General features: G+C 72.0%; 44 protein-coding genes and 1 pseudogene (1 of these 45 running past the window's edge). 19 read left to right on the forward strand and 26 right to left on the reverse strand.

The annotated features are described in order from the left end of the window. Window positions 1-96: 96 nt before the first annotated feature. Window positions 97-960, reverse strand: a complete 864-nt coding sequence (locus tag ACIOHP_RS47820) for a glycoside hydrolase family 16 protein (protein ID WP_401897828.1) — start codon at window positions 958-960, stop codon at window positions 97-99. 248 nt (window positions 961-1,208) lie between these two features. Between ACIOHP_RS47820 and ACIOHP_RS47825 the strand changes: the two genes are divergently transcribed. Beyond that, window positions 1,209-2,654 (forward strand): condensation domain-containing protein, encoded by a 1,446-nt coding sequence (locus ACIOHP_RS47825; protein ID WP_401897829.1) that lies wholly within the window; start codon window positions 1,209-1,211, stop codon window positions 2,652-2,654. Further along, complete coding sequence (locus ACIOHP_RS47830; RefSeq protein ID WP_401897831.1) at window positions 2,651-3,502, forward strand: oxaloacetate decarboxylase; 852 nt, start codon at window positions 2,651-2,653, stop codon at window positions 3,500-3,502. The genes ACIOHP_RS47825 and ACIOHP_RS47830 overlap by 4 nt, the downstream gene beginning before the upstream one ends. Window positions 3,503-3,573: 71 nt before the next feature. Here the strand turns inward: ACIOHP_RS47830 and ACIOHP_RS47835 are convergent, their stop codons facing one another. Further along, window positions 3,574-4,926, reverse strand: coding sequence for an MFS transporter (locus ACIOHP_RS47835; protein WP_361549611.1), 1,353 nt, complete (start codon window positions 4,924-4,926; stop codon window positions 3,574-3,576). Between the two features lie 114 nt (window positions 4,927-5,040). Then, window positions 5,041-5,940 carry an amidohydrolase family protein gene (locus ACIOHP_RS47840; protein WP_401897833.1) on the reverse strand — a complete coding sequence of 300 codons (900 nt, stop codon included), beginning with the start codon at window positions 5,938-5,940 and terminating at the stop codon, window positions 5,041-5,043. A 170-nt stretch (window positions 5,941-6,110) separates the two neighbouring features. Here ACIOHP_RS47840 and ACIOHP_RS47845 point away from each other — a divergent pair, with 170 nt between their 5' ends. Then, window positions 6,111-6,542 (forward strand): hypothetical protein, encoded by a 432-nt coding sequence (locus ACIOHP_RS47845; RefSeq protein ID WP_401897834.1) that lies wholly within the window; start codon window positions 6,111-6,113, stop codon window positions 6,540-6,542. 2 nt (window positions 6,543-6,544) lie between these two features. On the opposite strand, the gene ACIOHP_RS47850 is transcribed toward ACIOHP_RS47845, so the two are convergent. Both ACIOHP_RS47850 and ACIOHP_RS47855 read right to left on the reverse strand, forming a co-directional pair. Next, window positions 6,545-6,976 (reverse strand): DUF6174 domain-containing protein, encoded by a 432-nt coding sequence (locus ACIOHP_RS47850; protein WP_401897836.1) that lies wholly within the window; start codon window positions 6,974-6,976, stop codon window positions 6,545-6,547. Between the two features lie 89 nt (window positions 6,977-7,065). Beyond that, window positions 7,066-8,025: a trypsin-like serine peptidase gene (locus tag ACIOHP_RS47855; RefSeq protein ID WP_401897838.1), complete on the reverse strand. Its 960-nt coding sequence runs from the start codon at window positions 8,023-8,025 to the stop codon at window positions 7,066-7,068. A gap of 208 nt (window positions 8,026-8,233) precedes the next feature. Here ACIOHP_RS47855 and ACIOHP_RS47860 point away from each other — a divergent pair, with 208 nt between their 5' ends. Then, window positions 8,234-9,439, forward strand: coding sequence for a cysteine desulfurase-like protein (locus tag ACIOHP_RS47860; RefSeq protein ID WP_401897839.1), 1,206 nt, complete (start codon window positions 8,234-8,236; stop codon window positions 9,437-9,439). A 118-nt stretch (window positions 9,440-9,557) separates the two neighbouring features. On the opposite strand, the gene ACIOHP_RS47865 is transcribed toward ACIOHP_RS47860, so the two are convergent. Beyond that, entirely contained in the window at window positions 9,558-10,379 is an 822-nt protein-coding gene (locus ACIOHP_RS47865) for a DUF1684 domain-containing protein (protein ID WP_401897841.1), read from the reverse strand. Between the two features lie 159 nt (window positions 10,380-10,538). Between ACIOHP_RS47865 and ACIOHP_RS47870 the strand changes: the two genes are divergently transcribed. Further along, the gene (locus ACIOHP_RS47870; protein WP_401897844.1) at window positions 10,539-13,913 is read left to right on the forward strand and encodes a pyruvate carboxylase; all 3,375 of its coding nucleotides are present in this window, start codon (window positions 10,539-10,541) and stop codon (window positions 13,911-13,913) included. Window positions 13,914-13,920: 7 nt separating this feature from the next. Here ACIOHP_RS47870 and ACIOHP_RS47875 read toward each other — a convergent pair whose 3' ends face one another. Continuing rightward, window positions 13,921-14,286 (reverse strand): hypothetical protein, encoded by a 366-nt coding sequence (locus tag ACIOHP_RS47875; protein WP_401897846.1) that lies wholly within the window; start codon window positions 14,284-14,286, stop codon window positions 13,921-13,923. An 87-nt stretch (window positions 14,287-14,373) separates the two neighbouring features. On the opposite strand from ACIOHP_RS47875, the gene ACIOHP_RS47880 reads away from it, so the two are divergent. The 4 genes from ACIOHP_RS47880 to ACIOHP_RS47895 all read left to right on the forward strand — a co-directional run bounded on the left by ACIOHP_RS47880 (window position 14,374) and on the right by ACIOHP_RS47895 (window position 19,121). Next, window positions 14,374-14,847, forward strand: a complete 474-nt coding sequence (locus ACIOHP_RS47880; protein WP_401897848.1) for a MarR family winged helix-turn-helix transcriptional regulator — start codon at window positions 14,374-14,376, stop codon at window positions 14,845-14,847. A gap of 88 nt (window positions 14,848-14,935) precedes the next feature. Then, on the forward strand, window positions 14,936-16,525 hold the full coding sequence (locus tag ACIOHP_RS47885) for an MFS transporter (RefSeq protein ID WP_401897850.1): 1,590 nt from the start codon (window positions 14,936-14,938) through the stop codon (window positions 16,523-16,525). A gap of 49 nt (window positions 16,526-16,574) precedes the next feature. Then, complete coding sequence (locus tag ACIOHP_RS47890) at window positions 16,575-17,492, forward strand: TIGR01777 family oxidoreductase (RefSeq protein ID WP_401897852.1); 918 nt, start codon at window positions 16,575-16,577, stop codon at window positions 17,490-17,492. Window positions 17,493-17,567: 75 nt separating this feature from the next. Continuing rightward, window positions 17,568-19,121 (forward strand): MFS transporter, encoded by a 1,554-nt coding sequence (locus ACIOHP_RS47895; RefSeq protein ID WP_401897854.1) that lies wholly within the window; start codon window positions 17,568-17,570, stop codon window positions 19,119-19,121. Here the strand turns inward: ACIOHP_RS47895 and ACIOHP_RS47900 are convergent. The 5 genes from ACIOHP_RS47900 to ACIOHP_RS47920 all read right to left on the reverse strand — a co-directional run bounded on the left by ACIOHP_RS47900 (window position 19,110) and on the right by ACIOHP_RS47920 (window position 26,669). Next, window positions 19,110-19,847: a response regulator transcription factor gene (locus ACIOHP_RS47900; RefSeq protein ID WP_401897955.1), complete on the reverse strand. Its 738-nt coding sequence runs from the start codon at window positions 19,845-19,847 to the stop codon at window positions 19,110-19,112. The two genes, ACIOHP_RS47895 and ACIOHP_RS47900, sit on opposite strands and share 12 nt — an antisense overlap. A gap of 258 nt (window positions 19,848-20,105) precedes the next feature. Further along, window positions 20,106-20,858, reverse strand: a complete 753-nt coding sequence (locus ACIOHP_RS47905) for an SDR family NAD(P)-dependent oxidoreductase (RefSeq protein ID WP_401897857.1) — start codon at window positions 20,856-20,858, stop codon at window positions 20,106-20,108. Between the two features lie 9 nt (window positions 20,859-20,867). After that, window positions 20,868-23,786, reverse strand: a complete 2,919-nt coding sequence (locus ACIOHP_RS47910; protein ID WP_401897859.1) for a glycosyl hydrolase 115 family protein — start codon at window positions 23,784-23,786, stop codon at window positions 20,868-20,870. A gap of 312 nt (window positions 23,787-24,098) precedes the next feature. Further along, a complete protein-coding gene (locus tag ACIOHP_RS47915) occupies window positions 24,099-26,153 on the reverse strand; it encodes a calcium-binding protein (RefSeq protein WP_401897860.1) in 2,055 nt (684 codons plus the stop codon). Between the two features lie 108 nt (window positions 26,154-26,261). Further along, window positions 26,262-26,669 carry a DUF5997 family protein gene (locus ACIOHP_RS47920; RefSeq protein ID WP_401897863.1) on the reverse strand — a complete coding sequence of 136 codons (408 nt, stop codon included), beginning with the start codon at window positions 26,667-26,669 and terminating at the stop codon, window positions 26,262-26,264. Window positions 26,670-26,727: 58 nt separating this feature from the next. Here ACIOHP_RS47920 and ACIOHP_RS47925 point away from each other — a divergent pair, with 58 nt between their 5' ends. Beyond that, window positions 26,728-27,480, forward strand: a complete 753-nt coding sequence (locus ACIOHP_RS47925) for a LysR substrate-binding domain-containing protein (RefSeq protein ID WP_361549643.1) — start codon at window positions 26,728-26,730, stop codon at window positions 27,478-27,480. A 3-nt stretch (window positions 27,481-27,483) separates the two neighbouring features. Here the strand turns inward: ACIOHP_RS47925 and ACIOHP_RS47930 are convergent, their stop codons facing one another. Further along, a complete protein-coding gene (locus tag ACIOHP_RS47930; protein ID WP_401897866.1) occupies window positions 27,484-30,306 on the reverse strand; it encodes a beta-L-arabinofuranosidase domain-containing protein in 2,823 nt (940 codons plus the stop codon). Window positions 30,307-30,515: 209 nt separating this feature from the next. On the opposite strand from ACIOHP_RS47930, the gene ACIOHP_RS47935 reads away from it, so the two are divergent. Continuing rightward, the gene (locus ACIOHP_RS47935) at window positions 30,516-33,134 is read left to right on the forward strand and encodes an ATP-binding protein (protein ID WP_401897868.1); all 2,619 of its coding nucleotides are present in this window, start codon (window positions 30,516-30,518) and stop codon (window positions 33,132-33,134) included. Window positions 33,135-33,243: 109 nt separating this feature from the next. Further along, window positions 33,244-34,659: an FAD-binding oxidoreductase gene (locus ACIOHP_RS47940; RefSeq protein WP_401897870.1), complete on the forward strand. Its 1,416-nt coding sequence runs from the start codon at window positions 33,244-33,246 to the stop codon at window positions 34,657-34,659. A gap of 4 nt (window positions 34,660-34,663) precedes the next feature. Here the strand turns inward: ACIOHP_RS47940 and ACIOHP_RS47945 are convergent, their stop codons facing one another. After that, window positions 34,664-37,738, reverse strand: coding sequence for a carboxyl transferase domain-containing protein (locus tag ACIOHP_RS47945; protein ID WP_401897872.1), 3,075 nt, complete (start codon window positions 37,736-37,738; stop codon window positions 34,664-34,666). A 77-nt stretch (window positions 37,739-37,815) separates the two neighbouring features. On the opposite strand from ACIOHP_RS47945, the gene ACIOHP_RS47950 reads away from it, so the two are divergent. Continuing rightward, on the forward strand, window positions 37,816-38,448 hold the full coding sequence (locus tag ACIOHP_RS47950) for a TetR/AcrR family transcriptional regulator (RefSeq protein WP_401897874.1): 633 nt from the start codon (window positions 37,816-37,818) through the stop codon (window positions 38,446-38,448). Between the two features lie 7 nt (window positions 38,449-38,455). On the opposite strand, the gene ACIOHP_RS47955 is transcribed toward ACIOHP_RS47950, so the two are convergent. Beyond that, complete coding sequence (locus ACIOHP_RS47955; RefSeq protein WP_401897877.1) at window positions 38,456-39,151, reverse strand: HAD family hydrolase; 696 nt, start codon at window positions 39,149-39,151, stop codon at window positions 38,456-38,458. Window positions 39,152-39,164: 13 nt separating this feature from the next. Continuing rightward, complete coding sequence (locus tag ACIOHP_RS47960) at window positions 39,165-39,641, reverse strand: Lrp/AsnC family transcriptional regulator (RefSeq protein WP_361492479.1); 477 nt, start codon at window positions 39,639-39,641, stop codon at window positions 39,165-39,167. 211 nt (window positions 39,642-39,852) lie between these two features. On the opposite strand from ACIOHP_RS47960, the gene ACIOHP_RS47965 reads away from it, so the two are divergent. Together ACIOHP_RS47965 and ACIOHP_RS47970 are read left to right on the forward strand one after the other, a co-directional pair. Continuing rightward, window positions 39,853-41,346, forward strand: coding sequence for an FUSC family protein (locus tag ACIOHP_RS47965; protein WP_401897879.1), 1,494 nt, complete (start codon window positions 39,853-39,855; stop codon window positions 41,344-41,346). A 164-nt stretch (window positions 41,347-41,510) separates the two neighbouring features. Continuing rightward, window positions 41,511-42,536 carry a lactonase family protein gene (locus tag ACIOHP_RS47970; protein ID WP_401897881.1) on the forward strand — a complete coding sequence of 342 codons (1,026 nt, stop codon included), beginning with the start codon at window positions 41,511-41,513 and terminating at the stop codon, window positions 42,534-42,536. An 89-nt stretch (window positions 42,537-42,625) separates the two neighbouring features. Here the strand turns inward: ACIOHP_RS47970 and ACIOHP_RS47975 are convergent, their stop codons facing one another. The 4 genes from ACIOHP_RS47975 to ACIOHP_RS47990 all read right to left on the reverse strand — a co-directional run bounded on the left by ACIOHP_RS47975 (window position 42,626) and on the right by ACIOHP_RS47990 (window position 46,508). Continuing rightward, entirely contained in the window at window positions 42,626-43,546 is a 921-nt protein-coding gene (locus ACIOHP_RS47975) for a sirohydrochlorin chelatase (RefSeq protein ID WP_307034008.1), read from the reverse strand. 119 nt (window positions 43,547-43,665) lie between these two features. After that, window positions 43,666-44,652, reverse strand: a complete 987-nt coding sequence (locus ACIOHP_RS47980) for an N-acetylglucosamine kinase (protein WP_401897883.1) — start codon at window positions 44,650-44,652, stop codon at window positions 43,666-43,668. A 20-nt stretch (window positions 44,653-44,672) separates the two neighbouring features. Next, the gene (locus ACIOHP_RS47985; RefSeq protein ID WP_361549663.1) at window positions 44,673-45,350 is read right to left on the reverse strand and encodes a uracil-DNA glycosylase; all 678 of its coding nucleotides are present in this window, start codon (window positions 45,348-45,350) and stop codon (window positions 44,673-44,675) included. Between the two features lie 72 nt (window positions 45,351-45,422). Then, window positions 45,423-46,508 (reverse strand): WD40/YVTN/BNR-like repeat-containing protein, encoded by a 1,086-nt coding sequence (locus tag ACIOHP_RS47990; RefSeq protein WP_401897885.1) that lies wholly within the window; start codon window positions 46,506-46,508, stop codon window positions 45,423-45,425. 281 nt (window positions 46,509-46,789) lie between these two features. On the opposite strand from ACIOHP_RS47990, the gene ACIOHP_RS47995 reads away from it, so the two are divergent. Beyond that, a complete protein-coding gene (locus ACIOHP_RS47995; RefSeq protein ID WP_401897887.1) occupies window positions 46,790-47,389 on the forward strand; it encodes a hypothetical protein in 600 nt (199 codons plus the stop codon). 11 nt (window positions 47,390-47,400) lie between these two features. Here ACIOHP_RS47995 and ACIOHP_RS48000 read toward each other — a convergent pair whose 3' ends face one another. Then, window positions 47,401-49,404 carry a HEAT repeat domain-containing protein gene (locus ACIOHP_RS48000; RefSeq protein WP_401897889.1) on the reverse strand — a complete coding sequence of 668 codons (2,004 nt, stop codon included), beginning with the start codon at window positions 49,402-49,404 and terminating at the stop codon, window positions 47,401-47,403. A gap of 122 nt (window positions 49,405-49,526) precedes the next feature. After that, window positions 49,527-51,167, reverse strand: coding sequence for a DNA alkylation response protein (locus tag ACIOHP_RS48005; RefSeq protein ID WP_401897892.1), 1,641 nt, complete (start codon window positions 51,165-51,167; stop codon window positions 49,527-49,529). Window positions 51,168-51,205: 38 nt separating this feature from the next. Between ACIOHP_RS48005 and ACIOHP_RS48010 the strand changes: the two genes are divergently transcribed. Then, on the forward strand, window positions 51,206-51,964 hold the full coding sequence (locus ACIOHP_RS48010) for a PaaX family transcriptional regulator C-terminal domain-containing protein (RefSeq protein ID WP_401897893.1): 759 nt from the start codon (window positions 51,206-51,208) through the stop codon (window positions 51,962-51,964). A gap of 64 nt (window positions 51,965-52,028) precedes the next feature. Here the strand turns inward: ACIOHP_RS48010 and ACIOHP_RS48015 are convergent, their stop codons facing one another. Both ACIOHP_RS48015 and ACIOHP_RS48020 read right to left on the reverse strand, forming a co-directional pair. Next, entirely contained in the window at window positions 52,029-52,832 is an 804-nt protein-coding gene (locus tag ACIOHP_RS48015; protein WP_361549675.1) for a pectate lyase, read from the reverse strand. Window positions 52,833-52,863: 31 nt separating this feature from the next. Beyond that, window positions 52,864-53,085: pseudogene (locus tag ACIOHP_RS48020) on the reverse strand (pectate lyase); the annotation flags it as partial. A 330-nt stretch (window positions 53,086-53,415) separates the two neighbouring features. On the opposite strand from ACIOHP_RS48020, the gene ACIOHP_RS48025 reads away from it, so the two are divergent. Next, entirely contained in the window at window positions 53,416-54,765 is a 1,350-nt protein-coding gene (locus tag ACIOHP_RS48025) for a PHB depolymerase family esterase (protein WP_401897896.1), read from the forward strand. A 273-nt stretch (window positions 54,766-55,038) separates the two neighbouring features. Here ACIOHP_RS48025 and ACIOHP_RS48030 read toward each other — a convergent pair whose 3' ends face one another. Further along, window positions 55,039-56,118 (reverse strand): NADH:flavin oxidoreductase/NADH oxidase, encoded by a 1,080-nt coding sequence (locus ACIOHP_RS48030; RefSeq protein WP_401897898.1) that lies wholly within the window; start codon window positions 56,116-56,118, stop codon window positions 55,039-55,041. 120 nt (window positions 56,119-56,238) lie between these two features. Here ACIOHP_RS48030 and ACIOHP_RS48035 point away from each other — a divergent pair, with 120 nt between their 5' ends. Further along, complete coding sequence (locus ACIOHP_RS48035; RefSeq protein ID WP_361549681.1) at window positions 56,239-56,592, forward strand: helix-turn-helix domain-containing protein; 354 nt, start codon at window positions 56,239-56,241, stop codon at window positions 56,590-56,592. Here ACIOHP_RS48035 and ACIOHP_RS48040 read toward each other — a convergent pair. Further along, window positions 56,512-57,671, reverse strand: the 3' portion of a protein-coding gene (locus ACIOHP_RS48040) for a nucleobase:cation symporter-2 family protein (RefSeq protein WP_401897900.1). The gene runs 229 nt beyond the window's last position; 1,160 of the gene's 1,389 nt are visible here — the last part of the coding sequence; its start codon lies off the right edge, out of view; its stop codon occupies window positions 56,512-56,514. The two genes, ACIOHP_RS48035 and ACIOHP_RS48040, sit on opposite strands and share 81 nt — an antisense overlap.

Below are 57,671 nucleotides of genomic sequence, written 5' to 3' on the forward strand. Positions count from 1 at the left end.
CACCCCCCAGGCCATGCGTTCGACAGGGGGAGAAAGTCATGCCAACTCCGGAGGCCGGGCGCCCCATTGCGGGGCCACGAAGAAGGTAATGGGGGATCACTTCCAGTCGTAGGCGTACGCGGCGACCCAGGTGACGTCGAGCTGGGCGCTGCTGCCCGGAGCCGCGCCGGGGCCCTCCAGGGCGCTCTCGTTCTGGAGCACCCAGGACAGGGGCTCGGCCGGCACTTTGCGGGTGTCGTGCCCCACCTGCCGGCCGTCCACGAAGAACCGCACATGGCCGGGCGTCCACTCGGTCGAGACGGTGTGCCATTCCGTCCAGTCGTCGCTGCCCGGGAAGTAGCCCTGTTCACCCCCGCCGCACGGATGGTGGAAGGCCGTGAGATCGCCGGTCCACTCGCCCTCGGGGTGGTCCATCTCGCAGCCCCCGCCGTAGTGCAGCCAGGCCGACTTGTAGCCCGGGGCCAGTGCGGTCACCTTGATACGGGCGCTGTACTTGCCGTACTTCATCTGCATGACGGCACGAGGTACCACTGCCGCAGCGTGCACGGGACCCCCGTCGGCGGGCCGCCACATACGGATGAACATCCTGCCGTCGCCGTTCTCCGCGGGGCCCACGCTCACGGTGTCCTCCGGGTGGTAGACACCCACCACCTGGCGGCCGCGGTCATTGGCCGTGTCACGCCAACCGGTCGGATAGGCCCACCAGTTGTCGCGGTACGCACCGCGCAGGCCCCCGCAGTACGCGGCCGAGGTGTCGGCGTCGTGGTCGCAGTCGCTGAACCCGCCCAGCGGCACCCGGTCACCGTTGAAGTCCTCGGCGAGGACCTGCCAGAACGGCCCGCAGTCGCCGCGGGGCAGTTCGGTGCCGGTGGTGCGGCAGGCGTCGGCCGCACCGGCTTCCCCCGCTGCTCCGTCGGCACGGGGGACGCCGAGGACGGCGGCCAGGAGCACGAGCCCCATGGACACCAGCAGAGCGCGCTTACGACCGTTCGGTGCTGCGTGTGATCCCATCGGGAGGCCCTCCGGTCCTCGGTGCGCCGATGTCGTACGACGGGAAGTGCCGCGCGAGGGAGCATCCTCGCCGCGAGCCGGGGCGAACACCATCCCCGGAACGGCCGGAGTAGCGGAGCGTCGGACTCCAGTCGCGTTGCTTCGGGCCCGTCCGCTCGTTGATCTCTCCACGCGGTGAGCGATGATCGGAGAGCCCTGTGCGCATGACCGACCTCCAGCGGTGCGAGATCCGGCCCGGAAGGCTCGTGGAGTGGACCCTGCATCCCGCATCGGTGGGCGCGGCGCGGGCGTTGCCGGACGACGCGAGGCCACCGGCGTACGTCCAGGAGTCCCACATCCGCACGGCACGGACGGTGCGGGAGGACGGGCTGTTCGTGCCGACCTGGCTCGGTACCGCCTTCGACATCCCCGGGCACGTCGAACTCGACGTGCTGCAGGGCGCGTTGGAGGCCTGGATGCTGCGGCACGAGACGCTGCGCAGCGGGTTCCGATGGGCCGGCGACGAGATGCGGCGGTTCACCCTCGACTCCGAGGCCGTCGCCCTGCACCGCGAGGACATCGGCGAGTTCGCGGACGCGGTGACGCTGACCCGGTACCTGCAGGACCGTTTCGACGTCGCCGCCGACGCGCTCACCTGGCCCAACTTCCTGTTCACGGCCGTCGTGCGGGACGACGGCGCGAGTGTGTACATGGCGTTCGACCACAGCAACGTGGACGCGTACTCGCTCCACCGCATCACCGCCGAGATCCACGAGCTGTACGCGGCCGGCCTCGAAGGGCGGATCGTCGCGCCCGAACCGGTCGCCAGCTACGTCGACTTCTGCGCCGACGAACGCTCGGACGCGGACCGGATCGACGACACCCATCAAGTCGTCAGCCGCTGGCGGGAGTTCATCGCGCGCTGCGACGGCAGGCTGCCGAACTTCCCCGTCGACCTCGGCCTGGACCCCGAAGGTCCGCTGCCCGAGCAGAGGTTCGTCCAGGAGATGCTCGTGGACGCCGCGGACGCGGCGGCCTTCGAGGCGTACTGCCGTCCCTACGGCGGCAGTCTGGTCGGGATCGTCGCGGCCGTCGCGCTCGCCGCCCGCGAGATCAGCGGCCTGAGCGTGTACCGCACCGTCGTGCCCTTCCACACCCGGGTCAAGTCCCGCTGGGCCGACTCGGTCGGCTGGTACGTGGGCGGGGCGCCCGTCGAGATCCCGGTGGAGCGGGCCGTGGACTTCGACGCCGCCCTGGAACTGGTCCGCGCCGCGCTGCGCGACACCCGGGCGCTGTCCCGGATGCCCCTGGCCCGCGTCCTGAGCCTCCTGGGCGCGGACTTCCGGCCCACCTCACCGGACCTGTACTCGATCCTCTCGTACGTCGACTCGCGTGACATCCCCGGTGCCGGGCGCTGGCAGGAGCTGAAGGCGTACGGGCTGATCAGGGTGTCCTACGGCGACCAGGTGTGCGCGTGGGTCACCCGGGTCCCCGAAGGTCTGCAGTTCGCCTGCCGACTGCCGGACACGCCGGTCGCCGACAAGAACATGCGGCGCTGTGCGGAGCTTCTGCGGGCACGGATCGTCGCGGTGGCGCGCGAGACCGGGACCGTCGGCGCAGGATGTGACCGTCGGGGCGGACGAGCAGTACGTTCGGGTGCGTGAACATCGACAGCCGAGAACGAGCCGAGCGTTTCGTCGAGTTGCATCGGGAGGGCTGCTTCCTGCTCCCCAACGCCTGGGACGTGGGAAGTGCCCGGGTCCTGGAGTCGGCCGGCTTCCCCGCCGTGGCCACCACGAGCGCGGGCGTCGCCTTCTCGCTCGGGCGCCCGGACCACGACTTCCACGAAGAGAAGGCGCCGGACGGGCGGATCGGCCGGGACACCATGATCCGCCGGGTCCGTGAGATCGCGGACGAGCTCCGGGTGCCGCTCAGCGCCGACCTGGAGGACGGGTTCGGCGAGGCGCCCGAGACCGTGGCGGAGACCATCTCGATGACCCTCGCGGCAGGCGCCGCGGGGGGCAACATCGAGGACTTCACCGGCGACCGCGCCCGGCCCCTGTACGAGGAGCCGGTCGCGGTGGACCGCATCCGCGCCGCCCGTGCCGCCGTGGACGCCGCCGGCGAACCGTTCGTCCTGGTCGGCCGGACGGATGTGCTGCTGGTCGGCGGCTCGCTCGACGAGGCCGTGCGGCGGGCCAACGCCTGTCTGGCGGCCGGCGCGGACTGCGCGTTCGTGCCGGGAGCCGCCGACGCCGAGACCATCGGCACCCTGGTGCGGGAACTCGACGGGCCGCTCAATGTCGTCATGGGCCTCACCGGCAACGCACTGGCCCTGGACGACCTGCGCGAACTCGGGGTGCGCAGGGTCACGGTCGGCGGCAGCATCGCGCGTGCGATGTACCGTCACCTGCTGGACGCGGCAAGGGAGTTGGCGGAGCGGGGCACCTTCTCCTATGCCGACGGCCAGCTCGCCCAGACGGATCTGAACGACCTGTTCCGGCAGGACTGACGCTCACCGAGGGCGGACGGTCCCCAGGGATTGCCGGGTCGTCCGCCGCGTCGGCGGCGCGGGGGCCGGTCTCACGCGGAGACCTCTTCGGTGCGGGGGACGGAGGGGCGGGCGGCGGAGTCGTCGAGGGTGCCGCGGTGGGTCTCGCGGACGAAGCAGACCGTCACCGCGGTGATGGCGGCGCCGCCGCAGAGCAGCAGGGCGACGGGGGTGCTGTTGCCGCTTCCGGCCACCAGGCTCCCGGCGATCATGGGGGAGAAGCCGGCGCCGACGAGGGTGGCGCCCTGGTAGCCGAGAGAGGCACCGGTGTAGCGGACCTTGGTGCCGAACATCTCGGTGAGCAGTGCGCCCAGCGGGCCATACATCGTGGACTGGGCGATGCCGTGGCCGAGAACGACGGCGAGGATCAGCAGCCCGGGCGACCCCGAGTCGACCAGCGCCAGGACGGGGAAGGCGAGCGCGGCCGAGGCGACGGCTCCGGCGAGGACGACCGGGCGGCGGCCGACCTTGTCGGAGAGCGCGGAGGCGCAGGGCAGCACGACGAGCGCGACGCACGCGGAGACGGTGAGGGCGTTGAGCACCTGCGGCCGGGCGTACCCGATGCCGGTGGCGTACGCGATCATGTAGCTGGTCAGCAGCGACTGCGCGGTGAAGGCGCCGATGCCGACACCGCAGGCCAGCAGGACGGGGCGCGGGTTGCGCAGGACGTCGAGGATGGGCAGCCGGGACTCGGCGCGGTCCTTCTTGACCTCGGCGAAGAGCGGGCTCTCCACCACCTTGAGCCGGACGAAGAGGCCGACGCCGAGCAGGGCGACGCTGAACAGGAACGGCACCCGCCAGCCCCACGCCGCGAAGTCGTCCTTGGGGAGGGTGACGACGTACGCGACGACGGCGGTGGACAGCAGGGAGCCGAGCGGGGCTCCCATCTGCGTGAAGCTGGACCACAGGCCGCGGCGTCGCTCTCCGGCGTGCTCGACGACCATCAGGGTCGCGCCGCCCCACTCACCGCCGATGGCGACGCCCTGGACGACGCGCAGGGCGATCAGCAGGACCGGAGCCCACACACCGATCGTGTCGTAGGTGGGCAGCAGGCCGATGAGGAAGCTGGCGCCGCCCATCAGACCCATGGTGAGCAGCAGCATCGACTTGCGGCCGAGCCGGTCGCCGAAGTGGCCGAAGAGGATGCCGCCGAGCGGACGGGCGACATAGCCGGCGGCGAAGGTGCCGAACGCGGCGATCGTGCCGACGGCCGGATCGGCGCCGGGGAAGAACAGTTCGCCGAAGACGAGCGCGGCGACGGTTCCGTAGACGAGGAAGTCGTAGAACTCCACGGCGGTACCGAGCAGCCCGGAGGCGGCGACCAGGCGCAGCTGCCGGGTTCGCTCGGCGGCCGTGGACGGTGATGCGACGGGGGACGGGGGCATCGCGGTCTCCCTTGACCGGGGGAAGGACACCGCGAAAGTAGGCTCTAACTTCACCGCAGTCAAGAAAGTGCACAACATTAGGGTGTGGGGCGGCCCGATACGCCTCACCCGGGTTCAGCGGGTCTCGCCGGTCAGCAGCCGCCGGGGGTTCGCGACCCGGAAGGCGTGGGCAGCGGCCCCGCCCAGACCGAACCCGGGATGGCGCGGGGGCTCCGCGTACGGCCGGTCCGAGCCCTGGACGACGGCGTCCGCCCCCAGGGCGCGGACCACGGCCTCCACGGAGCGCGGACCGTAGGAGGACGTCTCGACGAAGACATCCGGATCCACCGCCGCCGAGCCGTCGCCCCGGGCGGCGAAGCGCTCCCCGTGCAGCGGGGCCAGCCCGGCGAGCAGCGCGAAGCACACCCGCAGGTGAGGGTGGCGGGGGCGGCCGAAGGCGCGGAAGGCGAACCAGGCGGCGTGCATCTGCTGGACGTAGGGCACCATCGCGGGCCACCAGCCGGGCCCCTGGGACCCGCCCGGTGCGGGCCCGGGGTGGACGAAGAGCGGCAGGTCGCGCTCCTCCAGCAGGTCGAGCAGCGGGGCGCAGCGCGCGTGACCGGCGGCGTCCAGCAGGGCGTCGGCCGGGAGCTGGAGCCCCACGAAGCCCCCGTCGAGGTCCTCGGCCGTCGCCTTCGCGTCGATGTCCCGCACACCCGCGGCGGCCCAGGCGCCGAACGGTTCGGGCAGGGCGGCCGCGCCCTCGTGGTAGGCGTCGAGGAGCGGGCGGGCCTCGGCCGCCGGCAGCCACTCCACGCCGATCGGAGCCGACATCGAGACGAGCGCCCGCCCCAGACCGTCGGCGCCGGCGAGCTCGGCACGCCGGGCGACGTCGTGGTCGGCGGGCGGGATCTCGTACGGCGGCTCCCCGTCCAGGCACAGGGTCCAGCCGTCCAGACGCGGCGGCTCACGGCGTGAGCGCAGGGCCGCCACCAGGGACGGCGTCCAGAGATGCTGGTGCACGTCGACGTTCATGACACTTCTCCCACCCAGGCGCGCGGTGTGCTCCGGACTTCCTCGTCACTCAGGATCCCGCGGGCCCCCACCGCCCCGTCCACCCCGCGGCGGACCGGACTGAACACCCACCGCGTCACACCCGTACCTCCTGGCATACGTCCGGCCGACGTCCCGAAACGGAGAGGTACGTGTCCCAGCGCGCCCGCAGTCCGCTCACCGCCCGCCTGCTACTGGCGGGCGGGCTCGCCCTGCTCACCCTGGCCACGGGGTGCGGCCCGGGGTCGGACGAGTCCAAGGTGAGCAGCGGCACGAAGGTGACGGCCGCTCCTTCCGCCGGTGTCGTGGCTCCCGCGAAAGTGGAGGTCATCGCCGGACTCGTCGGCTGCAAGGTCAAGATCCGCACGGACGCCGACGAGCTGAGGGAAGGCGTGTGCCACGGGAAGGACGGTGACTTCCTCATCACCACGTTCCCCGAGGAGCGGCTCAAGCTCACCTGGCTGGACGCCGCCTCCATCTACGGCGGCAAGTACCTCGTCGGCACCCGCTGGGTGGTCAGCGCCCCGGAGCCGCTGCTGAAGAAGTTCCGCCCCGAACTCGGCGGGAAAATCCAGCAGTTGTAGGGCTAGCCCGCGGCCGGTTCGTAGTCGGTGATGTCGTAGCGGACCTCGTCGTCGACGGCGTTCTTCTCCCAGTCGAGCTCGATGCTCGTCGGATGCCCGTCCGCCGCGTACCGGGCCTGCGCCGTGTCCGCGTCGTCGCCGCGCGCCTGCTCCAGCTCCTCCAACAGCGCGCCCAGGGTGGGTACTTCGCCGGGCAGCTGCCGTACGACCCGGCGCGCGCTGTCGTCGAGGCCGACCGCCTTGGTGACCTCGCCGCCTCGGACCGTGATCCGGAAGGTGCCGATGAGGGCCCGTTCGCCCTCGCTCGACGTCAGCGTGTACGTGTACGAGGCGGGCTCCTCCCAGGCGGGCGCGGCCGGCTCCGCCTCCTCACCGCAGGCGGCCAGGCCACCCACCAGCACGGCCACAAGGGAGAGCGAGCGTACGACGGTCATGGCGGCCCCTTCGAAGACGGTTACCGCTACGACGCCGGCCGGCCCCAGGACGTTCGGGACCGGCCGGCGCTCGTACCGTCAGGAGCGGCTCAGGACGACTGGGCCGTCCGGTACAGGTTCTGTGCGTCCGCGCCGAAGTACGGGCCGTACATCGCGTTCGGCAGGAAGTTGTACTTGAAGCTGTTCACCGAGGACTGGAGTCCGGTGCCGGTGGCCTCGTTGAACTGGGTGAACCAGGGGCCGCCGCTGGAGCCGCCGGTCATGTTGCAGGTCAGACCGTGGTCGCTGGAGAGCAGGAAGTCGCGGTAGGTGGTGCCGCTGCAGTAGATGAACTTCTGGCCGTCGTACGGGGCGGCGGCGGGGAAGCCGAAGGCGTACATCGCCTTGCTGTAGCCGGTGTTGAACGCCAGGCCCTGACCGCCGACGACATCGGTCAGCAGCCGTCCGTCCAGCGGGGCCACCACGGCCGCGCCGATGTCGTAGTTGATGTCCTCGCTCGCCGTCCACTGCGGGGTCGACAGGGTCTTGGACGCCGACCAGGTGCCGTACGGCGTCTGCCCGTCGTGGTACCCGGGCGCGAACACCCAGTTGGTGTGCCAGGCGCCCTCCAGTTTCACGCAGTGCCCGGCCGTGAGGACGGTGGACTTGTTGGCGCTGGTGACGGCGTTGCCGGAGCAGGAGGCGGTACGGCCCTGGTAGGTGAAGAACACCCGCCCGGCGGTCTGGACGACCGCTCCGCCACCGGTCCACGCGCCGCCGCCGTTGGGAAACGCCAGCGTGCCGACCGGCGAGCCCGGGGCGCTGGGTGCGATGAGCGTCTTCCTGCCCTTGCGGGGCTCGGATGCCGTCACCTCGGAGCGGTCGACGGACAGGACGTCGAGCGGAGTCGCCTGGCGCATCCGCTCCGGGGTCCAGAAGGCCTGGGTGCGTTGCTGCGCCGTGAGCGACACGGTTCCCGGGTCGGGGGCGGCGCCGGCCGGAGTGGTGAGGACGCCGGCGGTCAGCAGTGCGGCTGCGCCCACCAGGGCGGCACGAAGTCTGCCTATCACGCGGTCTCCTTCTGCGGTGGGGGTCGGAGGGTGTGACCGTTCTGCGCGCAGAGTGCCACCGAACGCCCTATTTGGGCAGGTGCACGTCAGAATGATGGCCGAAAAGACGCACCCTCTCTCCGCCGGCGACACAGGGGGCGATCTCGCCGCCGCCCGGAGGATGGGGTTGACTTCGAGCCCCGGCCCGGAACCACGACAGGAGCCCTTCGTGACGTACGACATCACCGCCCTCCGCTCCCAGTTCCCCGCCCTGACCGCCAGAACAGCGCACTTCGACGGCCCGGGCGGCACCCAGACACCCCGGCCCGTGATCGACGCCATCGCCGACGCGCTGACACATCCGCTGTCCAACCGGGGCAGCGTGACGCTGGGGGAGCGCAACGCGGAGAGCCTCGTCAGCGAGGCCCGCCGGGCCATGGCCGACCTGCTGGGCGCGGACCCGAGGGGGATCGTCTTCGGCCGCAGCGCCACACAGCTCACCTACGACTTCTCCCGCACCCTCGCCGACACCTGGTCGCCCGGTGACGAGGTCGTCGTCACCCGCCTCGACCACGACGCCAACATCCGCCCCTGGGTCCAGGCCGCCGCGCGGGTCGGTGCCACCGTGCGCTGGGCCGACTTCGACCCGGCCACAGGCGAGTTGACCCCGGACGACATCGGCGCCGTGGTGTCCGACCGCACGCGCCTGGTCGCCGTCACCGCCGCCTCCAACCTGATCGGCACCCGCCCCGACATCGCGGCGATCTCCCGACTCGCGCACGAGGCAGGCGCGTTCGTGTACGTCGACGGTGTCCATCACACCGCTCACAGCCTGGTCGACCTGGAGTCGCTCGGCGCGGACTTCTTCGTCTGCTCCCCGTACAAGTTCCTGGGCCCCCACCACGGAGTCCTCGCCGCCGCTCCGGAGCTGCTGGAGACCCTGCGCCCCGACAAGCTGCTGCCCTCCACCGACGCGGTCCCCGAGCGGTTCGAACTGGGCACCCTGCCCTATGAGTTCCTCGCCGGGACCAGGGCGGCGGTCGACTTCATGGCCGGCCTCGACGCGACGGCGACGGGCACTCGGCGCGAGCGTCTGGCGGCGGCCTACGCGGAGCTCGAGGCGCACGAGCACACCCTGCGCACCCAGCTCGACAAGGGCCTGGCCGCGCTCCCCGGCATCACGATCCACTCCAGGGCGGCCGACCGCACCCCCACCCTGCTGCTGACCTTCGAGCACCGCACCACGACCGACGCCTACGGCTTCCTCGCCGAGCGCGGCATCCAGGCCCCCTCCGGCTCCTTCTACGCCATCGAGGCCTCCCGCCACCTGGGCCTCGGCGACACCGGCGGCCTCCGCGTCGGCCTCGCGCCCTACAACGACTCCGAGGACGTCGACCGGCTCCTGGCCGGGCTGGGGGAGTTCCTGGCACGCTGACGGGCCGTCCGCCCGCCCTCGTCCTATCGAGGAGGCCCGTCCTCGTCCCGTCGGGGAGGCACAGGGCGGGCCCGCCGACCGCGACCCCGGGCGGGCTCGCCCTGTGCGTTGCCCTCGGTCAGGGCCGTCCGCCCCGCTCCAACGGGATCCGCTCGCCCGCCTCGACCGCGACCGGCAGCCGGTTCTCCGTCGGCGGCAGCGGGCAGGTGGCCAGGTCGGTGTAGGCGCAGGGCAGATTCCCGGCACGGTTGAAGTCGAGCGTGACCTTGCCCTCGGCATCGGGAGCGGCGATCTGGAGTGAGCGGTTCGCCGCGTACGTCGTCACGCCCGAGGTCTCGTCCGTGAACAGCGCCATCAGCGCGCCGGGCCCCCTGCCGTTGAACGCCGTGAGGCGGTGCCGCACGCCGGCCAGCTCGAACTCGACCTGGCCGGGGGAGTCGTACACGTGCTCAAGGCCCTCGACGGCGGCGCCCACGGTCACCGGGCGCGGCTCGGGGAAGGGCAGGAAGCGGCCGGGGACCACCCAGCGCGGGTCGGGGGCGTAGGCCGGGGTCCGGGTGAAGGACGTACGCAACGGGTTGCCGGGATGGCGCGGGCGCACGATGTCCTGTCCGCCGCGCTTGGCGACCTCGATGACCGCGTCGCCCGCGCCCACGTACACGCTGTCCCGTTCCGCGACGATCCCGAAGTCGTACCGGCCGCGCACCGGCTCCCCGTCGACGGTCAGCTCCTCGCCCTCGGCCAGCTCGACCACCACCCCTTCGGCGGTGCTCGACCAGGCTCCGGGCGCGTCCTCGAAGCGCTCCGGCTCCGGGCCCAGCCAGTGGAGGCCGGTGATCGCGAGGAAGCCGTGCGGACCGGAGAGGACCGCCTCCTTCTGCCGGTGCCACTCCTGCCATTCCTGTGCGAAGCTCACTCGGTCGACGTCCTGGACGGTCATGTCCGCTCCCTCGCGCTGCGGTGGTGGTGCTCCGTGCAACCGCCGTACCGTCGCAGATCATCCCCAAACGGCAATCCGCGCGTGACCCGGCTCTCATGGCACGACGGAGACATTGCCGAGACGATGGGGGGCGTCACCGGCAGGCCGAAGGGATCCGGAATGCTCCGCAAGGTACTGGTAGCCAACCGTGGTGAGATCGCGATTCGCGCGTTCCGAGCCGGTTATGAGCTGGGCGCGAGGACGGTCGCCGTCTTCCCCCACGAGGACCGCAACTCGCTGCATCGGCTCAAGGCCGACGAGGCGTACGAGATCGGCGAACCGGGACACCCGGTGCGGGCCTATCTCTCCGTCGAGGAGATCATCCGGGCCGCCCGTCAGGCCGGCGCCGACGCCGTCTATCCGGGCTACGGGTTCCTGTCCGAGAACCCCGAGCTCGCGCGGGCCTGCGAGGAAGCCGGTATCACCTTCGTCGGGCCGAGCGCGGAGATCCTGGAGCTGACGGGCAACAAGGCCCGCGCCGTGGCCGCCGCCCGCGCGGCCGGCGTACCGGTGCTGGGCTCCTCCGAGCCGTCCAGCGACGTGGACGAGCTGGTGCGGGCCGCCGAGGACATCGGGTTCCCCGTGTTCGTCAAGGCCGTCGCCGGTGGTGGCGGGCGCGGTATGCGCCGGGTCGAGGAGCGCGCGCAGCTGCGGGAGTCCATCGAGGCGGCGGCCCGTGAGGCGGCCTCCGCGTTCGGCGACCCGACGGTGTTCCTGGAGAAGGCCGTCGTGGACCCCCGGCACATCGAGGTGCAGATCCTCGCCGACGGCCAGGGCAACGTCATCCACCTCTACGAGCGCGACTGTTCCCTCCAGCGCCGCCACCAGAAGGTCATCGAGCTGGCCCCCGCGCCGAACCTCGACCCGGAGCTGCGCGACCGGATCTGCGCCGACGCCGTGCGCTTCGCCCGCGAGATCGGCTACCGCAACGCCGGCACCGTCGAGTTCCTGCTCGACCCGGCCGGCAACCACGTCTTCATCGAGATGAACCCGCGCATCCAGGTCGAGCACACGGTCACCGAGGAGGTCACCGACGTCGACCTCGTCCAGTCCCAGCTCCGTATCGCCGCCGGCGAGACCCTGGCCGACCTCGGGCTGTCCCAGGAGACGGTCGTCCTGCACGGCGCCGCACTCCAGTGCCGTATCACCACCGAGGACCCCGCCAACGGCTTCCGCCCCGACACCGGCCGCATCAGCGCCTACCGGTCGCCCGGCGGCTCCGGCATCCGCCTCGACGGCGGAACCACCCACGCCGGTACGGAGATCAGCGCGCACTTCGACTCGATGCTGGTCAAGCTCACCTGCCGGGGCCGGGACTTCGGCACCGCCGTCAAGCGCGCCCGGCGTGCCGTCGCCGAGTTCCGGATCCGCGGTGTGGCCACCAACATCCCGTTCCTCCAGGCCGTCCTCGACGACCCGGACTTCCAGGCGGGCCGTGTCACCACGTCGTTCATCGAGCAGCGCCCGCACCTGCTGACCTCCCGGCACTCCGCCGACCGCGGCACCAAGCTGCTCACCTACCTCGCCGACGTCACGGTGAACAAGCCGCACGGCGACCGCCCCGAGCTGATCGAGCCGACGACCAAGCTCCCGCGTCCCACCGCCGAGGTGCCTCCCGCCGGTTCGAAGCAGAAGCTCGCCGAACTCGGCCCGGAGGGCTTCGCGCGCTGGCTGCGCGAGTCGCCGACCATCGGTGTCACCGACACCACCTTCCGCGACGCCCACCAGTCGCTGCTCGCCACCCGCGTCCGCACCAAGGACCTCCTCGCGGTCGCCCCGGTCGTCGCGCGCACCCTGCCCGAGCTGCTGTCCCTGGAGTGCTGGGGCGGCGCCACCTACGACGTCGCCCTGCGCTTCCTCGCCGAGGACCCGTGGGAGCGGCTGGCCGCGCTGCGCGAGGCCGTCCCCAACATCTGCCTCCAGATGCTGCTGCGCGGCCGCAACACCGTCGGCTACACCCCGTACCCGACCGAGGTGACCGACGCCTTCGTGCAGGAGGCCGCCGCCACCGGCATCGACATCTTCCGCATCTTCGACGCCCTCAACGACGTCGGCCAGATGCGTCCGGCGATCGAGGCCGTACGGGAGACGGGCACCGCGGTCGCCGAGGTCGCCCTCTGCTACACCTCCGACCTGTCGAACCCCGACGAGCGGCTCTACACCCTCGACTACTACCTGCGGCTGGCCGAGCAGATCGTCGAGGCGGGCGCCCACGTCCTGGCCGTCAAGGACATGGCCGGACTGCTCAGGGCCCCGGCCGCGGCGACCCTCGTCTCCGCCCTGCGCCGGGAGTTCGACCTCCCCGTCCACATCCACACCCACGACACGGCGGGCGGCCAGCTCGCCACCTACCTGGCCGCGATCCAGGCAGGTGCCGACGCCGTCGACGGGGCGGTCGCCTCCATGGCGGGTACCACCTCGCAGCCCTCCCTTTCGGCGATCGTCGCCGCGACCGACCACTCCGCCCGCCCCACCGGCCTCGACCTGCGGGCCGTCGGCGACCTGGAGCCGTACTGGGAGAGCGTCCGCCGGATCTACGCCCCCTTCGAGGCGGGCCTCGCCTCCCCGACCGGTCGCGTCTACGACCACGAGATCCCCGGCGGCCAGCTCTCCAACCTGCGCACCCAGGCCGTGGCCCTGGGCCTCGGCGACCGGTTCGAGGACATCGAGGAGATGTACGCCGCCGCCGACCGCATCCTCGGTCACCTGGTGAAGGTCACCCCGTCCTCGAAGGTGGTCGGCGACCTCGCCCTGCACCTCGTCGGCGCCGGGGTCTCCCCGCAGGACTTCGAGGCGACGCCGGACCGGTTCGACATCCCCGACTCCGTGATCGGCTTCCTCCGCGGCGAGCTGGGCACCCCGCCCGGTGGCTGGCCGGAGCCCTTCCGCAGCAAGGCACTCGAGGGCCGCGCCGACGCCAAGCCCGCACCGCAGCTGACCACGGAGGAGCGCGACGGACTGGAGAAGGACCGGCGCGTCACCCTCAACCGCCTCCTCTTCCCCGGCCCGACGCGGGACTTCGAGACGCACCGCCAGTCCTTCGGCGACACGAGCGTCCTGGACAGCAGGGACTTCTTCTACGGCCTGCGCCCGGGCAAGGAGTACGCCGTCGACCTCGAACCCGGCGTCCGTCTCCTGCTGGGCCTGGAGGCCATCGGCGAGGCCGACGAGCGCGGTGTCCGCACGGTGATGTCCACCCTGAACGGCCAGCTCAGGCCCATCCAGGTGCGCGACACGGCCGCCGCGTCGGATGTTCCGGTCACCGAGAAGGCCGACCGCTCCAACCCCGGCCATGTCGCCGCCCCGTTCGCCGGAGTCGTGACGCTCGCGGTCGCCGAGGGCGACGAGGTCGCGGCCGGCGGCACGGTCGCCACCATCGAGGCGATGAAGATGGAGGCCGCGATCACCGCCCCCAAGGCGGGCAAGGTCTCCCGGCTCGCCATCAACCGGATCCAGCAGGTGGAGGGCGGCGATCTGCTCTTCGTGATCGGCTAGGACACGGTCAGACCCCGAGCGCTCCCGCGGGGTGGCCGTACCGACGGCCGCACGCGGTGAGGGCGAGGACTCCGGTGCCGGTGACCCGGGTCCTCGCCCCGAGCGCGCCGGGGTCGACGGCGAGACGGGCGGCGATGTCGGTGGCGTAGCAGGTGTCGGGTAACCCGAGGTCCCTCTTCACCTGGGCGTAGCGGGCGTAGAACGCCTCGACGTCCAGCGGGCCCGCCCCGGCCGGCACGTCGCCGACAGCGTCGAGGGCGCCGCCGGTGTCCATGTGCGTGTCCGCCGGCACCTTCCAGTCCACGGGCGATCCCTCGTCGCACAGCATGGCCAGTGCCGAGGAGAGCTCGGCGGGCGGCGGCGTCTTGTCCATGGTGGAAACCCTAGGGGGAGCCACTGACAGCCCCTCCGACAGATAGGTACCTTGACATAGGTATCTCTGCATACTGATAATCCCCGTGTGCCCCCGTCCAGCGCCTCCGCCCAGGAGATCGACCGCGTAGCCGCCGATCTCCTGCTGTGCCTGCCCGCGCTGCACCGGGCGATGGACCGCCGGGTCAGTCAGGACTTCCCGCACCCCAAGCCGCCCGAGGCCCAACTGGCCCTGCTGTGGCATGTGCGGGCGCATGAGGGCGCCACGGTCCGCGAGGCCGCCGAGGCCCTGATGATGAAGCCGAACAACGTCAGCGCACTGGTCTCGCAGCTCACCCGGCAGGGAGAGCTGGAGCGGCGACAGGACACCGCCGACAAGCGGATCGCGCACCTGTATCTGACGGCGGTGGCCCGGCAGCGGATCGCCGAGGTCGAGCAGCTCATGAGCGTCCATCTCGTGGACGCGCTGCAGGCGTTGACGGACGGGGAGCGCCGCGCGCTCGGTGCGGCCGTGGGCGCCTTGCACGCCCTGACCGGTCAGCTCCGCGCCGCCCAGGGCTGACGCACGGGCGGCCTGCCTGTCTGCTCGTCCGTCTCCGCCCTCTTCCTCGCCCTCTTCCTCCTTCTCAGCACAAGGACCTGGCTTCTCCATGCCCTCTTCCACCGCCGTTCCCGTCGGCGTGCCCGCGCCCGCCGACGAAACCAGCCGCAGCCCCCGCTCCAACCCCTGGCTGACCCTGATCGCCGTCGCCTTCGGTCTGTTCATGGTCGGCCTGGACGGCTCGGTCGTGGCGATCGCCAACCCCGAGATCGGCCGCGACCTCAACGCCTCCACCGCCGACCTCCAGTGGGTCACCAACTCCTATCTGCTGGCCCTGGCGGCCGCCCTGATCCTCGGCGGCAAGCTCGGTGACCGGCTGGGCCGCCGCACCTTCTACCTGATCGGCGTCGCCGGCTTCACCCTCGCCTCCGTCGCGATCGGGCTCGCCGGCTCGATCGAGGGCGTGATCGCCTTCCGCGCGGTCCAGGGCTTCTTCGGCGCCCTGCTGATGCCCAACACCCTCGGTCTGCTGCGCGCGGTGTTCCCGCCGAGGAAGTTCGGCATGGCGGTCGGCATCTGGGCCATGGTCTCGTCCGTGTCCACCGCGCTCGGCCCCATCGTCGGCGGTCTGCTCGTCCAGCACGTCAACTGGGAGTCCGTCTTCTACATCAACGCCCCCATCGGGGTGATCGCCCTCGTCTACAGCGCGCTCGTCCTGCCGCAGAGCAAGAACACCGCGGCCGCGGGGGAGAAGTTCGACATCCCCGGCGTCGTCCTGCTCGCCGTGGGTCTGCTCGCCGTCGTGTTCGGAGTGGTCAAGGGCGAGACGTGGGGCTGGACTTCGGCCGGCACCCTCGGCGCGATCGGCGCGGGCGTGGTCGTCCTGCTGGTCTTCGGCCTCTACGAGACGCGCGTCGCCCACCCGCTGCTGCCCATGCGCCTGTTCCGCAACCCGGCCCTCACGGTCGGCACGGTCATCACCGCCCTGAACTTCTTCGTCCTGCTCGGCACGATCTTCTTCGTCATGCTGTACCTGCAGAACGTGCGCGGCTTCTCCCCCGTCGAAGCCGGCGTCCGCACCCTGCCGTTGAGCCTCGCCTCCGTGGTCGCCTCCCCGCTCGGCGCCGCTCTGACCGAGCGGTTCAGCGCCCGGTTCACCATGCCGCTCGGCATGTTGCTCCAGGCGGCCGCCATGTTCACCATGCTCACCTGGAGCGCCGACTCCTCGTACGCCACCATGTGGCCGCCCTTCATCGCGATGGGCCTGGGCGTCGGCATGGTGATGTCCGCCTCCTCGGAGGCCATCGTGGGCAACGCCCCGGTGCGGGACGGGGGTGTGGCCGGAGGTCTCCAGGCCACCGCGCTGCAGATCGGCGGCGCGCTCGGTACCTCGGTCCTGGTCTCCGTCATCAGCAGCCGGGTGGGCTCCACCCTCACCGGCGAACTGACCGACGCCGGGGTGCCCGCGGGGACGGCGCACGGGCTGGGCGAGGCCGAGGACGCGGTGGCCATGGGGGTGGCGCCCGTCTCCGACGCGATGCCGGCTCAGCTGAGGGCCGCGGTGGTCGAGGGCAGCCACGACGCGTTCATGAACGGTGTGCACACGGCGGTGCTGGCGACCGGTGTCCTCGCGGTGCTGGGCGCGATCGCGGCGGCGATCGGGGTGCGGCGGGCTCCGGCCGTGGAGCGGGGAGTATGATGCTTTAAGTCTAAAGCATCTAGCGTGTCCCTCCGGATCGAGGTCCCCCATGCACGTCGTCATCAGCGGTTCTTCGGGATTGATCGGCGGAGCCCTGGCCGCGTCGCTGCTCGACGACGGGCACCGGGTGACCCGACTGGTCCGCCGGGAGCCGCGGTCCCGCGACGACGGCAGCGCGGAGGCGCGCTGGGATCCGCAGGCGGGCCTGCTGGATCCCGGCGTGCTCGAAGGCGCCGACGCGGTGGTCGGGTTGGCCGGGGCGGGCGTGGGGGACCGCCGCTGGACACGGACGTACAAAAAGCAGATCCGCGACAGCCGCGTCCTCGGCACCACCGCCCTCGCGACGGCGATCACGGCCTGCGAGAAGCCGCCGCCGGTGTTCGTGTCCGGTTCGGCCATCGGCTACTACGGTGAGACCGGCACGGCCGAGACCGACGAGTCGGGCGCGCCCGGCCGGGACTTCCTGGCCGGCGTCTGCCAGGAGTGGGAGTCGGCCGCCCAGGGCGCCGGCGCGGTCGGCACGCGGGTCGTGAACACCCGCTTCGGCATCGTCGTGTCGCCCCGCGGCGGGGCGATGGGACGCCTGCTGCCGCTCGCCCGCGCGGGCCTCGGCGGGCGCCTCGGCAGCGGTGACCAGTACTGGAGTCACCTCTCCCTGACCGACGCGGTCCGCGCCCTGCGCCACATCATCGCCACGGACGGCATCACCGGACCCGTCAACATGACGTCACCGCACCCCGCCACCAACCGCGACGTCACCGCCGCCGTGGGCAAAGCCCTGCACCGGCCGACCGTTCTCGCGGTGCCGGGCTTCGCGCTGCGGCTCGTCCTGGGCGAGTTCGCCGACGGCATCCTGATGAGCCAGCGCGTGCTGCCGGGCGTCCTGTCGGCCTCCGGTTTCACCTTCGAACACCCGACCATCGACGCGGCGCTCGCCGTCGCGGTCGGCCGAGAGGGTGTCGGCTGATCGAGTGGTGACGTTCTTGAGGCAGGCGTACGGTCGAACAGTGGACGCCACCGTTCGCTGAAAGCGCGATATCCCATGACCAGTAACCCGCAGCCGACTTCCGCAGCGCAGGCCCCCACCGGGAACACCGGCGGTGGCGGAAACACCATGGCGCTGCTGGTCATCGCCTCGTGTCAGCTGATGGTGGTCCTCGACATCACCATCGTGAACATCGCGCTGCCGGACATCCAGCGCTCCCTGGACTTCTCCACCACCAGCCTGGCCTGGGTGGTCAACGCCTACACCCTCACCTTCGGCGGCCTGCTGCTCCTCGGCGGCCGCGCCGGTGACATCCTCGGCAGACGCCGTGTCTTCATCTTCGGTGTCCTGCTCTTCGTCCTGGCCTCCCTGCTCGGCGGGTTCGCGCAGAACGAGGCCCAACTCCTGGCCGCACGCGCCCTCCAGGGCGTGGGCGGCGCCATCGCCTCCCCGACCGCCCTCTCCCTGATCAGCACGACCTTCCGCGAAGGCCCGGAACGCAACCGGGCGTTCGGGGTGTTCGCCGCGGTCTCGGCGGGCGGCGGCGCGATCGGGCTGCTCGCCGGCGGCATCCTCGTCGAGTATCTGAACTGGCGATGGGTGCTCTTCGTCAACGTCCCCATCGGACTGCTCATCGCCCTCGCCGCGCCCCGCTGGATCAAGGAGTCCGAACGCCACCCGGGCCACTTCGACATCGCCGGCGCACTGACCTCCACCGTCGGCATGGTCCTGCTGGTCTACGGGTTCATCAGAGCCGCGCAGGAAGGCTGGCGGGACGGGCTCACACTGGCCTCGTTCGGCGCGGCGGTCGTCTTCCTCGGGCTGTTCATCATGGTCGAACGGCGTTCCCGGCAGCCGATCACACCGCTGCACATGTTCGCCGACCGCAACCGCGCGGGCACCTACGGCATCATGCTGTGCCTCGCCGCCGCGATCTTCGGCATGTTCTTCTTCCTCACGCTCTTCGTGCAGAACGTCCTGAACTTCAGCCCGTTGGCCACCGGGTTCGCCTTCCTGCCGGTCAGCGCGGTCATCGCGGTCGGCGCCGGGCTGGCCTCGCGGTTCCTGCCCGTCTACGGGCCCAAGCCGTTCATGGTGGTGGGCGCGATCCTGGCCGCGGCGGGACTCGCCTGGCTGACCCTGACCGATGTCGACTCCACCTACGCGGGCAGCGTCCTCGGCCCGATCCTCGTCTTCAGCCTGGGCATGGGCATGGAGTTCGTCTCGCTCACCCTGATGGCGCTCTCCAACGTGTCGGTCCAGGAGACCGGCGCGGCCTCCGGACTCCTCAACGCCACGCAGCAGGTGGGCGGTTCGCTGGGACTGTCCATCCTGGTCACGACGTTCGGCACGGCCAGCACCAACGAGGCGGAGAAGCAGGTCCCGCGCTTCCTGGACCAGGCCACCCCGGCCGAACTCCTGCAGTTCAAGCGCACCGGGCAACTCCCCGGCCACTGGGGCGACGAGGTCCTGACCGCCGGAGTCTCGGCCGCCTTCGTCGTGGCGGCGATCTTCGCCGTCCTCGCCGCGCTGATCGCCGTCCTCGCCATCCAGGTCCGCCCGTCCGACCTGGAACGCCTCAAGGGCGACGGCGTGCCCTCACCCCCGTGACGCCGGCGCGGGGACAAGCCCCAACCGCTGGGCGCGCAGCACCGTCCCGAGCCGGTCATGAGTACCGAGCTTTCGGTAGACGTTCGCGACGTGCTTGTGCACCGTCCGCTCGGAGATGCCGAGGCGACGGCCCATGGCGGCGGCGGTCAGGGAGTCGCCCAACAGGAGCAGCACGGTCGACTCCCGCGGTGTCAGCCCCACGTCGTCGCCGCTCGGCGCGACCACCCGCTGAAGGAGCTGCCGCTGCTGCTCTATCCCCGCCAGCAGCGGCTGAAGCCGCCCGGCGACCACGACTTCCTCATCGGTGAAGTCCCGCCCGGAGCGGTAGACGATGCAGCCGGTGATCGGCGCCCTCGATTGCGGCAGCGGAATCCCCAACGCGTGGTCCACGTCCATGATGTCGTCGAGCAGCCGCGCGGTCGGGCTCCCGGACCACTTCCGCCCGGCCGCGCGACGTGCCGTCACCGGCGCCCGGTCCGGGCGCACCCCGTAGTGCTCCGCGAAGGGGTACCCGGCCCGCAGCAGCCCCATGGCCTCGTCCCCGAGCCCGTCGAACTCCGGTTCCACACCGGGCGACAGACCGAGCGTGCCCCCGCTCTCGCTCCAGTCGTCCAGCTTGTAGATCAGGACCTCGGCCCCGATCAGGCCCGGCAGCGCGCCCGCCACCAACGGCCACAACCGCCCCGGATCGCGCTCGTGGAGTGCGGCGACGGCCACCGCCAGCATGCGTTCGTAGGCTCCGCCCAGCCCCTGTGCCACGTTCCTGCTCCACTCGTTCGCATACGCAGTTGTACCCATACCTGCGCAACCTCTTGCCCCTCCAGAATGCAACAGAGCAACAGCGACGTTCTCGTGTACTCCAGCACATCGGCGCCCCGGCGACCGCAGACAGGGGAGAACAGGCTCGGAGGGGATGCCTGGATCTCACCCTCTCTCCGTGCGGACCGCCGGCGCGGGGGACCGGCGGTCCGCACGGAGCTCTCGCTACGGTCCGTCCGGCCGCATCGCGTCCGAGATGGACTTGACGCCGCCGTGAGCCGTGAGTCCGCCGTCCACCGGAATGTCCGTCCCGGTGATGAACGAGGACTCGTCGGAGATCAGGAAGACCACGAGCGGGGCGATGTCGTCGGCCCTGCCGCTGCGCCCGAGCGGCGTCTCGCGGATCGTCGTCTCACGGAACGCCTCGGTGGCCGCGGCCGTCATGTCCGTCTCGATGTAGCCCGGATGGATCGTGTTGACCCGGATGCCCCGCGGCCCCAGCTCCATCGCCGCGATCCTCGACACCCCGCGCAGCGCCCACTTGCTGGCGGTGTAAGCGACGGGGTAGTAGCCGGTCAGCGCGGCCGACGAACCGACGTTGACGATCGACGAGCCCGGCGGCATCAGCGGGGAGAGCTGCTGGATGCCGAGCAGGGGACCGGTCGTGTTGACCGCCTGCACCTGCGCCATCTCCTCGGGGCCGACCTCCCCGAGCCGTCCGCGCCGGATGACGCCCGCGTTGTTGACCAGACCGTGGACATGGCCGTACGTCGCTCTCAACTCGGCGGCCAGCTCGGCCCAGTCGGTCTCGTTGCTCACGTCGAGGCGACGGCAGCCGGCGCCCTCCGGCCGTACGTCGGTGGCGATCACCTCGGCCCCGGCCCGGGCCAGGGCGGCCGCCTCCGCGGCGCCCTGGCCACGGGCCGCACCCGTGACCACCACGACTTTCCCGGCCAGCCGGGATGTGCTCTCACTCATGCGGGCAACCTACTGCCCCGGCACGTCCAGCCCCGGCTCGTAGGCGGGCTCGGGGTTGAACACCGGGTGATAACTCTCGGGCGGGGCAAGGTAACTGACGGGCAGTCCGCCGGTGTCGACGACGATCTGGTCCACGGCGATCGCCGCGTCCACCATGAAGATCCGCAGAGTGTGGTCACCGGCTTCGGTGACGGTCACGTGCGCCGTCAGTTTCTCGACGCCGTCCTCCACCTGACGCGCCCACGCGTCCCCCCGGTTGCCGGTGGCGACCGACTGCCCGGTGAGCACGGTGGCCGGCCCGTCGTCGAGCGCGACGGCCACCCGGCGTTGGCCGCGCTCGTCGAGGGAGGGCAGCCGGAACACGGTGACCGGGAAGGTGCCCGTGCTCGAGAACCGCACCCGGTATCTCAACTCCGGTGCCCGGTCGGCGAAGTCCTCGGTGACCGCGGCGGCCGTCGACGGGACCGCCTCCATCGCGCCCGTACGACGACCGAGCCCGCGTACGATCCGCCAGCGCGCACCGCCCCGCGCCACCCGCTGCGCGAAGTGCGCGGCGTCGATCGACACGAACCCGTTGGCCTCGACGAACCCCCGGGCCCGCCGCAGGGCCCGCTCCCCGTCGTTGACCACGCGCACCGGCACCTCGGCACTCTGTCCGGCCCCGGCGAAGGTGACCGTCGTGTCGAGCGTGCCCTCGGGTGCCCGCGCCCAGTCGACCTCGACCCACACCCGGGTCTGCTCGGTGAGGGATCCGCCCGCCGAGCTCAGCCGGAGCCAGGGGGCGCCGGGCTCGGCCGTCCAGTCCAGGGCGAGGAAGCCGGTGTTGAAGACGTCCACGAAGCGCCGGTCGCGGGTGTAGGAGGAGAAGGACAGCGGCCGGGCCGCCCCGGTCTCGTTCCCCTCGGCCGCCACTCCCAGCCCCGAGGTCTCGCGCCGGGAGACCCGTGTGACACTCGGCCGCCCGGGTGCCTTGGGGATCTGCGAGGGGTACGGGTTCACGATCCCGTCCCACTTCCCGCCCGCCACCTCGGTGTTGTATCGCTTGGTGAGCGCCGCCTCCTGGGCGTGGGCGGCCTCGGCCAGGTCCGCGAACCGGTTGGTCCCGGCACCGCGCCCCTGTGTCACCGCCAGCCCGTTGCGGTCCGCCCAGTAGTACTTGAGGTTCATCAAGCAGGCGCCGTGGACCGGGTATTCGACCAGTTCGTAGAAGGCGTCCCGGTACGTCTCGGGCAACTCGGCGCCCACCGCCCGCACCCGGTCCAGCAGCCGGTCGTACGCACCCAGCCGGCGTCCCGCCTCGTCGCCGTGGTGGATCACGGACAGGATCCCGCGGGCGATGAACTCCGGCCGCAGCTCCGCCGCCAGCCGGTAGTACTCGGTGCGGATCGCCGCGATCTCCCGCCGGTGCAGATGCCCGAACTGCCGTCCCGCCCACTCGGCGAGGAAGTCCTCCACGTCGTCGGCGTCCCACCGGTCCACGTCCCAGGCCATGTCCATGGAGAAGGACAGCCCGGTCTCGATCGACTTGAGGTCACCCACGTTGAAGATCCACATGCGGTCGACGCCGTGCTCGTACACACGGCGCAACTCCTGCCAGACCTTGGCCAGTTGGGTGGTGTCCAGCCACAGGTAGCTCTTCGGGCGGCCCCAGTAGGAGAGGTGGTAGTAGATGCCGTTGCCGCCCGGGCGGGCGCGCTCCGTGTCGTTCGGCAGCTGGCGCATGTTGCCGTGGTTGTCGTCCGGCCAGATCAGGGTCACGTCCTCGGGGACCTGGACGCCCGCGTTGTAGAGGTCCAGCACCTCCTTGTACGGGATGAAGATCTGCGGCTCGGCCGCCGGACCGACCTCCTCGGTGAGGGTCCGGCGCTGGTCGGCGATGATGTCGTTCATCACGACGACCTTCTCGGGGATCGTCGTCGCGTACTTCGTCTCCAGCGCGCTGTCGTGCAGCCCGCGCATGCCGAGTGTCCAGCTGCTCTCGTACGCCGCGTTCTGTCTCGCCCGGGCTCTCCAGTAGTCGGAGATGACCGCCGGGTTCACGGTGTAGTCGTACACCGGCGGGGTGCCGTCCGCGTTCGGGTGCTCGGCGGCCCACGGCTCCCACTCGTGGACGCCGTTGCGCAGCAGTGCCTCGGGGTGGCTGGAGCCGACGACGATGCCGTAGCGGTCGGCCAGTTCGGGGTTCTCGCGGTGCTTGTTGAAGAAGTCGGAGTAGGGGTGCATGGCCGGCCACAGGTAGTTGGCCTTGAGCCGGAGCAGGAGCTCGAAGACGCGCTGGTACGTCTCGGGGCCGATGTTCTTGTCGGTCTCCTGGGTGCGGTGCGACCAAGTGGTCAGGTTCTGCTCGTCGTTGATGAAGACACCGCGGTAACGGACGGACGGCTCACGCCGTTTGATGGTGTCCGCCGGGACCGTCACGGTGTCACGGCGCTCGACCGGCACGTCGGCCCACCAGTACCAGGGAGAGACCCCGATGCGCTCCGAGGTGTCGTAGACGCCGTAGACGGTGCCCCGCCGGTCGCTGCCCGCGATGACCAGGGCGCGCCGCACGCCGGGCACCGGGCGCTCCACCACCTGGGTCACGGAGGCCTCCCAGCGCCCCCGGACCCCGGAGACGTCGAGCCGCCCGGCCGCGACGAGGCGGTCGATGACCGGACTCGAGCCGATCGTGCCCACCAGAACCAACCGGTCCGTCCTCGTGGGCAGTTCGTGCAGCAGCCCCGGCCGTACTCCGCCGACCCGCTCGATGTCCGCCCGCAAATCGCCGGCGGCGCGGATCACGGCGGGGTCGTCGACGGTGTCCACAAACACGTCGACGGCGGCGCCCTCGCCCACGAGGAGAAAGTCGGGTCGGCCGGAGTCCGCGGCCCGGGCGGTCGCGGCGGGCAGCAGTCCGGGGAGCAGGGGAGCCGCTCCTGCTGCGGCCATTCCCCGCAGGAAGGACTTACGGGTCCAGGACGTTGACTGGCCGTTCGGTTCGTGGTGCGGCACGGAACGCTACCTTTCCGCGCCGGTCCGCGTCGGCTCGCGCACGGAACTGTCGGCGGAGCTCGGCGCATGACGGACTGGCTGGTTGTTTAGAAAGCGCTTGCTGCACAGCCTAGGCCAGGGTTTCCCAGGGCGTCCAGAGTGGTGCGTGGGGTGACTCGGGAGGGCCGTCACTTCTCGGACGCGTGGCGACGCATGCGGCGGCGGCCCTCCGGGGCAGGGAGGGCCGCCGCCGTGTGGCTGTGCCTCGGATCAGGGGCAGCTGATGCGGATGTCACCCGCGTCGGTCGTGCAAGTGTCGGTGTTGAAGCCGCCGTTGGCGGTGTCGTTGCCGGAGACGCCGTCGACCGTGTTGAGGTTGTCGGTGCCGTAGTTGCCGATCAGGTTGTCGTTGCCGGGGCCGCCGTTGAGCGTGTCGTCGCCGAACTGGCCGTCGAGGCGGTCGTTGCCGTATCCGCCGTGGACGGTGTCGTTGCCGTAGCTCGCGTTGACGGTGTCGTCGCCGCCGAGGGCGCAGATCACGTCGTTGCTGTAGGTGCCGGTGAGGGTGTCGTTGCCGCTGGTGCCGATACGGGTGCAGCCGCGGGCGTTGTTGACGGTGGTGGTCCTGGTGGCCGTGTTGTTGGCGGCGGCCGGGTCGGTCGTGGTGGCGGTGACCGTGGCGCGGTCGGTGAGGGTGCCGATGGCGCGGGGTTCCACGACGATCGTCACCGTGGCGCCGGGGCCGGCGGCGGAGAGGCTGCCGAGGGCGCAGGTGGCGCCGGTGGCGGTGATCGTGCAGCTGCCCTGGGTGGTGGTGGCGGAGACGACCGAGGCGGCGAGTCCGCTGAGGGTGTCGGTGAGGGTGACGCCGGTCGCCGTGGTGCCGGCGGTGGTGTTGGTGACCGCCACGGTGTACGTGGCACGGTCACCGATGCTCACCGTGCCGGTGCCGCTCTTCGTGACCGAGAGGTCCGTGCCGCTCGGCGGCGGTGGCGTGCTGCCGCCGCCCTGGAAGCGGGCCAGCGCGAAGTCGCTGTTCGGACCGCCCGAGCCGGCGACGACGATCCTGCCGGCGGAGTCGAGCTTCACGCCGCGTGCCGTGTCGACGCCGCCGAAGTCCGCGGTCGCCTGACCGGCGGTGCCGAAGCCGCTGTCCAGGCTGCCGTCGGTGTGGTAACGCAGGACCGAGAAGTCGCTGCCCGCGGTGCCGGCGGCGATGATCCGCCCGTCCGGCTGGAGCACCATGTCGGCGGCACCGGCCGCGGGTGTGAGGACCCGGCCGTCGCCGTCGAAGCTCGTGTCCAGGCTGCCGTTGGTGTGGTAGCGGGCCAGCGCGGCCCGGCCGTCACTGCCGCCCGCCGCGACGATCTTGCCGTCGGGCTGGACCGCCAGCGACTCCACGCCGTCGTAGCCGCCGAAGTCGGTGCGGACGATGCCGTCGCCGTCGAAGCCCGTGTCCACGCTGCCGTCGGTGTTGAAGCGCATCAGCGCAAAGTCGAAGCGGGTGGAGCCGACCTCGCCCCCGACGACGATCTTCCCGTCGGCCTGCAGGGCCAGGGCACGGCCGTCCCCGCCCTCCTGGAGGACCGGTCCCGCCGGATTGGCGGTCACCGTGCCGTCGCCGCCGAACGTGTTGTCCGGGGTGCCGTTGCTGGTCAGGCGGAGCACGGCCATGTGCCCCCCGGTGTAGCCGGCCGCGACGATCCGACCGCTGGAGTCGATCGCCACGTCGAGGGCCTCGGTTGGGCCGTCGATGTCGGCGAAGACCCGGCCGTCGCCGCTGAAGGTGTCGTCCAGGGTGCCGTCCGCGTTGTAGCGGACCACCACGAACCAGCAGCAGTTCTCGTACTCCCGCCAGCTGCTGCCCACCACGACGATCTTGCCGTCGGCCTGGAGGACCACGGCGTGGGCCTCGCTCCACTGGAAGTTCGTGTCCATGGTGTTGACGGCGGTCGTCACCGTGCCGGGGGTGTCGCCGTCGCGGCCGCCGAAGGCGGTGTCCAGGGTGCCGTCGGTGTGGTGGCGGGTCAGCGCGAAGCGGCTCTCCAGCACCGACTCGTCGGTGGAGGTGCCGACCGAGACGATCTTTCCGTCGGACTGCACCGCCACGTCATTGGCGTGATCGTCGTCGGCGAAGCCCGTGAGGACCTTGCCGTCGCCGCTGAAGCCGGGATCCAGGTCGCCCGGGGCCGCGAGGGCGGTGCCCGGAAGGGTCAGGACGAGTGCCAGGACGGTGACCACGACCGTCCCGGCCCGGGCCAGGAGGGACCGGCGGCGACGTCCGTCGTGCCGGCGCCGTGCTGACCGCGCATGAGGTGTGAGCATGCGCGACAGCCTTCCGTCGCCGGATCATCCAGGCAGTCACCACGAGCGGCGTTGCACTCGCCGGACGCGGGAATCCATCCGGGCGGCGGAGCGCGGGGGCAGCTGCGGTCAGCCGCGCGCCTCGCGCTCGGCCTTCTCCGCCTCCTCGGCGCGCTTCTTCTTGATCCGGACCGTCTCGGTGCGGACCTCGGCCTGGGTGGCGCGCTCCTTGACCAGCCACTCGGGCTGCTCCTGCTTCAGCGCCTCGATCTGCTCGGTGGTGAGCGGCTCGGTGACGCCGCCGCGCGCCAGGCCCGCGATGGACACGCCGAGCTTGGCCGCGACCACCGGACGGGGGTGCGGGCCCTGGGCACGGAGATCCTGGAGCCACTGGGGCGGATCGGCCTGGAGTTCGGTGAGCTGTGCCCGCGAGACGACACCCTCACGGAACTCGGCGGGGGTGGCCTCGAGGTACACACCCAGCTTCTTCGCCGCGGTCGCGGGCTTCATCGTCTGGGTGCTCTGGTGCTGCGTCATGGTGTCCAGGGTATCGACTGGGTGAACGTCCGCCGACCACGGCCGGTAACCTGGCCAGGTGACAGGCTCGGAAGAACCCCCGCAGTTCCGGCTCGCCTACGTCCCCGGCGTGACCCCCTCGAAGTGGGTGCGGATCTGGAACGAGCGACTGCCCGACATCCCGCTGACCCTCCTCCAGCTCTCCGTCGCCGAGGCGCGCGACGCGCTGCGGGACGGGACCGCGGACGCCGGTCTCGTCCGGCTGCCGGTGGACCGTACGGTGCTCAGCGCCATCCCGCTCTACGAGGAGAGCACGGTCGTCGTCGTCCCGAAGGACCATGTCGTCGCCGCGGTCGACGAGGTCACCACCGAGGACCTGGCCGACGAGATCGTGCTGCACCCCCTGGACGACGTCCTGGAGTGGCCGCGGCTGCCGGGACAGCCCGCCTTCGAGCGTCCCGCGACCACGGAGGACGCCGTCGAACTGGTCGCGGCCGGCATCGGCGTCCTCGTCGTCCCCCAGTCGCTCGCCCGGCTGCACCACCGCAAGGACCTCACCTATCGGCCGGTCACGGACGCCCCCGTGTCGTCCGTCGCGCTGTCGTGGCCGGAGGACGCCACCACGGACATGGTCGAGGACTTCATCGGCATCGTCCGCGGCCGCACGGTGAACAGCACCCGCGGCCGCCCGGCCGCTCAGGACAAGGCCAAGGCGAAGGCCGAGCCGAAGAAGCAGCCCAAGCGCCCCGACGCGGCCGGCGGGCGACGCAAGCCGCCCGCCGCCAAGAAGACCCAGGGCGCCAGGCGCGGCAAGCCCCGGCGCCGCTCGTAGGACTCAGGACACGTAGGTCGCCTGCCCCGCCGTGTTGATCACCACCTGGCCGTTCGCCTGGGAGAGCAGCCCGGCGGACACCCAGGCGTTCACGGTGCTCGTCACCTTGGTCACGAGCGCGCTCTTGCTCGCGTACGGCGCCCCCGCCCAGATCTCGTCGAGCAGCGTGGTGCCGTCGGACTTCGCGGGGTTGGCGATCCCGGAGTCGAGGGTGCCGAAGACGACCTTGGGCTCCGAGCGCCGGAAGTAGGCGTGCGTCGGATTCTCCGACCCCTCCAGGAAGGGCGCGAACTCCGTGCCGCCGAGGGTGTAGTGGAGGGGCTTGCCGCTCACCGGGGCGAGGGTGGGCAGCAGGTCGCCGGACAGGGCCGCGTTGGCGTACAGCCCGAACGGCAGGTAGCTGGTGGCCGAGTTGCGGGCGACCAGGTTGACCGGACCGTAGAAGAGGGTCTGCAACGCCGGGTCGTCCAGGGCCTTTTCGACGCGCAGCCGGAACGGGACGGTGATCCGGACGACGTCGCCCGCCTTCCAGGTCCGGGACACCGTGAAGTAGCTCCCGGCGGCCGGAGTCCCGCTCGCCGCGGTGCCGTTGACGGTCACGCGGAATCCGGACGTGGCCCACGACGGCACCCGCAACTTCAGGGCGAAGGCCGCGCTGCCGCCGCCGAAGGTGAGCGTGGTGCCCTGTTCACGCGGGTAGTCGGTGCTCTGAGTGACCGTCACCCCCTTCTCGGCCCAGGTCAGTCGGGACGGGCTGTAGAGGTTCACGTAGAGCGTGCCGCCGTCGGCGGCCTTGAAGTACACCGAGTCCTGGTACTTGGTGGCGCTCTCCATGCCGGTGCCCTCGCAGCAGGTCGTTCCCTGCTTGGGCGTGTAGTCCCGCACATGACCGGGTGTCAGCCCGATGAAGTAGGTGACGAGCGGCTTCTCCGCGTCGGCCTTGTCCTGCTTGGAGCCGAGTACCTGGTTGAGCAGCGCCCGCTCGTAGTAGTCCATGTACTTCGGGGTCTGCTCGTGGAAGAACAGCGTCCGGCTGAGCTTGAGCATGTTGTACGCACAGCACGTCTCGGCGTTCGTGTCGCTGATGGTGCCCGCGATCAGCCCGGAGGCCTTCCAGAACTCGCCGGTGCTGGTGCCGCCGATGCCGTACATACGGTTCGGTACGACCATGCCCCAGAAGTTCCTGGCGGCGGTCAGGTAGCGCGTCTCGCCCGTCGCGTCGTACAGCCGCAGCAGACCGGTGAAGATCGGTATGTGCTGGTTGGCGTGCAGCCCGTTGAGGGTGTCGGTGTTCGCGGCGCAGGCGTCGATGAGGGAGTCGAGGTCGAACAGCCTCGCCAGCGCGAGGTGTTCGGCCTTCCCCGTGGAGGAGTGCAGGTCGACGATCGCCTCGACGATGCCGCCGAACTCGCCGCTGGAGAACAGCCCCCACATGCGCTGGAGCGTCGCCTCGGGCAGGACGGACAGCCGGGAGTACATCCAGTCGCCCATGCCGGACGCGAGGTCGAGGGCGCGCGCGTCGTCGGTGGCGGCGTACGCGTCCAGCAGACCCCGCAGGATCTTGTGCGCGGTGTAGTAGGGCGCCCACACCTTGGTGTAGTCGCTGGCGGTCCTCGTCTCCAGGTCGATGAACTGTGTCTCGGGGTACGCCGCCAGGAACCCGGGGTGGCTCGGCCCGCCCCAGGTGCGGCGCAGCGTGGCGGTCAGACCGCGGCCGGAGCCGTCCGGGAACGTGCCGCCGCCGGTGGCCTGGAACCAGTACGAGACGAGGTTGCCGAGTCCCGCCGCGGAGAGCTTGGCCTCGTTGGTCTGGAGCGAGGTGATCTCGGCCTGGGTCAGCGCGCGTGACCAGACGTTGAACTCGTCGTAGGCGCCCGCGTACACGGGATCGCCCGCGTAGTTCGAGCGGCCGAGCCAGTTGTTGGCAAGGGTGCCGAGCGCCGCCGGGTTGAGGGTCATCGCGGTGTTCGTGGCGACGGCCGTGCCGTTGACGTACAGCGTGCCGGTGCTGCCGGAGATCGTGACGGCCAGGTGGCTCCACTGGTTCAGCGGCAGCGCGGCCGTGCCGTTGAGGGCCTGTTCGCCGCCCGCGCCGTTGGTGGTGATGGCGAACCGGGGCACACCGCTCGCGTTGCGGGTGGCCAGGTACATGTACCGGGTGGTGTTGTTGCCGAAGTCGAAGGCGCGCTGCCAGTTGGCGTCGTGGGTGGGCCTGACCCACACCGACAGGGTGATCGCGGAGGCGCCGCCGAGGACCGCGGCGGGCAGGTCGACGTACTGGTAGGAGCCGCGCACGTTCTCCTGTGCGGCGCCCCACTTCCCGGTGACGGCGAGCATCTTCGGGTCGGTGCGCAGGGCGGCGCGGGCCTCGGTGAGGGCGGTGATCATGGTCGTGATCTTGTCCGCGAACACCTGCTCGCCGGTGCTCGCGTAGGCCTGCGACAGCATGGTCAGGAAGTGGCCGGTGTAGTGGCCGCGCAGATTGCCGTTGGCCTCGCCGTCCAGGCCCTCCCAGCCGCCGGGTGCGACCGCGCCGCCGGTGGAGAGGCCCGCGTTGGCGCGGAAGACCTGGAGGAGCCGGTTCACGTCGTAGCCGCGCGCGTGGTCGAGCATCAACTGCCGCTTGTCGGCGAAGACACCGGGTCCGAGGGCGACCTCGTCGAGCGCGAAGGGCTGCACGGTCCAGGCGGCGGGCGCGGCCGCGGCTGCGGAGGCGGTGGCCGTGGCCGCGGTGGCCCGGCCGCTCGCCGCGTACGAGATCGCGGGCGCGGCCACGGCGAGGGCGGCGGCCTGGAGGAGGTTTCGTCTGGAGAGGGGCGGTGCCATGTGTGCTCCTCTATCGGTGTTCTATATTTCGAACGCCATTCGAATGGTCGACCAGACGATAGGGAGGGGGCGGGTGAGCGTCAACGGGTCTGGAGCGATCAGTTCCGGCCGTTCGGTCAAGAAGTCACTGTTCGCCGGTCACCAGGTCGTTGCGGGCGGAAAGCGCGGAGACGGGGCCCGTCCGGTGCCGCGGTGGCAGAATCTGGCGCGTGGATCGGTGGCTCCTCGAACGCGAGCCCGAACTGACGCGACTGGCCGTGGCCGCACGACAGGCGGCTGACGGCGCCGGTGCGGTGGCGCTCGTCTTCGGCGAGGCGGGAATCGGCAAGTCGAGTCTGGTGAAGGCGATGCCGGAGCGGCTGCCCGAGCGGGCGCGCGTCCTCGTCGGACAGTGCGACGACCTCGCCACCCGGCGCCCCCTCGGCCCGTTCCGCGACCTCGTCGGCAGCGTCGGCGCCGACCTGGCACGGGCCGTCATGGAGGGCGGCGACCGGCACCGGGTCTATGAGGCCCTGCACGGCGAACTCGCCGGCACCCCGCATCCGGCGGTCCTCGTCGTCGAGGATGTCCACTGGGCCGACGAGGCCTCCCTGGACGCCCTGCGCTTCCTGGTCCGGCGCATGGAACAGCTACCCGCCCTCCTCGTCCTCACCTACCGCGACGACGAGTTGAGCCGCGACCACCCCCTGCGCCACCTCCTCGGCCAGGTCTCCCGTACGCCCCGAGTGCACAGGCTGCCCCTCGCCCGGCTGTCCCTCGACGCGGTCCGCACACTGAGCGCCTCCGGGCGCCTCGACGCCGCCCAGGTGTACGAGGTGACCTCGGGCAACCCGTTCTTCGTCGCCGAGATCATGGCCGCCGGAGGCACCGGGGGAGTGCCCCCGACCGTCGTCGACGCCGTCCTCGCCCGGCTGCGCGGACTGGACGCGGCCACGCTGGACGCGCTGGAGCAGCTCGCCGTCGTCCCCTCGGCCGTCGAACGCCCGCTCGTGGACGCGCTCTTGGCGGACGGTGTGGCCGTACTGGCGGAGGCCGAGCAGCGCGGGCTGCTCGCCGTGGCGCCCGAGCGCGTGGCGTTCCGGCACGAGCTGATCCGGCGCGCCGTCGCCGACTCCCTGCCCGCCGCCCGCCGTATCGAACTCAACCGCAACGTCCTGGCCGCACTCGTCGCCCGGCCCGGCTCCGACGCCGCCCGCATTGTCCACCACGCCGACCGCGCCGGCGACCAGGACGCCATCGCCCGCTACGGCCCCGACGCGGCCAAGGACGCCGCCGGCGCCGGAGCCCACCGCGAGGCCGCCGCCCAGCTCCGCCTCGTCCTGCGGCAACGTCATCGCTACGCCCCGGCCGAACTCGCCGACCTGCTGGAACGCCATGCCGTGGAGAGCTACACCATCGCCGACTCGGCCACCGCCGTCACCGCCCAGCGCGAGGCCGTAGCCCTGCGCCGCTCCCTCGGCGACACCCTCGCCCTCGGCGCCGATCTGCGCTGGCTGTCCCGCATCCACTGGTGGGCCGGGGACGCCGACCAGGCCCAGGAGGCCGCCCGGGAGGCCGTCACCGTGCTGGAACACGCCGGCGACGACCGTCTCCTGGCCCTCGCCGTCAGCAACACCGCCCAGCTGCGCATGCTGTCCGACCGCTACGCCGAGGCCGTGGAACTCGGCGAACGCGCCATCGTCCTGGCCCGCAAGGCGGGCGACGCGGCGATCCTCTCCCACGCCCTCAACAACGTCGGCTGCGCGCGCTGGCGCGGTGGGGACCCCGCCGGGCGGTGGCAGCTGGAGGAGAGCCTCGACGTCGCGCTCGTCGCCGGCGAGGTCGAACACGCCTGCCGGTCCTACGCCAACCTGATCTGGACCCTCCTCGACAACCTCCGGTACGAGGAGGCCGACACGTTCCTGGTCCCGGCGATGGACCTCGCCGACCGCGCCGAACACCTCGGCTTCCTCAACTACCTCCACGTCGAGCTGGCCATACGCCGGCTCGCCGCTGCCGACTGGGACGACGCCGAGAGGCACGCCGAGTACGGCATGCACGACTTCGTGCCCGCCCGCTGCCCCGCCCTTACCGTGCTCGCCCGGGTCCGCACCCGCTGCGGCCGGCCCGGCGCCGCCGAACTCCTCGCCGAGGCCTGGCAGATCGCCGTACGGACCAGGGAACTGCAACGCACCGGACCGGTGGCGGCGGCCCTCGCGGAGGCGGCGTGGCTGCGCGGCGACCTCGCCGCCGTCGCCGCGGCGGCGGGACCCGTCCACGCCCAGGCCGACCGACTGCCCGGCATCCCGTACCGCGCCGAGCTCGGCTACTGGCTCACCAAGGCGGGGCACCGCGTGTCACTGGAGGACTCGGACCATCCGTACGCGCTCCAGGCCCGCGGCCAGTGGCGCACGGCCGCCACCCTGTGGGAGACGGCGGGCTGCCCCTACGAACACGCCGTCGCCCTTGCCGAGAGCCCCGACCCCGCCGACAAGCTCAGCGCTCTCGCCGCCCTGGACGCCCTGGGCGCCGAGCCCCGGGCCCGGCTGCTCCGCACCGAACTGCGGCAGCTCGGCGTCCGCCACATCCCGCGCGGCCCCCTGGCCGAGACCCGCGAGAACCCCGCAGGCCTGACCCGGCGCCAGCTCCAGGTCATGCGACTGCTCGCGGAAGGCCTGACCAACGCCGAGATCGCGGCCCGGCTCGTCGTGTCCGTGCGCACCGTCGACAACCACGTACGCGCCGTCCTCGACAAACTCGACGCGCCCTCCCGGCGGCACGCCGCCGACCGCGCGGCGCGGCTCGGGCTGCTTACGGAACGTGAGGCTTCGCTTCCGGGCGAAACGTAGGTACCCGGCGGCCCCGAGCTGGGTGACGGCCACGGATGTCCACTGTGGTGCGACGCGAGTAGAATATACGAATTGACCCGAATCATACGATTCCTGAACGGGGGACCGCATGACCACCACGATCGCTCAGGCGGCACGCAGGGAACTGACCGAATTCACCGGGGAGTTGATCGGCCCCGACGACGCCGCCTACGAAGAGGCCCGGACCGTCTACAACGCCATGATCGACCGGCGCCCCGCGCTCGTCGCCCGCTGCGCCGACGCGGATGCCGTCGCCGGCGTGATCGCCTTCGCCCGCGCACACGACCTGCCCCTCGCCGTTCGCGGCGGCGGCCACCATGGCGCCGGTCTCGGCACCGTCGACGACGGGGTGGTTCTCGACCTGTCCCCCCTGAAAGAGGTCCAGGTCGACCCGGACGCCCACACCGTACGAGTCGGCGGCGGCTGCGTCTGGGGCGAGGTCGACCGCGCCACCAACGCGCACGGTCTCGCCACCCCCAGCGGCATCATCTCCACCACCGGTGTCGGCGGCATCGCCACCGGCGGCGGACTCGGCCATCTCACCCGCAAATGCGGGCTGACCATCGACAACCTGCTGGAGGCCGACGTCGTCCTCGCCGACGGCCGCAAAGTACAGGCCAGCGGCTTCGAGAACAGCGACCTGTTCTGGGCGATCCGCGGCGGCGGAGGCAACTTCGGTGTCGTGACGTCCTTCCTGTTCCGGCTCCACGAGATCAGCACCGTCGTCGCCGGACCGACCTTCTGGGCCGTCGAGGACAGCGCCGAAGTCCTCGCCGCCTACCGGGACTTCCTGCCGAACGCGCCCCGCGAGCTCAACGGCTTCTTCCTGCACGGCACCGTGCCGCCGGCCCCGCCGTTCCCCGAGGAGATCCAGCTCCGCAAGACCGCGGGTGTGGTGTGGTGCTACGCCGGCGCCGACCCCGAGGCGGCCGCCCGCGAGATGGCCCCGCTCCTCGACGCCCTGCCCCAGCCGCTGCTGCACGCCCCCATGCCCATGCAGCACCCCGACATCCAGTCCGCGTTCGACGGGCTCTACCCGCCCGGTCACCAGTGGTACTGGCGCGCCGACTTCGTCGAGACCATCCCGGACGAGGCCGTCGAACTCCACGCCAAGTTCGGCGCCGAGGTCCCCACCATGCAGTCGACCATGCATCTCTACCCGATCGACGGAGCCGCCCACGACGTGGGCCAGGACGAGACCCCCTGGGCCTACCGCCACGCCCGCTGGGCGTCGGTCTACGCCGGTGTCGACCCCGACCCGGCCAACGCCGAGCTGATCAAGCGGTGGACGGTCGACTACTTCGACGCGCTGCACCCGTACTCGGCGGGCGGCGCCTACGTGAACATGATGATGGACGAGGGCCAGGAACGCGTCCGGGCCAGCTACCGCGGCAACTACGACCGGCTGGCCCGCGTCAAGGCCGACCGCGACCCGGACAACGTCTTCCGCCTCAACCAGAACATCCAGCCGGCGGCGAAGCCCTCGCACGAGACGCGGCCGTAGCGGCTCACCAGGTATCGACGAACGGGCGGTGCCCCGGCCGCGGGGCGGGGCACCCCTGAAGTGCCGCGAGGATCCAGTCCCGCGACCCGGCCGGGTCGATCACCGCGTCGATCTCCAGCGCCGCCGCCGTGTTGACCGCCTTCCCGCGCTCGTACAACTCGGCGACCCGCGCCTCGAAGGCACGCGTCCGCTCGGCCGGGTCCGCGATCGCCGCCAACTCCTTGCGGTAGCCCAGCCGGACGGCACCCTCCAGCCCCATCCCGCCGAACTCCCCACTGGGCCAGGCGGCGGTGGCCACAGGAGCGCGGGTCGAGCCGCCCATCATCGCCATCGCCCCGAGTCCGTACGCCTTGCGCAGCACCAGACTCACCAACGGCACCCGCAGATTCGCGCCGGTCACGAAGAGCCGCGCGAAGTGCCGTACGGTCGCGGTCCGTTCGGCGTCCGGGCCGACCATGAATCCTGGGGTGTCGCACAGCGAGACGATCGGCAGCCCGAACGCGTCGCACAACTGGAGGAAACGCGCCGTCTTGTCGGCCGCGTCCCGGTCGATCGCCCCGCCCAGATGCGCCGGATTGCTCGCGATCAGCCCCAGCGGACGCCCCTCGATCCGCACCAGGGACGTCAGCACCCCGATGCCGAACCCGGCCCGCAGCTCCAGCACGGAGCCGCTGTCGGCCAGCCCGCGCACCACCGCCCGCACGTCGTACGCCCGCCGCCGGTTCTCGGGGACCGCCTGCCGCAGCAACCGCTGGTCCGGCGCCTCCCAACTGCCCTGCGGGCCTTGGACGTACGACAGATACCGCCGGGCGACCCGCACCGCCTCCGCCTCGTCCGCCACGGCGATGTCGACCACCCCGTTGGGCACCTGCACCGACAGCGGCCCGACCTCCTCCGGCCGGTACACACCGAGCCCACCGCCCTCGATCATCGCGGGCCCGCCCATCCCGATGCTCGCCTCGGGCGTCGCGATGACCACGTCACAGCAGCCGAGCAGCGCGGCATTGCCCGCGAAGCACCGCCCCGAGACGATGCCGACGAGCGGAACGAGCCCGCTGAGCCGCCCCATCCGCTGGAAGGTGGTCACATCGAGCCCGGCCACGGCGGTCGTGTCCGTGTCCCCGGGCCGGCCCCCGCCGCCCTCCGCGAACAGCACGACGGGCAGCCGCCGTTCCTCCGCGAGCTCCAGCATGCGGTCGGTCTTGCGGTGGTTCTGCAGGCCCTGGGTACCGGCCAGGACGGTGTAGTCGTACGACATCACCACGCACGGTTCGCCGCCGACGCGCGCGGTGCCGGTGACCATGCCGTCCGCCGGCGTCGACCGGATCAGGTCGTCCAGTGAGCGGCGCCTGCGCTGGGCGGCGACGGCGAGCGCCCCGAACTCGGTGAACGAGCCCGCGTCGCACAGGTCCTCGATGTTCTCGCGGGCGGTACGCCGGCCCAGGGCATGCCGTTTCGCGACCGTCTCGGGCCGGTTCTCGTCCAGTCCGAAGGAGTGCCGGTGCCGGACCTCGGCCAGGTCGGGGCGCTCGGCGTCCGGATCGACGGCCTGCGGGGACACCTCCTCGCCGGCCGCCCCGGACACCTCGTCCAGAGCCACCAGCAGTTGCCCGTCTCCGACCGTCGCCCCCACGCGCGCGTGCACGGCGACCACGAGCCCCGCGCCGGGCGCCCGCACGACGTGCTCCATCTTCATGGCCTCGATCACCAGCAACCGCTGCCCGGGACGCACCGGTTCGCCGGGAGCGACGTCGACGGACACGACCGTCCCGCTCACGGGGGCGGTGACGGCGCCGCCCGCAGGAGCCGTGAGCTCCTCCTCGGGCAGGGCCCGCGTCCAGCACCGCGGTGCGGCCAGCGCCTCCCGCAGCAGCGGAATCCCGGTCCGCACCCCCTCCACGGCGAACTCGCCCAGGGCCCGCCGCAGCCGAGCGCAGGCCGCCTCCGCACCGCCGTCCGGGACATGGGCGACGACCTTCGCGAGCAACGGGTCGTACCGGACGCCGACCTCGTCCCCCGGCCGCACCGCCGTGTCGACCCTGACCCCCGGCCCCGTCGGCACGTCGAAGCGGGTGATCCGTCCCCGTCCCCGCGCACTCACCCGCCCCTGCACGGCGAACCCGCGCGGCGGCGTCGGCGGCCCCGCCAGCCCCAGCTCCGCCAGCGTGGCACCGGCCGCCAGCCGCAGCTGCACGGCGACGAGATCGACACCCGTCACCTCCTCGGTGACCGTGTGCTCCACCTGGAGGCGCGGGTTGGCCTCGATGAAGTGGAACCGGTCGCCCAGGACCAGGAACTCGAAGGTGACGAGACTCGAACAGCGGGCCGCCGTGGCCATCCGCAGGGCGCTGTCGAGGAGCTTCTCCCGTACCGCGTCCGAGAGTTCGGGCGCGGGCGCGATCTCGATCACCTTCTGGTGGCGGCGCTGGACGGTGCAGTCCCGGTCCCACAGATGACCGACCGCACCCGTCGCGTCCCCGACGACCTGCACCTCGACATGCCGGGCCCCCTCCAGCAGCCGCTCGGCGTACAACTCGCCCCGGCCGAACGCCTGCGACGCCTCCGAGCGGCACCGCTCCCAGGCCTCGTCCAGTTCCTCGGCCCGTCGCACGACCCGCATCCCGCGCCCGCCGCCGCCGACGACCGCCTTGACCATCACGGGCCCGCCGGCCAGGACCGCCCGCGCTCCCGCCAGGCCGCCCCGCGCCCCGGGAAGCACGGGAACCCCTGCCGCCACCGCGAGTTCACGCGCCCGCACCTTGTCCCCGAAGACGTCCAGCACGTCCGGGGAGGGCCCGACGAAGGTGATCCCGGCGTCACGGCACCGCCGCGCGAAGTCCGCGTCCTCGCTGAGGAAGCCGTAACCGGGATGGAGAAAGGAGCAGCCGGTGCGCACGGCGGCGTCCACGAGGGCGTCCGCGTCCAGGTATCCGCCCAGCGGCACGGACTCGTCGGCCAGCCGCAGATGTGCCTCGTCGCCCTCCTCGTGGACGGCGACCGTGCGCAGCCCGGCCTCGGCGGCGGCCCGTAGCACCCGTACGGCGATCTCCCCGCGGTTGGCGACGAGTACGGCACCCATGAGTGAGCCTCCAGGACGTCAACGACCGGCTCGGTCATGCTCATTGACATTGACGTCAACGTCAATATGCTCGCCGCGTGACCCGCACGCAGAAGCCCTGGGCGGTCCGCACCGCCCGCGACCGCACCGAGGCACCGGCCCGGGCGCGCCTCCTCGACGCCGCCGAGACCGTCTTCGCCCGGCTCGGTCACGGTCCGGCCACCGTCGCCGACATCACGGCCGAGGCGGAGGTGTCCAGGGCGGGCTTCTATGTGTACTTCGCGTCCAAGGAAGAGATCTTCCGTGTTCTCGCGGCACGCGTACGGGACGCGTTCCTCGCCGCCCAGGACGTGCCGGGCGTCGACACGGACGACACCCGTGCCGTCGCCGAGGCGTCCGTGGGCGCCTTCATCGCGGCCTATGTGCAACACCTGCCGCTGCTGCGGCTGTTGGAGCAGCAGGCCCGTACCGACGCGGACGTGGGCGCGGTGTGGGTGGAGATCAGGGAACGGCCCGTCCACCGCCTCGCCCGCTACATCGGTCGCCTGGTCGAGCGGGGGCGTGCGACGCCGGCCGCCGAACCGCTGACCCTGGCGCGGGCGGTGGGCGGCATGTGCGTGGAGTTCGCGCGCGTGACCGCCGAGCGGCCCGACCGGTACGACGACGCGGTCCGCGAAGTCACCGCCCTCTTCCTGCACTTGCTCGGAGTGCAGGAAGAGACCGTGTCATGACGCCGGATCAGGACGACGACGCCGAGCGCACGATCCAGTCGTACGCGGACCGTGCCGTGAACTCCGCCTGACCGCCCCGCAGCAGCAGACTCGCGGTGGTGAACTCCGGGGCGTCGGCCTGCGCGGCGACGTACGGGATCGCGATGCAGCGCATCCCGGCCGCGTGTGCGGCGGCGGCACCCGGGGCCGCGTCCTCCAGGACCACGCAGTGCGCCGGGTCCGCGCCCAGCCGTCGGGCCGCCTCCAGGAAGACGTCCGGGGCGGGCTTGCCGCGCTCGACCTCGTCGGCGGAGACGACGGTACGCAGGAAGGCGGCGAGTCCGGTGCCCCGGAGGATCGCTTCGATGGCCTGCGGTGACGAGCCCGAGGCCACGGCTGTCGGAACGCCCTCGGAGGCCAGCAGCTCCACGAACTTGCGCATCTCCGGGTAGACGGGAGTGTTCGCGCGGGCCAGTTCCAGATAGCGGCGGTTCTTGGCGGCGAACAGCTCCTCGACGGAGGCGTCCAGGCCGTACTCCCGCTTCCAGAGCCCGACCGTCTCCAGGGTGCTGATGCCGACGTACCGCTCGTGCTCGGCCCAGGTGAAGTCCGGTACGCCGTGCTCGGCGAGGATCTGGCGGCCCGCCTCGTAATAGTTCGGCTCGCTGTCCACGAGCGTTCCGTCGAGATCGAAGATGACCGAGAGGGTGCCGAGCTTGCTCATGGTGTTCAGGATGTCAGGTACGGACGGAGCGGCCGATCGACTCCACCAGCGGCAGCAGCCGCTGCGGCACCCGCTCGCGCAGCGCCACCTCCGTACGGGTGCGGACCACGCCCGGCAGGCTGATCACCTTCTGGATCACGTCCTCGAGATGCGCGTTGTCCCGCGCCACGACCCGCGTCAGCAGATCTCCGCCGCCCGCGATCGAGAAGGCCTCCACGATCTCCGGTACGGAGGCCAGTGCGTCGCCCACGTCGTCGAGCCGGCCCTGGGTGACCTCGATGTGCACGAACGCCAGCACCGGGTGGCCGAGGGCCGCGGGGGAGAGGGTCGGACCCGTGCCGGTGATCACACCGTCGCGCTCCAGACGGTCCAGGCGGGCCTGGAGCGTGCCGCGGGCGACGCCGAGGACACGGGCGTACTCGCGCACGCTCGTGCGGGGCTGCTCCAGGAGCAGCCTCAGGATGCGGGTGTCGAGCTCGTCCACGGCCATGGTGCGCGGCGCCTCCTCGTCCGTGGTCCGTTGGCCCGCTGATGGACGGGCAAGGACCGATTCCGCTGTACCAATGGCCCAGGATATTCGACGCCACTTGAGCCAGCAGTGGTGGCGATGCTGCAATGAGCGTGTCGATGGCGCTGCGGACCCCGCGGCGCCTTTTTCGTGCCGGGATTCGGGCCTGGATGTGAGCAGGGGGCGGACAGCAGTGCTGAAGAGGGTGTTCATGGCCGCGGACCCGGGGCGCGTACGGCTGCGCTTCGCCACGCGGGCGGTGCTCGGCATCGGGCTCGCGGTCGCCTTCTGCGGCCTCGCCGGACACTCCCTCGTCGGCGCGGTCACCGGCGGGCTCGCCGCGCTGCTCGCCCTGTTCACCGTCACCGATGCCACGGTCCGAGGGCAGGCGGTCACCACCGCGCTGTTGCCCGTCGTCGGCCTTCCCGTGCTGGCCGTCGCGGCCGTGCTGCACGACCGGCCCGTCGCCCGTGACCTCACCTTCCTCGCCGTGATCGGCGCGGGCGTGTACGCGCGCCGTTGGGGCCCGCGCGGTCACAGCCTCGGCGTGTTCGCGTTCATGACCTTCTTCGTGGCGCAGTTCCTGCGAGCGACCCCGGACCGGCTGCCCGAGCTGTACACGGCCGTCCTGCTGTCCGTGCTGATCGCCGCCGCGGTGCGCTTCGGCGCGTGGTGCTACGAGCGCCGACTGCCGCCTGCCCCGGTACCCGCACCGCCCGCCGGCACCGGCCTCGCCCGCGTGACCACCCGCCAGGCGGTCCAGGCGACCGCCGGGGCGGCCTTCGCGCTCGTCGTGGGCCAGCTGGTGTCCCCGGAGCGCTGGTACTGGGCCGTCGGCGCGACCTGGTGGGTCTTCGTCAACACCACCTCGCGCGGGGAGACCCTCGTGCGCGGCTTCCGGCGGGTCCTCGGCACCGTGATCGGCCTCGGCCTCGGCCTGCTCGTCGCCGTTCCGGTGGCGGGGTCGGCGGTGCCCTCGGCCGTGCTCCTCGCCCTGTGCGTCTTCGGGATCTTCTACACGGCCGCCGTGTCGTACACGTGGATGATGCTCTGCGTCACCGTCCTCGCCGAGCTGCTCTACGGCCTCTTCGGCCTGCTCACCCCCGGTCTGCTCGCCCTGCGCCTGGTGGAGACCGGTGTCGGGGCGCTCGGCGCGATGCTCGCCGTGCTGTTCGTGCTGCCGGTCAGCACCCACACCACCACCGACGCCTGGATCCAGCGCGCCCTGCGCTGCGTCCACGCCTGCACCGCCGAGGCCGCCGCCCGCCTGCGGGGCGTGCCGGGCGCCGACCCGGCTCCGCGCGTGGCCGAACTGGAGCAACTGCTCGGCCGGGTACGGCTGTCCGTCGCACCGCTGGTGCACCCGCTCAACCCGATGCTCGGCCGCAAGCGGCGCGCCGGCCGGGTGCTCGCCCTGCTCGACGACTGCGCCCGTGAGGTCCGCGGCCTGGTCGCCGTCGCCGCCGACGCCGAGGCCTCGCACGACGCCCGCCTGGCCGCCGCCTGCTGGCGGGTGGAGGCCGCGGTGGAGGCGCTCACCGGTGGAAGGCGCGAGGACGTGGCGCGGGTGGACGGTCCGCCCGCCGCGGAGCCCGCGCTGGCCCATCTCCACGGTCTGGAACGGGCCCTCACCGAGCTGGCCACGCCGCTGCGGACACCGTCCGGGTCACCGTTGGTCGGAGCCTGACCCCCGTCGGCCCGTGCGGGAGCGGTCCGCGGGCCGTCGCCGCTTCCGTCGCGGGTTCGTGAACCGTGCGGAAAATCGAGCAGATCGTCCCCCATTTGGTCTAGACCGTTCGTGATCCACTGCTACGGTCGCCCCGAACGGCACAGGACCGAGAGGGGACAGCGGTGGCAGAACGGCAGCGGAGGGCCTTCATCGGGTCGTTCACGGCGGCCGGGGGCCCCGGCATCGTGACAGCCGCGGTGGACCCGGACAGCGGCGCCCTGACGCCCCTGAGCAGCGTGGACCGCGTACCCGACCCCGCGTATCTGGCCCTGGCGCCCGACGGGGGCACGCTCTACGCGGTCAGCGAGACCGCCGACGGCGCGGTGGCCGCGTACCGGGTCACCGGCGACAAGCTCGAGCCGGCCGGCGCACGGGTGCGGGTCGGCGGTGACGGGCCCACCCACCTGGGCCTGTACGACGGACACGTCCTGACCGCCAACTACGGCTCCGGCAGCGTCACGGCCGTGCCCGTCCGCCCCGACGGCACCCTCGCCCCCGCCGCCTCCGGCGTGCTGCGGCACACCGGCTCCGGCCCGCACGCCCGCCGCCAGCAGGGCCCGCACCCCCACCACGTCCAGGCCGACCCCAGCGGGCGGTGGGTCGTCAGCATCGACCTCGGCACGGACTCGGCGCGGGTGTGCACGCTGACCGGCGGCAGCCCGGTCCTCCATCGCGAGATCGCCCTGCGCCCCGGCTCCGGCCCCCGCCACCTGGCCTTCCACCCGGACGGCAGGTACGCGTACGTGGTCAACGAACTCGCCCCGACCGTCACCGTCTGCCGCTGGAACGCCGCCGAGGGCCTCCTGGAGCCCCTCACGGAGGCCCAGGTGCTGCCGGGAGCCCCGGCCGGTGACGCCTACCCGTCGGGCGTCGTCGCCGCACCCGACGGCCGCTTCGTATGGACCGCCACCCGCGGTGAGGACGTCCTGTCCACGTTCGCCGTCGAGGGAGAGCGACTGCGGCTCATCGGGACCGTGCCCTGCGGGGGCCACTGGCCGCGGGCGCTCGCCGAGTCCGACGGCTTCCTCTACGTCGCGAACGAACGCTCCGGCGACGTGACCTGGTTCGCGGTCGACCCGGACACGGGACTGCCGCGCCGGAGCGGGTCCACCGAACTGCCCGCCGCGTCCTGCGTGGTCCTCGGCTGAGTCCCGCCGGACTTCCCGGCAACGCCGAAGGGCCCGCTCCCGCGCCGGGAGGGGCCCTTCGGCATGTCTTACGGTGGTCAGGCGCGACGTCAGCGCGTCGGCGCGCCCTGCGGCTGCTGCGGCGCGATGCCGAGCGCCGTCGTGTACTTGGCGAGGGCCAGCTTGCCGATCGCCGGGTAGGGGCCGAGCGCCTCGGCGGCCGCACAGCCCGCCTCCTTGGCCGCCTCCCCGATCAGGCCCGGGTCGATCTCCGGCCCTATCAGGTACGGCGCCAGCGCCAGGTTCTGCGAGCCGGAGCCGCGCAGCTGGTCGGCCACCGAGGCGATCGAGCCCTCCTGGTCGAGCGCGGCGGCCATCACCGGCACGGCGAGGCGCGCGGCGAGCAGCATGCCGGTGATCCCGGCCGCCTGCACCGCCTCGTCACCGCCCACGGAGGCCAGGATGATGCCGTCCGCGGCGGTCGCCACGGTGAACAGCCGGGCCCGGTCGGCACGGGCCAGACCGGCCTCCGACAGACGCACGTGCAGCGCCTCGGCGAGCAGCGGGTGCGGGCCGAGCACATCGGTCAGGTCGGCCGCGACACGGCTGTCCATGACGGCCTGGCGGACGACCCGCAGCAGCGCGCTGTCCGGACCGGCCAGCAGCGGCACGACGACGGCGACGGGGCCCTCGGGCTCCTTGACGTCCACACCGGCGGCCCTGGCCTGCTCGTAGCGTGCGGCGCGCTCCTGGGCGGTGTGCGTGAGCACCGACTGGAGTGTGGGGAACTCCGCGTCGTCCCCGTCGAGGTACCCGATCCGGGCGTCCAGGCCGGGGAGCTCGGAGCGGGCGATGCTCACGACCTCTTCGGCGAGGCTGCGCGTGGCGGCGCTGGGCGTTCCCGGCACGGCGAGAACAAGCGCGGGCGCGCCCTCGGGAGCCGCCAGCGGCTCGGGACGGCGGTGCCGTCCGGGCTGGCGGGGGCGCGGCATTCGTACTGGCAGGCCGGCGGGCCCAGTGGGGGAGCTCATGGCGCCGCATGTTACTGGCTTACTGGGCTTCCCTGTTCGGGGAGGGTGCAGGTGAGCGGTATCCGTCCGGTTTTGTCTGATGAGTTACGTACGGATCGGAAGCGGTGGCCGTGTCTGGATCAGTCGCCCGTTCCGGTCACGACGTACAGCATCGCCCTGTCACCCGGCAGAGTGAGCGCCCCCGTCGCGAGATCGACCGCGATCCGCACGGACCCGTGCAGCGGATCTCCGGCCGGCGGCACCCGGCGTGCGTGGGGCAGCCGTCTCGCCAATTCCTCCTCCAGGGGTACGAGAAGGGGGGCGCCGATCTTGAACAGGCCGCCGGTGAGGGCGACATCGGGCGTTCCCCCGGTGGGGCAGACGGCGGCCGCGGACTCGGCCATGTGCCGGGCGGCGGCACGCAGGATGTCCGCGGCGACGGGGTCGTCCGGGGCGCAGGCGGCGACCTGGGGAGCGAAGGAGGCGAGGACGGCCGGACGGTCCGGACGCGGATAGAGCAGCCCGGGCAGCCCGGGCATCGCCCCGAACAACTCCTCGGCCCGGGCCAGCAGTCCGGTCGATCCTCCCGGCCGCCCGTCGTGGGCACGCAGCGCGGCCTCCAGGCCGGCCCGTCCGATCCAGGCACCGCTGCCGCAGTCGCCGAGGAGATGGCCCCAGCCGTCCGCACGGCGCCAGCGCGTCAGGTCCGTCCCGATGGCGATCAGACCGGTGCCGGCGGCGACGACGGCACCGGGTGCCTGACCGAGGGCGCCCGCGTAGGCGGTGACGGCGTCGGCGACGAGAGCGACCTGCCCGGCGCCGAACTCCCTCCCCAGGGCGTCCGGGAGCTCGGCACGCAGGGCCTCGCCCAGGGTGCTGAGACCGGCGGCCCCGACGACGGCGGTGCGCAGCCGGGCGACACCCGTCTGCGCGGTCAACGTCCGCACCATCGGCACCAGTTGTTCCATCAGGTGGACGGGGTCGATGCCCCGCGCCCCGGTGCGCACCGGTTCCCGTGACTCCCGCTGCGCCAGCGCCCCGCGCCGCACCGTCCCGACGACGGCCCGCAGTCCGGAGCCACCGGAGTCGACGGCGAGAAACCCGGAGTCGTCGACCGGGGGAGCCACGGGGGACGCCCCGGCCCCGGTCACGGCAGGCGCCAGTCCACCGGCTCGCCGCCCTGCCCGACCAGCAGCTCGTTGGCCCTGCTGAACGGGCGGGAGCCGAAGAAGCCGCGGTCGGCCGACATGGGGGAGGGGTGGGCGGACTCCACGGACGGGAGGTTGCCGAGGAGCGGGCGGAGGTTGCGGGCGTCGCGGCCCCACAGGATGGACACCAGCGGCTTGCCGCGCGCGGCCAGCGCCCGTATCGCCTGTTCGGTGACCTCCTCCCAGCCCTTGCCGCGGTGCGCGGCCGGCTTGCGCGGGGCCGTGGTGAGCGCCCTGTTGAGAAGCAGCACGCCCTGCTGGGTCCACGGCGTCAGATCGCCGTTGGACGGCTGGGGCAGGCCCAGGTCCGTGTGGAGCTCCCGATAGATGTTGATGAGGCTGCCGGGCAGCGGCCGCACCTCCGGTCCCACCGAGAAGCTCAGCCCCACCGCGTGTCCCGGCGTCGGATAGGGATCCTGTCCGACGATCAGGACGCGGACGTCGTCGAAGGGCTGCTGGAAGGCCCGTAGGACGTTCGGCCCGGCCGGGAGATAGGTGCGTCCCGCGGCGATCTCGGTCCGCAGGAAGTCGCCCATCTCGGCGATGCGTCCGGCGACGGGTTCGAGGGCCTTCGCCCAGCCCGGTTCGACGATTTCATGCAAGGGTCGTGGAGCCACGGCGTCACCCTACTGCCGTACGCACAGCGGTGATCAACCGGTGGCCAAAGCCCGGCCGTCCCCCCTCATGACTCATCCGACCACCGCGGCCCGCACACACAGCACGTCCGGCAGATGCGACGCGAGCTGCCGCCAGTTGTCGCCGTCGTCGGCCGATGCGAACACCTCGCCGTTGCGGTTGCCGAAGTACACACCCGCCGGGTCCGCGTCGTCGGTGCACAGCGCGTCCCGCAACACCGTGCCGTAGTGGTCCTCCTGCGGCAGCCCCGCCGAGAGCGGCTCCCAGCTCTTGCCCGCGTCGGCCGTGCGGAAGACCCGGCAGCGGTGATCGGCCGGGACCCGGTCCGCGTCGGCGTTGATCGGGAACACGTACGCCGTGTCGCCGCGGTGCGGATGCGCCGCCGCCGCGAAACCGAACGTGGACGGAAGCCCCTCGCCGATGTCCGTCCAGTGCGCGCCCGCGTCGTCGCTGCGGTACACACCCCAGTGGTTCTGCAGATACAGCCGGTCCGGGGTCGCCGCGTCCCGGGTGACCTTGTGGACGCACTGGCCGAACTCCGGGTTCGGATCGGGCAGGAACACCGCGGAGACACCGGAGTTGGAGGGTGTCCAGCTCGCCCCGCCGTCGGTGGTCCTGAACACCCCGGCCGTCGAGACGGCGACCGTCACCGCCTGTGGGTCCCGCTTGTCGGTCAGGACGGTGTGCAGCCCCTCACCGCCGCCGCCCGGCACCCACTTGGACCGCGTGGGGTGCTCCCACAGCGGGCGGACCAGCTCGAAGGTCTCGCCGCGGTCCTCGGAGCGGTACAGCGCGGCCGGTTCCGTGCCCGCGTACACCACGTCCGGCTCCGCGGCCGCCGGGTGCAGCTGCCAGACCCGCTCCAGCGAAGCCCCGGTGTCCTTGGGGAACTTGACGGCAGGCTGGGCCGGCTCGGTCCAGCTGCGCCCCAGGTCGTCGGAGTGGAAGACGGACGGGCCCCAGTGCGCGCTGTCGCCGCCGGCCAGCAGCCGTGGCCGCTCGCCGCGGGTGTCGATGGCGACCGAGTACACGGCCTGTGCGTTGAAGTAGGGACTCTCGTCGAACTCCCAGGCCCCACCCCGCCTGCGCCCGATGAACAGACCCTTGCGGGTACCCACGGCGAGCAGTACCTCGGTCATGCCGATCACCTCCGTGACGTCGTTGTCCCAGACATCGGCCAGTCTGCACCCCGGCACTGACAGTCACCCCCGGAAACCGCTCCGCCGCAGGTCAGGGGCGAGTCAGCGCGGGGGGAGGCAACCGCTTGCGGGGAGCCGCGGGCCGTTTTGCGCACGTCGCGGCCGCGGGGTGTGACCCGTGCGACGGCCGTGTGGGGGCCGGTCCGTGAGCACCGGGGAGCCGTCCCCCGTATGGAAAGGCGGTCCGGCATGTTCGCGCGTTCACGAGGAGGAAGCCTTCGATGGCGTTGCGTGGTTCGAAGGTGTGGTCATGGCGCTGGCGGCGCAATCCGCTCAAGCGCCGCGCCGACAAGGTGGAGGCCTGGATCGTGCTCGGGGTCTGGCTGCTCACCGCCCTCACCGGGGTGCTCGCCGGTATGGGCGCCGCCCGCTCCGTCGAGCGCAGCCTGGCCCGCGAGCGCGTCGAGTGGCGGCAGGTCGAGGCGCGGCTCGTGGAGGAGGCGCCCGGGACGTTCGCCGGGCAGACCGGGACGGCGAGCAGCGACCAGGTATGGGCGAAGGTGCGCTGGGCGGCGGCGGACGGCTCGTCCCACACCGGCCAGGTCCGCGTCCGCCCCGGCAGCCCCTCGGGCAGCACCGTCGGCGTGTGGACGGACCGGGAGGGCCGGCTGGTCACCCGCCCGGCCACCGCCTCCCAGGCCACCCTGCGCGCCTCCTTGATCGGCGCCCTGGTCGGCGCGAGCGCCGCCTTCGTGCCCTTCGTCGCCGGCCGCATGCTGCGCGGCCGCCTGGAATGCCGCCGCATCGACCAGTGGGACACCGAGTGGGAGCGGTTCGGGCCGATGTGGAGCGGGCGGAGGGCCGAGGGCGGCTCGTGGTGAGGAGGCCGCGCCTACGTGTCCCTCAGTGTCTCCCGGCACACGTCCAGCAGGCGTTCGTCGGTGAAGACGTCGTGCATTCCGTAGCCCTCGGGCGCCGTGTGCCTCCGCGGGGCGGCCAGTTCGGTCCGGAGCAGGTCATGCAGCGCGACTCCCTCCGGGCCCATGGCCGCGACGCACTCGGCGATGGGGACACGGGTGTGCGCGTTCTGGGCCCACACGTCCCGCAGCACCGGAAGGGCAAGCTCCGTATCGCCCGCGATCCGCCACAGCGCGCACGCCACCGACTTGCGCTCCCAGGGGTGAGACGCTCCGATCCGCCGCCGCAGCCCGTCGACCGCGGGCCCGGCCACCGGCCCCATCCGGGCCAGTACGTCGGCCGCGGCCCAGAACTGACCGGGTCCCTCACCCTCCAGCGCCCGCAGGAGAACCGGCAGGACAAGCTCGGCGTCCCCCTCGACAGCCCACAGTGAATCCGCCGCCGCGACCGCGCTCCCGCTCTCCAACAGCCCCCGGACCACCGGTATCGCCTCGTGCGCCGCGGCCCCGAATGCCCCGAGCGTCCGCAGCCCTTCTTCCGCCAAGGTGTCCCTCGACCGGTGGTCCTCCGGCGTCCCGAGCAGCAGCCGCAGCACCAGCGGCACGCTTTCCCGGTCGTCGAGTGCCCTCAGCGCCATCAGCAGCGGACCGGCACGGTCGTAGGTGTCCGGCGCGTCGAGGGGGACGCTCGCGAGCCTTTCCCGCAGCGCGGGCGCGAGCGGGGCCGCGGCCCGCCCCAGGTGCCGGACGACCCGGCCCAGCTCGTCGGGCACGTCGGCCCCCGCGAGCACCTCGCCCAGGACCGGCACCGCTCGCGGATCCCCGCATCTGGCCAAGGCCTTGAGCGGCCCGCCCAACCACGAAGGGCTGCGCTCGAAGGGCTGCACCCACAGATCGGGGCGGCGCGTCACCAGGGCGGCAAGGTTGTCGGCGGCGGGTGCGGCCAGTGCGAACAGGCCCTCCAGGACGGACGTCGCGGCCTCGAGCAACCGGCCCTCCTCCGAGCCCAGTTGAGCCCCGATCAGCGCGACGGGTCCGGTGTGGTCGCCGCGCCACTCGCCGATCAGCCCCATCGACATCCACACGGCGTTGCACCGGTCGGTCGGGTCCGGGCTGGTCAACTGTCCGTTGAGCAGGGCGATCCGGTCGTCCACCCGGCCGCCGAGCGCGGTGTGCAGGGTGCGCAGCAGCTGAGATCCCTCCTCGTCCGAGGGGCGCAGCCGCCGCAGCCGGCCGACCAGTGTGTCCGTGTCCGGACGGTCGGGTCCGCCCGGCGTGACGGGCCGCCGCTCGGACCGCTCCCGGAGCAGCCCGACGACCGTGGGCACCAGGTCGGCCGGGAGCCGGTCGGGAGCGCAGCCCGCGAGCTGCCCGAGCGCGGCCAGCCGCAGCCCGGGACCGAACGGCGGTGCGCTCTGGGCCTCCAGGAGGCCGACGGCCTCCGCCGCGTGACCGGGATGGCGGCGGGCGAGGAATCCGAGCCCCTCGGCCAGCGCGAGCAGCACCCGGTCGTCCCGCTCCACCCTGATCCGCTCCCGCAACAGGCCCAGGACATGGGCCGGTTCGGCGAGGAACCGCACGACGGCGCCCGCGGCCGCCCCGCGCACCGCGGCGTCGGCGTCCCGGGTAAGCCGCTCGAAGACCTCGGCACCTGACCGCACGGCCGTCCTGGCCATGGCGTACGGGCCGTCCTCGGGCACCTCGCAGTCCCCGCCGATGCTGACCAGGAGCTGCACGATCTCGGCCCGCTCCTGCACCTCCTCCCGCGCGGCGAGTGCGAAGAGGAACGGCACACAGGCGAGCGTCGAGTCGTACACGTCTCCCTGGTGGTGCACGGCCCCGTACATCCCGTCGAGCGCGATCTCCCGTTCGGCGGGGTCCGCGGAGGCCAGCCCCTTCAGCAGGACGGGCACGTCCTCCGCACTGCCGTACGCATGCCGCATCGAAGCCCAGTCGACCTCGTCGATCCCCGTGAACACGCTGTCCTCCCCCATGCGAAACGCCAACTGATCGGAGTCTGCACCACGGCACTGACAACGAAGCGGAATCGCGGGGTGACTGTCTGCCAACAGCCCTAGGGTGGCCGGTCGTTGCTCTCTGGTCAGTCTTCCCCGGGCAGGGCGCGGCCCAGGATCGCGCCCAGGCCGGCCGTGTCGGGAAGCGTGCCGAACGCGTGCCCCCAGTCGCCGCCGAGGCGGGTCGCGCAGAAGGCGTCGGCGACCGGGGCCGGGGCGTGGCGGACCAGCAGGGAGGCCTGAAGGGTCAGCGCCATCTGTTCCACCAGCCGTCGGGCGCCGCTCTCGGACGCCGAGGCCAGCAGTCGCCGCAACCCGGTGACGGCCGCGTCCAGGCGGGCGTCCGTCCCCTGCGCCAGGGCGAGTTCGGCGAACAGGGCGTCCGCCGTGCCCGGTTCCTTCACCAACGCCCGCAGCACGTCCAGGGCGTTGACGTTCCCCGAGCCCTCCCAGATCGACAGCAGCGGAGCCTCGCGGTAGTGGCGGGGCATGCCCGAGTCCTCCACGTAGCCGTTGCCGCCCAGGCACTCCAGGGCCTCCGCGGTGAAAGCCGGACCCCGCTTGGTGACCCAGTACTTGCCCACGGCCGTCGCGATGCGCCGGAAGGCCTGCTCGCCCTCGTCGCCGCGCACCGCCCGGTCGGCGGCCCCGGCCAGCCGTAGCGTGAGCGTCGTCGCGGCCTCCGACTCCAGGGCCAGATCCGCGAGCACGTTGCGCATCAGCGGCTGGTCGGCCAGCCGGGCCCCGAACGCGCTGCGGTGGCGTGCGTGGTGGCCCGCCTCGACGAGCGTCTTGCGCATCAGCGTCGCCGACATCATCACGCAGTCCAGACGCGTGCAGTTGACCATGTCGATGATCGTCTTGACGCCCCGCCCCTCGGGGCCGACCAGCCAGGCGACGGTCCCGTCGAACTCGGGCTCGGAGGAGGCGTTCGACCGGTTGCCCAGCTTGTCCTTGAGCCGCTGGACGCGGAACGTGTTCCGGCTGCCGTCGGGCAGGACGCGCGGCACCAGGAAGCACGACAACCCTTCCGGCGCTTGTGCCAGGACCAGGAAGACATCGCACATCGGCGCCGACGTGAACCATTTGTGCCCGCGCAGCGTGTACACGCCGGGCTCGGCGGTCGGGGTGGCCGTCGTGCTGTTCGCGCGGACGTCGGAGCCGCCCTGCTTCTCGGTCATCCCCATGCCCGCCAGCAGACCGCGCTTCTCGGTCGGCACCCGCAGGACCGGGTCGTACTCCCGGGCGGTCAGCAGCGGTTCGTAGACCTTCGCGAGCTCCGGCTGGTGCCGCAGGGCCGGGACGGCGGCGTACGTCATCGAGGTCGGACAGCCGTGCCCGGCGTCGGTGTGCCCCCAGGCCAGCCCGCCCGCGGTACGGGCGACATGGGCGCCCGGCCGGTCGTCGGCCCAGGGCGCCCCGGCCTGCCCCTCGGTGACCGCGACCCGCATGAGGTGGTGCCAGCTCGGATGGAACTCGACCTCGTCGACGCGGTGCCCGTACCGGTCGTGCGTGCGCAGCACGGGCTCGTGGCGGTTGGCGAGCTCGGCCCACTCCTGGGCCTCCGCGCTCCCGGCCAGCCGCCCGATCCGCCGCACGTCCTCCTCGGCCCAGCCCGCACCCTCGCGGCGCAGCCCTTCGAGCAGGGCCGTGTCCTCGGACGCGTCGTACGGGGCCAGGGGAGGGGGCTGATTGGTGACGTCGTGCGTCGCGCTCGTGGAGTCCATGGACCGAGTGTTGCACTATCGGTGCGACCGTAGCAATCATGCAATACGGCATACAGTACGTGACCATGCGGACGAACATCACGGTGCGGCCCGACGAGCTGGAACTGCGCCCGCTCTCCGCACGCTCGGTCGTGCTGAGCCTGCTGCTGGGGGCGCATCCGCCCGAGCTGCCGGTGAAGGAGCTCGTACGCCGCGTGGAGCCTTTCGGTGTCGGCGGCTCCACCGCGCGGGCCGCGCTCAGCCGGATGGTCGCGGCCGGTGATCTGCGGCGCGCGGACACCGTGTACCGGCTCAGCGACCGGCTGCTGGAGCGTCAGCGGCGCCAGGACGACGCCGTGCATCCCCGCACGCGCGCGTGGGGCGGTGACTGGGAGATGCTCGTGATCACCGCGACGGGACGCGGCCCCGCCGAACGGGCCGACCTGCGCACCCGGCTGACCGCGCTACGGCTCGCCGAGCTCCGCGAGGGTGTCTGGCTGCGCCCCGCCAATCTGCGCCGCCCGCTGCCGGACGACCTCGCGCAGGTGGCCGAGCGCTGTACCGCCCGCCCGGACCGTCCCGCGGGCGAACTGGCCGCCGCCCTCTGGCCGCTCGACGCCTGGGCGGTCACCGGCCGGGCGCTGCTCGCCCACGCGAACCGCGCGGATCGCCCCGCGGAGCTCTTCACCGCCTTCGCGGCGGTCGTGCGGCACCTGCTCGCCGATCCCGTCCTGCCCGACGACCTCCTGCCCGGCGGCTGGCCGGGTGAGGCCCTGCGCGCCGCGTACGCGAACTACCGGCGGGAGCTGGGCACATGATGCGGCGGCCGTGCGAAGCGCCGTGCGGGGGACGCTTCGTACGGCCGCCTTCACCGTGGGGGGACTACTTGTAGGTGATGTCCGAGGTCGCGTACTTGCAGTAGGTGCCGTCGGGGTTGGTGCCGTTGGTCGTCGGCTCCTTGCCCGAGTTGTTGCCGATGTACTTCTGGCACGGAATGATCTTCTTGCTGGTGTCCCCGACGATCGTGATGCCCCGCAGGGTCGCGCTGTCGCCGTAGTTGGTGTTGATGCCGACGAGCTTGCTGCCCTTGTAGGTCGCCTCGATGGTGTTGAGGTTGATCGTCCTCTTGTACTGCGTGGAGCAGTTGCCGCACGAGCGGACGAAGGTGCCGAAGTTCTTCACGGCGAAGTTGGAGATGTTGAGCGTCCCCGCGCCGTTGAACTGGAACACCTTGTCGCTGGCTTCCTTCGCGCCGCCGCCGGAGATGGTGTAGACGTTCGACGACGAGGAGCCGCGGAAGGTCGCCGCGTCCTCGCCGACGTCCTCCCACCAGACGTTCTGCAGCGTGCAGCTGCCCGAGCAGTGGATGCCGTCCGCGGCGGGGGCGCCGATGATGACGTTCTTCAGGACGGTGCCGGCCGCCAGCTCCAGGATCGGGCCCTGGTCCTCGTCCTGGTTGTCACTGCCCAGGGCGCCCGAGCCGTACAGGCGCTTCATCCCGTAGTCCTTGGTGCCCGACAGCTGGATGGTCGAGGAGACGGCCTGGCTGCCGTTCGCCGTCGGCCAGGTCGCGGCACTCGCCGTCGGCGCACCTACTGTCGTGATCATGACAGACGAGAGGCCGAGTGCGGTCAGTGCGCCGGTCAGTGCGCGCCTGCGGGTGCGTGGTAGTGCTGGTGAAGTCATGTCCCGATGCCTTCTTCCAGTTGGGGGGTTGTCAGAGCTTTCCGGCGCCCGCGCCGGACGTCGCCGAGGCGACGACCGTCGAGGCGGACTCCGAGGTGTAGCCGTAGGGCGGCGCGGTGAACGTGCCGACCCGGGAGATCTCGGTGGCGGCCCCGCCGAGATCGTTGGCCGTGCCCGAGTGGACGTTGCCGAACGGGTCGTGGTGGTACGTCACCCTCAAGTGACCGGTGTCCTCGGTCGCGTTGTTGTTGGAGCCGACGTCGACCTGACCGCTCGGCGATACCAGACCGCCGCTGGTGACGGGTAAGCGAGGGCGAGTACGCATGTGGGGTGCGTCCCTTCGGGCGGGCTTACTCGAGCATCTACTTGTACGTCGTTCGCTCATCTGAACAAAGATGTGCGGACATTGTGACCTCAAGAGCTCCTCGTTCAGCCCGTTGGTCACGCTGCTGAACGGAACGTAGGGGGCAAGCGCTTTCTAGTCAACGCTTTGCGCAACACGGATTGAGTCGGCAACAGGGTGCGTGGGAGCGCTTCCATGGCGGCCATGTGCATGTCACCATGCCTGTTACTCCCCTCAGCGATGCCCCCACGAGCCGCCATCACGAAGGGATCCACCGTGTCCGCCACTGCCGGCACCCTCGCGAGGAGACCGCTGCGCGCGGTCCTCGTCGCGCTCCACGCACTGCTGGTGGCGTTACTCGCCGCCGGCTTCCTCGCCGCCCCGCAGGCCGCCGCCCGCGAGGCCGCCCCGACCGCGACGCTCACCGAGATCACGAACTTCGGTACGAACCCCAGCAATCTCCAGATGTACCTGTACGTCCCCGAGAGCGTCACCGAGAACCCGGCGATCGTGGTCGCGGTCCACTACTGCACCGGTTCCGGCCCGCCGATGTACTCGGGCACCGAGTACGCCTCGCTCGCCGACCAGTACGGGTTCATCGTCGTCTACCCGTCGGTCACCCGCTCCAGCAAGTGCTTCGACGTCGCCTCGCCCCAGGCGCTGCGGCGCGGCGGAGGCAGCGACCCGGTCGGCATCAAGTCCATGGTCGACTGGACGGTCGACGCGTACGACGCCGACACCAGCCGCATCTTCGCCACCGGCATCTCCTCCGGCGCGATGATGACCAACGTCCTGCTCGGCGACTACCCCGACGTGTTCGCCGCGGGTGCCGCCTTCTCGGGCGTGCCGTTCGGCTGCTTCGCCACCACCGACGGCTCCGAGTGGAACAGCGCCTGCGCCCAGGGCACCGTGACCCACACCGCACAGGAGTGGGGCGACATCGCCCGCGCCGCCTACCCCGGTTACACGGGCCCCCGGCCGCGCATGCAGGTGTGGCACGGCACCGAGGACGACGTACTGCGCTACCCCAACTTCGGCGAGGAGATCAAGCAGTGGACCAACGTCCGCGGCGTCAGCCAGACCCCCGCGGCCACGGACACACCCCAGTCCGGCTGGACCCGCACCCGCTACGGCGGCACCGGTGACCAGGCCCCGGTGGAGGCCATCAGCCTCCAGGGCGTGGGCCACAACCTGTACACCTGGGGCATGGCGGCCCGAGTCCTCACGTTCTTCGGTCTCGACAGCGACGGCCCCGCACCCCAGCCCCCGGCCGGGCCCTGCAAGGTGAGCGTGACCACCAACGCCTGGAGCACCGGGCTGACCGCCTCGGTGATGATCACCAACACCGGCACGAGCGCGCTCAACGGCTGGCGGCTCGGCTTCACCCTGCCCACCGGCCAGACCATCACCAACGGCTGGAACGCCACCTACACGCCGGGCTCGGGCGCGGTGACGGCGACGAACGCCTCGTACAACGCCACGCTCGCCCCGAACGCGAGCGTCAGCATCGGCTACCAGGCGACGCACACCGGCAACAGCGCGGCGCCGGGCGCGTTCACCCTCAACGGAACGGCCTGCACGACCGGTTGACGTCCCCCGGGGCGGCCGGAGCTCTCCGGCCGCCTTCCGGCGGTTCAGTACGGCAGCAGGCGCCCCGAAGGTGTCCTGCGGTCGATCTTCTCGTCCCGGGGTGCTGCGGGGCGGCGGCTGACGCGGATGCGGATCTGGCGGTTCATGGCGCCCTCCTGACGTTCGATGCGGCCAGCCTTGTCGTCGGGAGCCCCCGGCGCATCGTGCCTATGGAGACACCGACCCCGATCTTCCGGCAGTACGCGCCGGGGGTGCCGTACTCCGGAGGGAGGATCAGACCGACCGGTGGTACTGGTCCGGCACCCGCACGTCCCCGCCCAGTTCCCGCGCCGCGTGCCGCGCCCACGACGGGTCGCGCAGCAGCTCACGGCCCAGCAGTACCGCGTCGGCCTCGCCGTTGACCAGGATCTTCTCGGCCTGCTCGGGCTCGGTGATCATGCCGACCGCGGCCACCGGCAGCGAGGTCTCCGCCTTCACCCGGGCGGCGAAGGGGACCTGGTAGCCGGGGCCGGTCGGGATGCGGACGCCGGAGGCGTTGCCGCCCGTGGAGACGTCGAGGAGGTCGATGCCATGGGCCCGGAGGTCGGCGGCGAAGCGGACCGTGTCGTCCGCCGTCCAGCCGCCCTCCTCCAGCCAGTCGGTCGCCGAGATACGGAAGAACAGCGGCTTGTCGTCCGGCCACACCTCCCGTACGGCGTCCACGACCTCGAGGGCGAAGCGGGTGCGGTTCTCGTACGAGCCGCCGTAGGCGTCCGTGCGGTGATTCGAGTGCGGGGAGAGGAAGTTGCTGATCAGATAGCCGTGGGCGCCATGGATCTCGGCGACTTCGAACCCCGCGGCGAGGGCGCGACGGGCCGCGTCCGCGAACTGGCCTACGACCTGCTGGATCTGAGCGACCGTCAACTCGGTCGGTACCGCGTGCCGTTCGTCGAAGGCGAGCGGGCTCGGCCCCAGCGGCTGCCATCCGTACCCGTCCGTGCCGAGCGGCGCGCCGCCCTTCCACGGCCGGTCCGTGGCCGCCTTGCGGCCGGCGTGCGCGAGCTGGATGCCCGGCACTGTGCCCTGGGACACCAGGAAGCGGGTGATCCGGCGGAACGCCTCGACCTGGGTGTCGTTCCAGATCCCCAGGTCGTACGGCGAGATCCGGCCCTCGGGGCTCACCCCCGTCGCCTCGACGATGATCAGGCCCGTGCCGCCCGCCGCGCGCGCCGCGTAGTGCGCGAAGTGCCAGTCGTTGGGCGCCCCGGTCTCCGGGCCCTCGGGGGCCGCGGAGTACTGGCACATCGGCGGCATCCACACCCGGTTGGGGATCGTCAGATCGCGCAGGGTGCAGGGCTCGAAGAGGGCGCTCACGGCGGACTCCAATCGTCACGGGACCGAGCGGTCGACTCGTACGATAGGCATCGTAGTACGTAGAGTGTCAAACTACGAGAGGTCTCGTACAATGGGCTCCCCGAAGAGTCTGGAGCCACCGTGACCTCTCCCGCCGTCAGCAGCCGCGATCTTCCGCACCCGGCGCGCGAGGAGATCCGGCTGGAGCCGATCCTGCACGCGCTGTCCGACCCGATGCGGCTCCGGATCGTGCGAGAGCTCGCCGCCGTGGGCGACGAGCTCACCTGTTCGCAGTTCGAGCTGCCGGTCACCAAGTCCACGACCACGCACCACTTCCGCGTGCTGCGCGAGGCCGGGGTGATCCGGCAGATCTACCGGGGCACCGCCAAGATGAACGGGCTGCGCAAGGGGGACCTAGACGACCTCTTCCCGGGACTTCTCGACAGTCTCCTCGGCGCCGCCTCCCGCCAGGACGGCCGCCTCGGGATCGACTGAACCGGCCTTCGAGGGAAGGTGGTTGAACAGCAGGTTCAGCACGATAGCCGTCAGACAGCCCGCGCTGATGCCGCTGTTCATCACCGTCTGGAACCAATCCGGGAACTTCTCGTAGACCGTCGGCACCCCGACCGGCAGCATGCCGACGGCGACCGAGACGGCCACCACCGTCAGGTTGTTGTTGCCCTTGAAGTCGACCTGCGCGAGCGTCCTCAGTCCGCTCGCCGCGACCGTCCCGAACATCACCAGGCCCGCGCCGCCGAGCACCGGCGCCGGAATGGCCGCCACGACCGCGCCCAGCTTGGGCAGCAGGCCCAGCAGGACGAGGATGCCGCCCGCCGCGGCGACGACCCAGCGGCTGCGGACCCGGGTCATGCCGACGAGACCGACGTTCTGCGCGTACGCCGTGTACGGGAAGGTGTTGAAGACGCCGCCGAGGACGGTGGACAGGCCGTCGGCGCGCAGACCGTCCGCGAGGGAGCGCGGCTCGACCTTGCGGTCCGTCATCTCACCGACCGCGATCAGGTCACCGGTCGTCTCGGTCATCGTCACCAGCGCCACGACCAGCATCGAGACGATCGCCGAGAACTCGAAGGTGGGCGCACCGAAGTGGAACGGAGTGCTGATGCCGAGCCAGTCCGCGTCGCCGACCCCGTCGAAGTCCGTGAACCCGAACGGAACCGCGACCGCGAGCCCGACCACGATGCCGCTCAGGACGGCGATCCGGCTCAGGAAGGCCGGCGCGAACCGCTGCACACCGAGCACGACGAGCAGGACGAACGCGGCGAGCCCGAGGTTCTTCGGCTCCCCGAAGTCGGGCGCACCGACACCGCCCGCGGCCCAGTTGCCCGCGACCGGGAGCAGCGACAGCCCGATGATCAGGATCACGGTGCCCGTGACCAGCGGCGGGAAGAAGCGCAGCAGCTTCCCGAACACCGGCGCCAGCAGCATGATCGCGAGCCCCGCGACGATCACCGAGCCGTAGATCGCGGGCAGTCCGCCGCCGGTGGTGCCGATGAGCACCATGGGCGACACGGCGGCGAACGTACAGCCCTGCATGATCGGCAGCCGCACGCCGA

It is taken from the genome of Streptomyces sp. NPDC087859, from assembly GCF_044742595.1.
Lineage (GTDB): Bacteria > Actinomycetota > Actinomycetes > Streptomycetales > Streptomycetaceae > Streptomyces > Streptomyces canus_F.

Bases quoted from the DNA above. Each gene is read 5' to 3' on its own strand.
- ACIOHP_RS47885 (WP_401897850.1), top strand. From the start codon at position 14,936: ATGCCCTCTTCCACCGCCGTTCCCGTCGGCGTGCCCGCGCCCGCCGAC.
- ACIOHP_RS47895 (WP_401897854.1), top strand. From the start codon at position 17,568: ATGACCAGTAACCCGCAGCCGACTTCCGCAGCGCAGGCCCCCACCGGG.
- ACIOHP_RS47840 (WP_401897833.1), bottom strand. From the start codon at position 5,940: ATGAACGTCGACGTGCACCAGCATCTCTGGACGCCGTCCCTGGTGGCG.
- ACIOHP_RS47875 (WP_401897846.1), bottom strand. From the start codon at position 14,286: ATGGACAAGACGCCGCCGCCCGCCGAGCTCTCCTCGGCACTGGCCATG.
- ACIOHP_RS47850 (WP_401897836.1), bottom strand. From the start codon at position 6,976: ATGACCGTCGTACGCTCGCTCTCCCTTGTGGCCGTGCTGGTGGGTGGC.
- ACIOHP_RS47865 (WP_401897841.1), bottom strand. From the start codon at position 10,379: ATGACCGTCCAGGACGTCGACCGAGTGAGCTTCGCACAGGAATGGCAG.
- ACIOHP_RS47915 (WP_401897860.1), bottom strand. From the start codon at position 26,153: ATGCTCACACCTCATGCGCGGTCAGCACGGCGCCGGCACGACGGACGT.
- ACIOHP_RS47910 (WP_401897859.1), bottom strand. From the start codon at position 23,786: ATGGCCGCAGCAGGAGCGGCTCCCCTGCTCCCCGGACTGCTGCCCGCC.
- ACIOHP_RS48010 (WP_401897893.1), top strand. From the start codon at position 51,206: ATGCAATACGGCATACAGTACGTGACCATGCGGACGAACATCACGGTG.
- ACIOHP_RS47905 (WP_401897857.1), bottom strand. From the start codon at position 20,858: ATGAGTGAGAGCACATCCCGGCTGGCCGGGAAAGTCGTGGTGGTCACG.
- ACIOHP_RS47960 (WP_361492479.1), bottom strand. From the start codon at position 39,641: ATGGCCGTGGACGAGCTCGACACCCGCATCCTGAGGCTGCTCCTGGAG.
- ACIOHP_RS48005 (WP_401897892.1), bottom strand. From the start codon at position 51,167: ATGGACTCCACGAGCGCGACGCACGACGTCACCAATCAGCCCCCTCCC.
- ACIOHP_RS47820 (WP_401897828.1), bottom strand. From the start codon at position 960: ATGGGGCTCGTGCTCCTGGCCGCCGTCCTCGGCGTCCCCCGTGCCGAC.
- ACIOHP_RS47975 (WP_307034008.1), bottom strand. From the start codon at position 43,546: ATGAGCTCCCCCACTGGGCCCGCCGGCCTGCCAGTACGAATGCCGCGC.
- ACIOHP_RS47945 (WP_401897872.1), bottom strand. From the start codon at position 37,738: ATGGGTGCCGTACTCGTCGCCAACCGCGGGGAGATCGCCGTACGGGTG.
- ACIOHP_RS47990 (WP_401897885.1), bottom strand. From the start codon at position 46,508: ATGACCGAGGTACTGCTCGCCGTGGGTACCCGCAAGGGTCTGTTCATC.
- ACIOHP_RS48015 (WP_361549675.1), bottom strand. From the start codon at position 52,832: ATGACTTCACCAGCACTACCACGCACCCGCAGGCGCGCACTGACCGGC.
- ACIOHP_RS47870 (WP_401897844.1), top strand. From the start codon at position 10,539: ATGCTCCGCAAGGTACTGGTAGCCAACCGTGGTGAGATCGCGATTCGC.
- ACIOHP_RS47835 (WP_361549611.1), bottom strand. From the start codon at position 4,926: ATGCCCCCGTCCCCCGTCGCATCACCGTCCACGGCCGCCGAGCGAACC.
- ACIOHP_RS47940 (WP_401897870.1), top strand. From the start codon at position 33,244: ATGACCACCACGATCGCTCAGGCGGCACGCAGGGAACTGACCGAATTC.
- ACIOHP_RS48025 (WP_401897896.1), top strand. From the start codon at position 53,416: ATGCCCCCACGAGCCGCCATCACGAAGGGATCCACCGTGTCCGCCACT.
- ACIOHP_RS47900 (WP_401897955.1), bottom strand. From the start codon at position 19,847: ATGCTGGCGGTGGCCGTCGCCGCACTCCACGAGCGCGATCCGGGGCGG.
- ACIOHP_RS47995 (WP_401897887.1), top strand. From the start codon at position 46,790: ATGGCGTTGCGTGGTTCGAAGGTGTGGTCATGGCGCTGGCGGCGCAAT.
- ACIOHP_RS47955 (WP_401897877.1), bottom strand. From the start codon at position 39,151: ATGAGCAAGCTCGGCACCCTCTCGGTCATCTTCGATCTCGACGGAACG.
- ACIOHP_RS47930 (WP_401897866.1), bottom strand. From the start codon at position 30,306: ATGGCACCGCCCCTCTCCAGACGAAACCTCCTCCAGGCCGCCGCCCTC.
- ACIOHP_RS47920 (WP_401897863.1), bottom strand. From the start codon at position 26,669: ATGACGCAGCACCAGAGCACCCAGACGATGAAGCCCGCGACCGCGGCG.
- ACIOHP_RS47890 (WP_401897852.1), top strand. From the start codon at position 16,575: ATGCACGTCGTCATCAGCGGTTCTTCGGGATTGATCGGCGGAGCCCTG.